Annotated in this window: 75 protein-coding genes (2 of these 75 only partly in view); 10 read left to right on the top strand and 65 right to left on the bottom strand. The window is 28.9% G+C overall.

The genetic code is table 11. The annotated features are described in order from the left end of the window. Positions 1-383: the 3' portion of an ABC transporter ATP-binding protein gene (locus IC758_RS10235; RefSeq protein WP_227482658.1), read on the top strand. 217 nt of this gene lie to the left of the window's left edge; the window shows 383 of its 600 coding nt (coding positions 218-600); the start codon falls outside the window, past its left edge; its stop codon occupies positions 381-383. Between the two features lie 380 nt (positions 384-763). Beyond that, positions 764-2,362: a peptide chain release factor 3 gene (locus IC758_RS10230; RefSeq protein WP_227437655.1), complete on the top strand. Its 1,599-nt coding sequence runs from the start codon at positions 764-766 to the stop codon at positions 2,360-2,362. A 178-nt stretch (positions 2,363-2,540) separates the two neighbouring features. On the opposite strand, the gene IC758_RS10225 is transcribed toward IC758_RS10230, so the two are convergent. After that, the gene (locus tag IC758_RS10225) at positions 2,541-2,717 is read right to left on the bottom strand and encodes a hypothetical protein (protein ID WP_227437652.1); all 177 of its coding nucleotides are present in this window, start codon (positions 2,715-2,717) and stop codon (positions 2,541-2,543) included. 341 nt (positions 2,718-3,058) lie between these two features. On the opposite strand from IC758_RS10225, the gene IC758_RS10220 reads away from it, so the two are divergent. The 6 genes from IC758_RS10220 to IC758_RS10200 all read left to right on the top strand — a co-directional run bounded on the left by IC758_RS10220 (position 3,059) and on the right by IC758_RS10200 (position 7,916). Then, positions 3,059-4,702, top strand: a complete 1,644-nt coding sequence (locus tag IC758_RS10220) for a recombinase family protein (protein WP_227482659.1) — start codon at positions 3,059-3,061, stop codon at positions 4,700-4,702. Further along, a complete protein-coding gene (locus IC758_RS10215) occupies positions 4,674-4,862 on the top strand; it encodes a sulfonate/nitrate/taurine transporter ATP-binding protein (protein WP_074014355.1) in 189 nt (62 codons plus the stop codon). The genes IC758_RS10220 and IC758_RS10215 overlap by 29 nt, the downstream gene beginning before the upstream one ends. Next, positions 4,852-5,652: an ABC transporter permease gene (locus IC758_RS10210; RefSeq protein WP_227860982.1), complete on the top strand. Its 801-nt coding sequence runs from the start codon at positions 4,852-4,854 to the stop codon at positions 5,650-5,652. The genes IC758_RS10215 and IC758_RS10210 overlap by 11 nt, the downstream gene beginning before the upstream one ends. Positions 5,653-6,201: 549 nt before the next feature. Beyond that, complete coding sequence (locus IC758_RS21015) at positions 6,202-6,336, top strand: hypothetical protein (protein WP_009889851.1); 135 nt, start codon at positions 6,202-6,204, stop codon at positions 6,334-6,336. Positions 6,337-6,557: 221 nt separating this feature from the next. After that, entirely contained in the window at positions 6,558-7,001 is a 444-nt protein-coding gene (locus tag IC758_RS10205) for a deoxycytidylate deaminase (RefSeq protein ID WP_227435208.1), read from the top strand. 132 nt (positions 7,002-7,133) lie between these two features. Continuing rightward, a complete protein-coding gene (locus tag IC758_RS10200) occupies positions 7,134-7,916 on the top strand; it encodes an N-acetylmuramoyl-L-alanine amidase (protein ID WP_227823930.1) in 783 nt (260 codons plus the stop codon). A gap of 160 nt (positions 7,917-8,076) precedes the next feature. Here the strand turns inward: IC758_RS10200 and IC758_RS10195 are convergent, their stop codons facing one another. The 4 genes from IC758_RS10195 to IC758_RS10180 all read right to left on the bottom strand — a co-directional run bounded on the left by IC758_RS10195 (position 8,077) and on the right by IC758_RS10180 (position 9,986). Beyond that, complete coding sequence (locus tag IC758_RS10195; RefSeq protein ID WP_227823929.1) at positions 8,077-8,430, bottom strand: hypothetical protein; 354 nt, start codon at positions 8,428-8,430, stop codon at positions 8,077-8,079. Between the two features lie 2 nt (positions 8,431-8,432). Continuing rightward, the gene (locus IC758_RS10190) at positions 8,433-8,816 is read right to left on the bottom strand and encodes a YtxH domain-containing protein (RefSeq protein WP_227823928.1); all 384 of its coding nucleotides are present in this window, start codon (positions 8,814-8,816) and stop codon (positions 8,433-8,435) included. Positions 8,817-9,351: 535 nt separating this feature from the next. Further along, positions 9,352-9,606 (bottom strand): hypothetical protein, encoded by a 255-nt coding sequence (locus tag IC758_RS10185; protein WP_255630978.1) that lies wholly within the window; start codon positions 9,604-9,606, stop codon positions 9,352-9,354. A gap of 173 nt (positions 9,607-9,779) precedes the next feature. Next, positions 9,780-9,986, bottom strand: coding sequence for a helix-turn-helix domain-containing protein (locus IC758_RS10180; protein ID WP_227435217.1), 207 nt, complete (start codon positions 9,984-9,986; stop codon positions 9,780-9,782). 181 nt (positions 9,987-10,167) lie between these two features. Here IC758_RS10180 and IC758_RS10175 point away from each other — a divergent pair, with 181 nt between their 5' ends. Next, positions 10,168-10,368: a hypothetical protein gene (locus IC758_RS10175; RefSeq protein ID WP_227435218.1), complete on the top strand. Its 201-nt coding sequence runs from the start codon at positions 10,168-10,170 to the stop codon at positions 10,366-10,368. A 747-nt stretch (positions 10,369-11,115) separates the two neighbouring features. Here IC758_RS10175 and IC758_RS10170 read toward each other — a convergent pair. The 3 genes from IC758_RS10170 to IC758_RS10160 form a co-directional block, all read right to left on the bottom strand. Continuing rightward, on the bottom strand, positions 11,116-11,847 hold the full coding sequence (locus IC758_RS10170) for a hypothetical protein (RefSeq protein WP_074178328.1): 732 nt from the start codon (positions 11,845-11,847) through the stop codon (positions 11,116-11,118). A 364-nt stretch (positions 11,848-12,211) separates the two neighbouring features. Continuing rightward, positions 12,212-12,379, bottom strand: coding sequence for a hypothetical protein (locus tag IC758_RS10165; protein WP_227860981.1), 168 nt, complete (start codon positions 12,377-12,379; stop codon positions 12,212-12,214). Next, positions 12,349-12,498 (bottom strand): hypothetical protein, encoded by a 150-nt coding sequence (locus IC758_RS10160; protein ID WP_227860980.1) that lies wholly within the window; start codon positions 12,496-12,498, stop codon positions 12,349-12,351. Before IC758_RS10160 ends, IC758_RS10165 begins: the two co-directional genes overlap by 31 nt. Positions 12,499-12,846: 348 nt before the next feature. Between IC758_RS10160 and IC758_RS10155 the strand changes: the two genes are divergently transcribed. Further along, complete coding sequence (locus tag IC758_RS10155) at positions 12,847-13,029, top strand: hypothetical protein (protein ID WP_227435222.1); 183 nt, start codon at positions 12,847-12,849, stop codon at positions 13,027-13,029. A gap of 73 nt (positions 13,030-13,102) precedes the next feature. Here IC758_RS10155 and IC758_RS10150 read toward each other — a convergent pair whose 3' ends face one another. The 57 genes from IC758_RS10150 to IC758_RS09870 form a co-directional block, all read right to left on the bottom strand. Further along, positions 13,103-13,918 (bottom strand): N-acetylmuramoyl-L-alanine amidase, encoded by an 816-nt coding sequence (locus tag IC758_RS10150; protein WP_227860979.1) that lies wholly within the window; start codon positions 13,916-13,918, stop codon positions 13,103-13,105. A gap of 1 nt (position 13,919) precedes the next feature. Beyond that, positions 13,920-14,321, bottom strand: a complete 402-nt coding sequence (locus IC758_RS10145) for a holin family protein (protein ID WP_227860978.1) — start codon at positions 14,319-14,321, stop codon at positions 13,920-13,922. Between the two features lie 72 nt (positions 14,322-14,393). After that, positions 14,394-14,570 (bottom strand): hypothetical protein, encoded by a 177-nt coding sequence (locus IC758_RS10140; protein ID WP_227860977.1) that lies wholly within the window; start codon positions 14,568-14,570, stop codon positions 14,394-14,396. 26 nt (positions 14,571-14,596) lie between these two features. Continuing rightward, the gene (locus IC758_RS10135) at positions 14,597-14,926 is read right to left on the bottom strand and encodes a hypothetical protein (RefSeq protein WP_227860976.1); all 330 of its coding nucleotides are present in this window, start codon (positions 14,924-14,926) and stop codon (positions 14,597-14,599) included. A 15-nt stretch (positions 14,927-14,941) separates the two neighbouring features. Beyond that, on the bottom strand, positions 14,942-16,609 hold the full coding sequence (locus tag IC758_RS10130) for a hypothetical protein (protein WP_227483161.1): 1,668 nt from the start codon (positions 16,607-16,609) through the stop codon (positions 14,942-14,944). Positions 16,610-16,675: 66 nt separating this feature from the next. Next, positions 16,676-16,813 (bottom strand): XkdX family protein, encoded by a 138-nt coding sequence (locus IC758_RS10125; protein ID WP_227823923.1) that lies wholly within the window; start codon positions 16,811-16,813, stop codon positions 16,676-16,678. Then, complete coding sequence (locus tag IC758_RS10120; RefSeq protein WP_227860975.1) at positions 16,813-17,151, bottom strand: hypothetical protein; 339 nt, start codon at positions 17,149-17,151, stop codon at positions 16,813-16,815. Before IC758_RS10120 ends, IC758_RS10125 begins: the two co-directional genes overlap by 1 nt. An 18-nt stretch (positions 17,152-17,169) precedes the next feature. Then, complete coding sequence (locus IC758_RS10115; RefSeq protein ID WP_227860974.1) at positions 17,170-20,712, bottom strand: PQQ-binding-like beta-propeller repeat protein; 3,543 nt, start codon at positions 20,710-20,712, stop codon at positions 17,170-17,172. 17 nt (positions 20,713-20,729) lie between these two features. Next, the gene (locus IC758_RS10110) at positions 20,730-21,035 is read right to left on the bottom strand and encodes a hypothetical protein (protein ID WP_021426484.1); all 306 of its coding nucleotides are present in this window, start codon (positions 21,033-21,035) and stop codon (positions 20,730-20,732) included. Beyond that, entirely contained in the window at positions 21,022-23,781 is a 2,760-nt protein-coding gene (locus tag IC758_RS10105; protein ID WP_227860973.1) for a phage tail spike protein, read from the bottom strand. The genes IC758_RS10110 and IC758_RS10105 overlap by 14 nt, the downstream gene beginning before the upstream one ends. Before the next feature lies 1 nt (position 23,782). Next, positions 23,783-24,538, bottom strand: coding sequence for a distal tail protein Dit (locus tag IC758_RS10100; RefSeq protein ID WP_227860972.1), 756 nt, complete (start codon positions 24,536-24,538; stop codon positions 23,783-23,785). A gap of 12 nt (positions 24,539-24,550) precedes the next feature. Then, positions 24,551-30,289, bottom strand: a complete 5,739-nt coding sequence (locus IC758_RS10095) for a phage tail tape measure protein (RefSeq protein WP_227860971.1) — start codon at positions 30,287-30,289, stop codon at positions 24,551-24,553. An 83-nt stretch (positions 30,290-30,372) separates the two neighbouring features. Then, positions 30,373-30,687: a hypothetical protein gene (locus IC758_RS10090; RefSeq protein WP_227823917.1), complete on the bottom strand. Its 315-nt coding sequence runs from the start codon at positions 30,685-30,687 to the stop codon at positions 30,373-30,375. Positions 30,688-30,865: 178 nt separating this feature from the next. Further along, positions 30,866-31,648: a hypothetical protein gene (locus tag IC758_RS10085; protein ID WP_227823916.1), complete on the bottom strand. Its 783-nt coding sequence runs from the start codon at positions 31,646-31,648 to the stop codon at positions 30,866-30,868. Between the two features lie 652 nt (positions 31,649-32,300). Beyond that, positions 32,301-32,843 (bottom strand): hypothetical protein, encoded by a 543-nt coding sequence (locus IC758_RS10080; RefSeq protein ID WP_227860970.1) that lies wholly within the window; start codon positions 32,841-32,843, stop codon positions 32,301-32,303. 91 nt (positions 32,844-32,934) lie between these two features. After that, positions 32,935-33,144 (bottom strand): hypothetical protein, encoded by a 210-nt coding sequence (locus IC758_RS10075; RefSeq protein ID WP_413927707.1) that lies wholly within the window; start codon positions 33,142-33,144, stop codon positions 32,935-32,937. Further along, positions 33,119-33,595 carry a hypothetical protein gene (locus IC758_RS10070; RefSeq protein WP_227823914.1) on the bottom strand — a complete coding sequence of 159 codons (477 nt, stop codon included), beginning with the start codon at positions 33,593-33,595 and terminating at the stop codon, positions 33,119-33,121. The genes IC758_RS10075 and IC758_RS10070 overlap by 26 nt, the downstream gene beginning before the upstream one ends. 58 nt (positions 33,596-33,653) lie before the next feature. Further along, positions 33,654-34,472 carry a hypothetical protein gene (locus IC758_RS10065; protein WP_227823913.1) on the bottom strand — a complete coding sequence of 273 codons (819 nt, stop codon included), beginning with the start codon at positions 34,470-34,472 and terminating at the stop codon, positions 33,654-33,656. 2 nt (positions 34,473-34,474) lie between these two features. Next, positions 34,475-34,819 (bottom strand): hypothetical protein, encoded by a 345-nt coding sequence (locus tag IC758_RS10060; RefSeq protein ID WP_227823912.1) that lies wholly within the window; start codon positions 34,817-34,819, stop codon positions 34,475-34,477. 3 nt (positions 34,820-34,822) lie between these two features. After that, entirely contained in the window at positions 34,823-35,260 is a 438-nt protein-coding gene (locus tag IC758_RS10055; RefSeq protein ID WP_227823911.1) for a hypothetical protein, read from the bottom strand. Then, positions 35,247-35,624: a hypothetical protein gene (locus IC758_RS10050; protein ID WP_227860969.1), complete on the bottom strand. Its 378-nt coding sequence runs from the start codon at positions 35,622-35,624 to the stop codon at positions 35,247-35,249. Before IC758_RS10050 ends, IC758_RS10055 begins: the two co-directional genes overlap by 14 nt. Beyond that, the gene (locus tag IC758_RS10045) at positions 35,625-35,885 is read right to left on the bottom strand and encodes a hypothetical protein (protein ID WP_227860968.1); all 261 of its coding nucleotides are present in this window, start codon (positions 35,883-35,885) and stop codon (positions 35,625-35,627) included. It abuts the gene before it with no gap. Positions 35,886-35,898: 13 nt separating this feature from the next. Continuing rightward, complete coding sequence (locus tag IC758_RS10040) at positions 35,899-36,927, bottom strand: major capsid protein (protein WP_227860967.1); 1,029 nt, start codon at positions 36,925-36,927, stop codon at positions 35,899-35,901. 23 nt (positions 36,928-36,950) lie between these two features. Then, positions 36,951-37,268, bottom strand: coding sequence for a hypothetical protein (locus tag IC758_RS10035; RefSeq protein ID WP_227823907.1), 318 nt, complete (start codon positions 37,266-37,268; stop codon positions 36,951-36,953). 11 nt (positions 37,269-37,279) lie between these two features. Then, positions 37,280-37,879, bottom strand: coding sequence for a phage scaffolding protein (locus tag IC758_RS10030; RefSeq protein WP_227860966.1), 600 nt, complete (start codon positions 37,877-37,879; stop codon positions 37,280-37,282). 2 nt (positions 37,880-37,881) lie between these two features. Beyond that, on the bottom strand, positions 37,882-38,052 hold the full coding sequence (locus IC758_RS10025; RefSeq protein WP_227823905.1) for a hypothetical protein: 171 nt from the start codon (positions 38,050-38,052) through the stop codon (positions 37,882-37,884). Positions 38,053-38,109: 57 nt separating this feature from the next. After that, positions 38,110-38,328 (bottom strand): hypothetical protein, encoded by a 219-nt coding sequence (locus IC758_RS10020; RefSeq protein WP_227823904.1) that lies wholly within the window; start codon positions 38,326-38,328, stop codon positions 38,110-38,112. Then, the gene (locus tag IC758_RS10015; protein ID WP_227860965.1) at positions 38,329-39,738 is read right to left on the bottom strand and encodes an ADP-ribosyltransferase; all 1,410 of its coding nucleotides are present in this window, start codon (positions 39,736-39,738) and stop codon (positions 38,329-38,331) included. Next, entirely contained in the window at positions 39,738-41,216 is a 1,479-nt protein-coding gene (locus IC758_RS10010; protein ID WP_227860964.1) for a phage portal protein, read from the bottom strand. The genes IC758_RS10015 and IC758_RS10010 overlap by 1 nt, the downstream gene beginning before the upstream one ends. Positions 41,217-41,227: 11 nt before the next feature. Then, positions 41,228-42,568, bottom strand: a complete 1,341-nt coding sequence (locus IC758_RS10005; protein ID WP_227860963.1) for a PBSX family phage terminase large subunit — start codon at positions 42,566-42,568, stop codon at positions 41,228-41,230. Beyond that, a complete protein-coding gene (gene terS / locus IC758_RS10000) occupies positions 42,561-43,340 on the bottom strand; it encodes a phage terminase small subunit (RefSeq protein WP_227860962.1) in 780 nt (259 codons plus the stop codon). The genes IC758_RS10005 and terS overlap by 8 nt, the downstream gene beginning before the upstream one ends. 45 nt (positions 43,341-43,385) lie before the next feature. After that, entirely contained in the window at positions 43,386-44,018 is a 633-nt protein-coding gene (locus IC758_RS09995) for a queuosine precursor transporter (RefSeq protein ID WP_227860961.1), read from the bottom strand. Further along, positions 44,012-44,779 (bottom strand): hypothetical protein, encoded by a 768-nt coding sequence (locus IC758_RS09990; protein WP_227824569.1) that lies wholly within the window; start codon positions 44,777-44,779, stop codon positions 44,012-44,014. The genes IC758_RS09995 and IC758_RS09990 overlap by 7 nt, the downstream gene beginning before the upstream one ends. A gap of 2 nt (positions 44,780-44,781) precedes the next feature. Beyond that, entirely contained in the window at positions 44,782-45,273 is a 492-nt protein-coding gene (locus tag IC758_RS09985) for a ParB N-terminal domain-containing protein (RefSeq protein WP_227824570.1), read from the bottom strand. Between the two features lie 496 nt (positions 45,274-45,769). After that, positions 45,770-46,252: a hypothetical protein gene (locus IC758_RS09980; RefSeq protein ID WP_227860960.1), complete on the bottom strand. Its 483-nt coding sequence runs from the start codon at positions 46,250-46,252 to the stop codon at positions 45,770-45,772. A gap of 152 nt (positions 46,253-46,404) precedes the next feature. After that, the gene (locus IC758_RS09975) at positions 46,405-47,058 is read right to left on the bottom strand and encodes an ORF6C domain-containing protein (RefSeq protein WP_255630992.1); all 654 of its coding nucleotides are present in this window, start codon (positions 47,056-47,058) and stop codon (positions 46,405-46,407) included. 118 nt (positions 47,059-47,176) lie between these two features. Continuing rightward, a complete protein-coding gene (locus IC758_RS09970) occupies positions 47,177-47,584 on the bottom strand; it encodes a RusA family crossover junction endodeoxyribonuclease (protein ID WP_074105476.1) in 408 nt (135 codons plus the stop codon). 12 nt (positions 47,585-47,596) lie between these two features. After that, positions 47,597-47,899: a DNA adenine methylase gene (locus IC758_RS09965; RefSeq protein ID WP_255630991.1), complete on the bottom strand. Its 303-nt coding sequence runs from the start codon at positions 47,897-47,899 to the stop codon at positions 47,597-47,599. 99 nt (positions 47,900-47,998) lie between these two features. After that, positions 47,999-48,403, bottom strand: a complete 405-nt coding sequence (locus IC758_RS09960; protein ID WP_227860959.1) for a DNA adenine methylase — start codon at positions 48,401-48,403, stop codon at positions 47,999-48,001. A gap of 138 nt (positions 48,404-48,541) precedes the next feature. Then, entirely contained in the window at positions 48,542-48,865 is a 324-nt protein-coding gene (locus IC758_RS09955) for a DUF1827 family protein (protein WP_227860958.1), read from the bottom strand. A 17-nt stretch (positions 48,866-48,882) separates the two neighbouring features. Then, on the bottom strand, positions 48,883-49,122 hold the full coding sequence (locus IC758_RS09950) for a hypothetical protein (RefSeq protein ID WP_227834399.1): 240 nt from the start codon (positions 49,120-49,122) through the stop codon (positions 48,883-48,885). Between the two features lie 17 nt (positions 49,123-49,139). Then, positions 49,140-49,829: a hypothetical protein gene (locus tag IC758_RS09945; protein ID WP_227860957.1), complete on the bottom strand. Its 690-nt coding sequence runs from the start codon at positions 49,827-49,829 to the stop codon at positions 49,140-49,142. A 207-nt stretch (positions 49,830-50,036) separates the two neighbouring features. Then, positions 50,037-50,201 (bottom strand): hypothetical protein, encoded by a 165-nt coding sequence (locus IC758_RS09940; protein ID WP_227860956.1) that lies wholly within the window; start codon positions 50,199-50,201, stop codon positions 50,037-50,039. Positions 50,202-50,217: 16 nt separating this feature from the next. Then, positions 50,218-50,406 carry a hypothetical protein gene (locus IC758_RS09935; RefSeq protein ID WP_227823886.1) on the bottom strand — a complete coding sequence of 63 codons (189 nt, stop codon included), beginning with the start codon at positions 50,404-50,406 and terminating at the stop codon, positions 50,218-50,220. A 118-nt stretch (positions 50,407-50,524) separates the two neighbouring features. After that, the gene (locus IC758_RS09930) at positions 50,525-50,698 is read right to left on the bottom strand and encodes a DUF3797 domain-containing protein (RefSeq protein ID WP_227860955.1); all 174 of its coding nucleotides are present in this window, start codon (positions 50,696-50,698) and stop codon (positions 50,525-50,527) included. After that, positions 50,695-50,835, bottom strand: coding sequence for a hypothetical protein (locus IC758_RS09925; protein WP_227853355.1), 141 nt, complete (start codon positions 50,833-50,835; stop codon positions 50,695-50,697). Before IC758_RS09925 ends, IC758_RS09930 begins: the two co-directional genes overlap by 4 nt. Beyond that, positions 50,804-51,184, bottom strand: a complete 381-nt coding sequence (locus tag IC758_RS09920; protein WP_227853356.1) for an NUMOD1 domain-containing DNA-binding protein — start codon at positions 51,182-51,184, stop codon at positions 50,804-50,806. The genes IC758_RS09925 and IC758_RS09920 overlap by 32 nt, the downstream gene beginning before the upstream one ends. Before the next feature lie 3 nt (positions 51,185-51,187). Then, complete coding sequence (locus IC758_RS09915; RefSeq protein ID WP_227860954.1) at positions 51,188-51,538, bottom strand: hypothetical protein; 351 nt, start codon at positions 51,536-51,538, stop codon at positions 51,188-51,190. 11 nt (positions 51,539-51,549) lie between these two features. Further along, complete coding sequence (locus IC758_RS09910; RefSeq protein ID WP_227860953.1) at positions 51,550-51,807, bottom strand: hypothetical protein; 258 nt, start codon at positions 51,805-51,807, stop codon at positions 51,550-51,552. Positions 51,808-51,872: 65 nt separating this feature from the next. Then, positions 51,873-52,739, bottom strand: a complete 867-nt coding sequence (locus IC758_RS09905) for a hypothetical protein (RefSeq protein ID WP_227860952.1) — start codon at positions 52,737-52,739, stop codon at positions 51,873-51,875. Between the two features lie 15 nt (positions 52,740-52,754). Further along, positions 52,755-53,465, bottom strand: coding sequence for an MBL fold metallo-hydrolase (locus tag IC758_RS09900; protein WP_227860951.1), 711 nt, complete (start codon positions 53,463-53,465; stop codon positions 52,755-52,757). Continuing rightward, positions 53,466-54,338: a recombinase RecT gene (locus IC758_RS09895; RefSeq protein ID WP_227860950.1), complete on the bottom strand. Its 873-nt coding sequence runs from the start codon at positions 54,336-54,338 to the stop codon at positions 53,466-53,468. 1 nt (position 54,339) lies between these two features. Then, positions 54,340-56,292 carry an AAA family ATPase gene (locus IC758_RS09890; protein WP_227860949.1) on the bottom strand — a complete coding sequence of 651 codons (1,953 nt, stop codon included), beginning with the start codon at positions 56,290-56,292 and terminating at the stop codon, positions 54,340-54,342. Between the two features lie 82 nt (positions 56,293-56,374). Then, positions 56,375-56,545, bottom strand: a complete 171-nt coding sequence (locus IC758_RS09885; protein ID WP_227860948.1) for a hypothetical protein — start codon at positions 56,543-56,545, stop codon at positions 56,375-56,377. Positions 56,546-56,556: 11 nt separating this feature from the next. Further along, positions 56,557-56,772: a hypothetical protein gene (locus tag IC758_RS09880; RefSeq protein WP_227860947.1), complete on the bottom strand. Its 216-nt coding sequence runs from the start codon at positions 56,770-56,772 to the stop codon at positions 56,557-56,559. 15 nt (positions 56,773-56,787) lie between these two features. Beyond that, complete coding sequence (locus tag IC758_RS09875) at positions 56,788-57,015, bottom strand: hypothetical protein (protein ID WP_227860946.1); 228 nt, start codon at positions 57,013-57,015, stop codon at positions 56,788-56,790. Positions 57,016-57,138: 123 nt separating this feature from the next. Continuing rightward, positions 57,139-57,446 carry the 3' portion of a hypothetical protein gene (locus IC758_RS09870; RefSeq protein WP_227860945.1) on the bottom strand. It continues 598 nt past the right edge of the window, so only the last 308 of its 906 coding nucleotides appear in the window; its start codon lies beyond the right edge, outside the window; the stop codon is at positions 57,139-57,141.

The following is a 57,446-nucleotide window of genomic DNA, read 5'->3' as shown; positions in this document are numbered from 1 at the left end:
GATATATGTTTCAAAAAGACAATCTGCTTGAATGGAGAAATATAATGGATAATATAACTATTGGTTTGGAAATTCAAGGTAAAAAAGATAAAAAATCTTTAGATAGAGTTGAAGAGCTTTTAAAGACTTATGGACTATGGGATTTCAGAAGTATGTATCCTAAAGAATTATCTGGTGGTATGAGACAAAGAGTTGCTCTTATTAGGACACTTTCTGTAAATCCAGATGTTTTACTTTTAGATGAACCTTTTTCAGCTCTTGACTATCAAACTAGACTGTTGGTTTGTGATGATGTTTATAGTATTATTAAAAATGAAAATAAGTCTACTATTTTAGTTACACATGATATTGGTGATGCACTTTCTATAAAAGTGCAACTTTAGGAATTAATCTATTTTATTTAAATCCATCCATTTAGATTCTAACTCAGATATTTTTCATGATAATACTCATAAATATGAAGTTGTTATAGTCAATCTTAATATGTATGAAATGTAGAATAGTTGAGGGTGCTATTGCTTCTAACGAGCTAGGAATTATAAAAAAGTCCTTTTAATCTTAAAAAGGGGTTTGTGCTATACAGTAAGATAGTAAAGCTATTTTCATAAGGTTTTCATATTGACAGTTTTGCAATAAAGTTATAATATTAATAGGATTGTAGTTTTTTATAGCATATGGAAAATTATGTTCATTTTAAAACTATTAATAAATATAATTTTTTATATTTGGATAATCGTAAAATTAAAATAAAGGATGATAAAAAATGACAGAACAAAATTTAAGCTTGATTGATGAAGTTAAAAGAAGAAGAACCTTTGCAATCATTTCCCATCCCGATGCAGGAAAAACTACATTAACTGAAAAGTTTCTATTATATGGTGGTGCCATTCGTGAAGCAGGATCAGTTAAATCAAGAAGATCTCAAAAACATGCAGTATCTGACTGGATGGAAATTGAAAAACAAAGAGGTATATCTGTTGCATCAAGTGTTCTTCAATTTGAATATAACAACTTTTGTATAAATATTCTTGATACTCCAGGGCATCAAGATTTTAGTGAGGACACTTATAGGACTCTTATGGCAGCAGACTGTGCAGTAATGGTTATTGACTCTGCTAAAGGTGTCGAGGATCAGACAAAGAAATTATTCCAAGTTTGTAAAATGAGAGGAATACCAATTTTCACTTTTATAAATAAAATGGACCGTCAAGGAAAGGATCCCTTTGAACTACTTGAAGATATTGAAAATGTTCTAGGAATTCGCTCTTGTCCAGTAAACTGGCCAATTGGTTCTGGTAAAGAGTTCAAAGGTGTGTTTAACCGTCATAAAAATCAAGTTGAACTATTTGATGATGGTAACCATGGACAATCTATTGCTAAATCTACAACTGGAGATATATCTGATGAAAAATTTAATACTTTATTAGGTGATGCTCTTCATGAAAAACTACTAGAGGATATTGAACTTTTAGATATTGCTGGAGATAATTTTAATTTAGACGGAGTATTAAATGGTGAATTGACGCCTGTGTTCTTCGGAAGTGCCCTTACCAACTTTGGTGTAGAACCATTTTTAGAATCGTTCTTAGAAATAACACCTCCACCAAATCCTCGTAGCAGTAATTTAGGTGATATTGACCCTAATTCTAATAGCTTCTCAGGATTTATATTTAAAATTCAAGCTAATATGGATAAATCTCATAGAGATAGAATTGCATTTTTAAGAATTTGCTCTGGTAAATTTGAAAAAGGTATGACAGTAACTCATGTACAAAGAAATAAAAAGGTTAAACTTTCACAACCTCAACAGTTTGTAGCCCAAGACCGTGTTATAATAGATTCAGCTTATCCAGGGGACATTATAGGGATACATGATCCAGGAATATTTAATATTGGTGATACATTAAGTGAAAAAAAATCAAATTTACAATACACTGGTATACCACAATTTGCTCCTGAACATTTTGTAAGAGTATCTACAAAGAATGCTCTTAAAAGAAAACAGTTCTTAAAAGGTCTTACACAATTATCAGAAGAAGGTACTATACAGATATACAAACAACCTAATTTTGGTATGGAAGAACTTATTGTAGGAGTCGTTGGAGTTCTTCAATTTGAAGTTTTAGAATATCGTCTAAAACAAGAATATGGTGTTGATATGATAATGAATACACTACCTTATCGTCACATACGTTGGATTGAACCTGATACTTTCAAATCGGATAAGCTTTCAATACCAATGGATACAATACTAGTTGAAGATAAAAATAGCAATCCAGTATTGTTATTTCAAAATGAATGGTCTATTAGACATCTAATTGAAAGAAATGAAAATTTAGTTTTAAGAGAAACTTCTTTATAAAAAATAAATATTAATGCCCCCTACGTCTATTTTTAAACGTAGGGGGGAGATTTCCGATTTTCTTTTTTCTAACCACTCTTCTCTTTTAATGCCATTAGTCTCATAAAATATATGTGAATCCAAATATTTTCTCATTTGTTTTTCCTCTCTTATATCATATGTATACCTTATCAAAATTTTAAGCTTTAGCTTCACTTTTTTCTAAATCTTCTTCTAGTATCTTAAAGGCTTTATCTAAAACTTCCTCAGGATACTTTTTTCTTAATGCATTTACAAACCATATAGCTTTAGCTGATTCTATTTTTTTTAGTTCCAGTGGATTTGTAGGAAAAATCTCCACAACTTTTATATCCATATATAACCCCCCTATGCCTTAATTGAGTTATTATATTAATCTATGAGGTTATAGACTTGTCTTGACACAACTAATTAAGTCTCAAATTTTCTCTATGAAAACGAAATCAATATTTTTTCATATGATGCAATAAAAATGTATTATTAACATTTAATGTATTCTTTACATCATATATTTATATATAAGTAAATAATAAAACACTATTAATACCTATACGTATTGAAAATACTACTATAAGGGGTGAACTGATAAATACATCTACTCTTTTGTGATATGAAATTGAATACCAGAATATTACTTATTCAAGTCAATTTATACCAAAGTTTAAGGGGGTTAAACTTATGAAGGCTGCAATTTATTCAAGAAAATCAAAATTTACGGGCAAAGGTGAATCTATAGAAAATCAAATACAACTATGTATGGACTATGCTAAATCTGTTGGTATAAAAGATTTTTTAATATATGAAGATGAAGGCTTTAGTGGTGGTAATATAGATAGACCTCAGTTTAAAAAAATGATGCAAGATGCAAAAGCAAACAAATTTGATTATCTTGTGTGTTATAGATTGGATAGAATATCAAGAAATGTATCTGACTTCTCTACTCTAATAGAAAAATTAAATAAACTAGATATATCTTTTATATCTATCAAAGAGCAATTTGACACTTCTACTCCAATGGGAAGAGCTATGATGTTTATATCTAGTGTATTTGCACAGCTTGAAAGAGAAACAATAGCTGAACGTATAAAAGATAATATGTATGAACTTGCTCGTACTGGGAGATGGCTAGGTGGTAAAACACCTCATGGATTTAGCAGTAAAAAAATCAAATACTTAGATGAAAACCTAAAAGAAAGAAGTATGTATCAGTTAGAAGTTAGTGATGATGAGATGGAAGTTGTTAAAATAGTTTATGCTAAGTATCTAGAACTTAGATCTTTATCTCAATTATACAAATATGTTTATCACAATGGAATAAAAGGTCCTCGTGGTGGTAAATTTGACCCTAGTTCATTATCTGGTATACTTAGAAGTCCTGTTTATGTAAAAGCTAATGATGTTGTTGTAGAATATCTTAGAAATAATAATATGGAAGTTATCGGTACTCCTGATAATGAATGTGGAATACTTACTTATGCTAAAAATACATCTACACCTATAGCAGCTATTGCTAAACATAAAGGAATTATAGATTCTACTACTTGGCTTGAAGTTCAAGGTTTACTTGATGCTAATCGTGATAAGAGTCCAAGAATTGCTACTGGTAAAGTTGCTTTATTATCAGGAATTTTAAAATGTTCTAAGTGTGGTTCTAATATGAGAATTACTTATAAAGGCAAACGAACTGATAAAGAATTAAAGTATTATTATGTATGTGGTACTAAAAAGAATCTTGGTGTTGATGCTTGTAATTGTAAAAATCTTAAAGGACCTTTAGTTGAAGCTATTGTTATTGAAAGAATTAAAAATTGTAATGTAGAATCTATTATAGATGCTTTTCATGAAAATAAGATTAAAGTTGATAATGCATCAAATAGTATTAATAGTGAGATTAATTTATTTAGGAATTTTATTAAGGATAAAGAAAAAATCATCAGTAATTTAGTTATAGAACTTGCTAAAAATACTGGTAGTGTTGCTTCTAATTATATTATCTCTCAGATTGAAAGTTTAAATAGTGAAATTGAAGAATTAAAAGTTAAGGTTAGAAACTTAGAAGATAACAATGCTGATATTAAAAATGCCAGTGTTAATTTAGATATTGTTGTTAGTAATTTAGAAAAGTTTAACAATATGGTTGATGATGCTAATTTGGATAATAAGAAGTTATTGTTGTCTACTATTATTGATTCTATAGTTTGGGATAGTTCTAGCAACACTCTTAGCATTGTTTATATGGGTGCTGACATAGATGACTTAGTTTCGTTGTCTGATAGGTCGCACTTTTGTAGCGATGGCAGAAGCAATAAGCATATCAGATAAAGTTGCAATACTATCTAAAAGACCAGCTACTATAAAAAATATTTATGATATTGAACTTAATATGGATGGAACAAAAACGCCTCTCAAAACACGTAAAGTTCCCGATTTTCAAAAGTATTTCGACATCTTATGGAAGGAGCTAGATACACATGAGGCTTAATAAAAGATCTGAAGGATATATAAACTATATTAAAGGTGTAAAAAGAGAAAAAAGAAATGTATTATTTTATCAACTATTAATTTTAATTGGCTTTATTATAATTTGGGAGATTTTAGCTGATTTAAACGTTATAAATACTTTTCTATTCAGCAAACCAAGTGATATTTACAACTTGTTTATTCAATATGCATCTAGTGGCCAACTATTTAAACATATTGGAGTATCTGTATATGAAACAGTTCTTGGTCTTGTTATAGGAACTGTTTTAGGTATTTTAGTAGCTATTGCTCTTTGGTGGTCAGAAAAATTATCAAAAATATTAGACCCATTTTTGGTAGTTTTAAATGCTCTTCCTAAGACTGCTTTGGCTCCTATAATTATAGTTTGGGTTGGTGCTGGAATAGAAGGAATTGTAGTAACAGCTGTAACTATTTCCGTTGTTGTTACCATACTTTCGGCCTATAATTACTTTATGAATATAGATGAAGAAAAAATTAAGATGTTAAAGAGTTTTGGAGCTAGCAAATCACAAATCCTATTTAAACTTATATTACCCGCAAATACAGGAAATTTAATAAACTTAACTAAGATTAATATTGGTATGGCTTGGGTAGGTGTTATAGTAGGAGAATTTTTAGTATCAAGATATGGAATAGGATACTTGATAGTTTATGGCAGTCAAGTATTTAAGTTAGATTTAGTAATGATGGGTGTATTCGTGTTAGCTGTTTGTGCATGGGCAATGTATACTATAGTTAACATTATTGAAAAAATATATAATTCTAGATAAATAAAAAATATTATTTAGTAAATTTTAATCATTCTAGTATTTATAGGATAGTTTTCTAGAAATACTAGAATTGTACAATTAAAAAATTATAACTATATAACTTTAATATGTGAAACTGTAGGAATATTTGTGAGAAACATAAAGCAAATTTACCTACAGTTTTTAGTGTATAAAATCAGTAAAATAAGTTAGATATTTACTGATTTTATTACATAAATCCAATAGTACAATTCATCTTTCCATAATATCTGGAGATGTATCATACAATCTTATTTTTTATTGAGTATATTATAAAGTAATAGAACAATTAAAATACTGATTACCCTATTTTGCAACTTACACAATTGTATATAAAAGATAAAAAATAATTATCATCAAATTCATAATTTTAAGGCTTAATGCATATAATTATATGTCGGTTAAAGGCGCATAAAAATAAAAGGAATTCATAAGTTATATGTTGTATAGATATTGTAGTAGATGTAATATGTAAGAAATTTCAGCACTATTTATATTCTGTACAAAAAGATACTTGAAGGGAGATTGAAAATGGGAATATTAGAAGGAGCTGCAATGATAAGAGAAATTGCAATTAAAATAGCCAAAGAAAAAGGTATTACAGAACAAAAGGCATGGCCTGAAGCTGTAAAAGAGTTTAAAGAAAAATATGAACTTGTGTTATAAATTTTGATTATAAAAAACTGTCTTGATTTTATTAAGACAGTTTTCATATTTTATGATGAAAATTTTATAAAAAGTTTAATGAAATAAGATTTAATTATTAAAAAAACAATTTAAAATTTATTTTATCTTTTATATTTTTAGCTATAAAACAAATTTGTTTTTAATACTGTTTTTGAGGTATAAATCTTATATATTAAAGATAAGATTTGGAGGTATTTAGTTTGGAAAGTAAACTTGAAAATAGATGTTCATGGCAAGAGTATTTTATGAGATTATGTGAGACAGTAGCTGAAAGAGGTACTTGTGACAGAGCTTATGTTGGAGCTATAATTGTTAACTCAGAAAACAGAATCGTATCTACTGGATACAATGGTAGTATATCTGGAGATAATCACTGTAGTGAAGTTGGTCATGAGATGAGAGATGGTCATTGTATTAGAACCATTCATGCCGAACAAAATGCCCTTTACTATTGTGCTAAAGAAGGCATATCAGTTAAAGATTGTTCTATTTATGTAACCCATTTTCCTTGTTTAAATTGTACTAAGGCCATAATTCAATCTGGAATTAAACATATCTACTATAAAACTGGATATAGGATGGATGAATATGCCTTGAGATTATTACAATCAAGCAATGTGTTATATACAAAATTGCAATTTTAATACTTACACATATTATTCTATAATTTTACAAAATATTTTATATTAGATAATTAAAGTATAAAAAGAAACAAAATTTTAAATTGTGCATATATTAAATAGAAGTTAAATTTAATCATAAAGGAGATGTATAATTTGAAAGTAGTAGTAATACCAGGGCACACTTTAACTGGGAAAGGTACAGGAGCTGTAGGATATATAAACGAAAGTAAAGAAACAAGAATAATGAATGACTTAATAGTTAAATGGCTTAAATTAGGAGGAGCTACTGTTTATACAGGAAAAGTTGATGCATCAAATAATCATTTAGCTGACCAATGTGCTATAGCAAATAAACAAGAAGCTGATTTAGCTGTTCAGATTCATTTTAATGCAAATGTTACAACTTCAACCCCAGAAGGTACAGAAACTATATATAAATCTAATAATGGAAAAGCATATGCAGAAAAGGTAAATGCTAAACTAGCTACAGTATTTAAAAATAGAGGTGCAAAATCTGATGTTAGAGATCTTTATTGGCTTAATCACACTAACGCAACAGCTATACTAATAGAAGTATGCTTTGTAGATAGCAAAGCGGATACAGATTACTATGTTAATAATAAAGATAAAGTTGCTAAGTTAATAGCAGAAGGAATATTAAATAAATCTATATCAAATTCTCAAGGGGGAGATAAAGTGTATGAAAATGTAATAGTTTATAAGGGGGACGCTGATAAAGTTGCTGCTCAAATTTTATACTGGCAATTGAAAGATGCTTTAGTAGTAGAAGCATCTAGCTATAAGCAAGGTTTAGGCAAAAAAGTTTATGTTGTAGGTGGAGAAGCTAATAATCTTGTAAAAGGTGATGTAATAATAAATGGTGCTGATAGATATGAAACTGTAAAATTAGCATTAAGACAAGTAGGTAAGTTATAAAATAGATATTATTTTATAAATATATAATAAAAAGATGTATCTACTTATTATGTTTATTCATCAATAGATACATCTTTATTTATTTGTACTTTATAAAGTATTTTCTGTAAAATTAGTTTAGTAAAGTTTTAAATTCACAGAAATACTAAAGCTTATCGTATTAATATTTTTTATCCGAAAAAATATTTTTAATTATAGTTAATATATCAACTATGACATCCATATTTGATTTAACGCTGTCTTTAGTAACAAGAAAGTCTGCTGTAACTTCAGTAACAGCCTCTGTTACATCTTTCATATTCTCGCCTACTTCTCCAAAACTATCTACAACACTAGGAAGATTATTTAAAGTTGTATTTATATTTTGAGTATTTTCATTTAATACATTTCCAACATTATTTAAAATCTTATGTAATTTAGCAAGTACAATAATTAAATAAATTAAAGCGATACACCCAAGTATAGCTAATAATACATATATTATACTAATATTAATTGTTATTGTGTTATTCATTGTTATTCCTCAGTGACACTTACTGGTTCAACAATGTCTATTACTTTATCTTCCTCGCTAGAATCTTCAACACGTTTTTTATTATCTATATAATTTCTTATCTTTTGCTTTGATTCAATGAAATTTCCTTTTCTGTCTTCTAATTTCTCAGACATCTTACCTTTTACATCCACTGTTTTCATGTTTATTTTATCCGCAATTTGTTGAGATGCATCTTTTATATCTTCTCTTGTTTCTTTTCCTGATTTAGGTGCTAGTAATACTCCTCCAACTGCACCAGTAACAGCTCCTAGTACAACACCAGCCGTTGCAATTTTAGCTTGTTTGGCTTTTTCAGCTCTTTGTTTAGCTTTTCTTTTATCTTCTATTTTTTTTGATAAGTTCATATCCAATCGCTCCTTATTATAATATTTCTAAATATTATAATACATTTTTTTCCATAATGATATAGTTTCTAACTAAATTTTTAAAAACTAATAAAAAGTTCTTTCTAGTATTTATATATATAATAAGAATTCTAAACTACATTCCAAAAATTCTATAATATAAGTATCTGAAAACTCTTTAATATAAGTCTCCTACTCTTTCACTGTATATCAAAAATTTTGATGCAGTTTCTAAATACAATTCTTCATTAGCATTTAAACATCTTATTTCTTTTGTGCTAAATATCTCCATATTTTTAACCCTTTTAAATAAATTAATTAAAAAAACAATAAGAGAGGAATTAATCCTCTCTTTTAAATTTAATTAGATTTGGCAGGGCGGCGTATCCTGCATCTCTATTAACTACCCTATAAGCAGCGTATTGGGTGCCTTTTCCAACCTCAAATCTAATAAATAAATATTTACATATATATTTATATTATAACTTATTTGATAATATTTTTCAATGCTTTAGGAAAAATTAATAATATTATGTTAACCATCATATTGTAATACTCTTCCACTACTAATTCTACTTTCTAATTTTGCTTCTTTTATGGCGTATAATGAAGAGACATATAGATATCCCTTTTTTGTATCTAGTTCTGTAGCAACTAATATATAATCATCAAGTTTTTTTACAAATTCTACACTTTTACCAGGTTTTTTAGGATGACTTCCTATATACTCAGGAGATTTTAGCACTGTTTTTATAGTTTCTAGTATATCATTAAAAATGTCTTTACTCAATTGACCTCTATGTTTTTTCTTTATATGTTTTATAACACCAGAAGGATTACTTTTCTTTATAATCTGATAAAATCTCGTCTATTGCATGTAAGCTAATCTATTATTTTTATTATTTCCATATTTTCTAACACACTGTAAAACATATTAGTATCACATTAGTATCATAAATTTTACTACTCAATATCTTTTTTTATTTCTATAACATCATTTGGAGTACAATCAAAAACTAAACATATTTTTTCAATTACAGCTAATGCAACATATTCATTCTTACTTAACTTTGAAAGAGTTCCATTACTTATATTTGCTTTTTCTTTAAATTCCATTTTTTTAATATTTTTATCAAACATCATTCTCCATAAAGGTTTATATGAAATCATTTTATCACCTCTCTTGAGTAAATGATAACATCAATATTTCTATAATGTCAAAACAAACTTCTATTTTATTAGAATTTTGTATTGACATACACTTTAAGACATATTATATTTATAATAAATTAGAAATTATTTCTACTAAATCAGAAATAACTCTAACAATAAAATTAAAGGAGTAATATAGATGTGTTTTAAGACTTATATACTAAAAAGACTTGTAAATAACAAGCAACTAGAAATAACTCGTAGTTTTGACTTAGATAATCTTATTTGTACTGCAACAGAAATATTGAAAGATAATAAGATTGATTTGATAATCATTGATGAAGTAAACAACATTGTTTGGAGAAATGAAAAAAGCACTCCCGCTCATGAGAATGCTTAGTTGTAACTATAGAAGTGTATTGGTAGTACACTTCTATTTTCTTATTATATCATAAATTGTTGATAGTATTAAGTAAAGAGCTAATACAATCGGTTTTAAGATAGTTTGAATAGCTTTCTTGAGTATTTGCCTTTGTATAAATTGATGAGAATTGGAAATAAAAAAAGCACCCTTTTAGGATGCTTGAAGTGTACAAGGGTACAAATATCAAAATGAATTATTTTTATTATAACATCAATTTTATTTTGTAGAATAAATTTTGTTCGTATTATTATTACAACATATACTATAATTTTATATAATTTTTTTAACTAATAAAAAATTATTTTTGAAGTAGAATATATTAAAAAGGTGATAGAAATTATCTATCACCTTTTTGTCTAATATTTAAATTTAATTTATCTACTACTAAAATAAATCTAAATGCAATTTAAGAAATTAAATAGTTGAATAGTATATTAAAGCATAATGGTAAAGACAAAAATATAAAATTCTTTATAGTCATAAGTTTTATCTCATCATTTTTATTTTCTTCATTAAAGTAATTGTCTTGATAAAAGGTGGCTCTATTTTGATAACCTGTTTTTAATACCCCATTTTGAATTAATAGGAGTATAAAAAATATTGCTAATAAAATAAAGTTGTAATTTTTTTCTTTTAATATAAAATTAATTGTAATAACTATAAAACTATATAAAACATATAAAAAAATTTTCATAAAAAGCACCTAAATTCCATATTTATATTTTATGTTAAACCAAATCTAGTTCCTATAAAAACATCTACATAATCAGTCCAAGTGGCACTTGATACACTTCTCTTTACTGTTAAATGAGCCTGTGCATTTACTCCACCTGCTCCACTAGCATCATAGTAGTAATTAGAACTTGGAGAAAATGAATATGTAGAACCCATTTTTGGTGAATTCCATGTTGTAGAATTAAATTTTTCTATTCCAGAAGTACGATTACCTGTAGCATTAAGATATCTACTGTAACCAGAAATTGAACGTAGATATAGTTTTGTAGGAGTCATCTGTGGGTCTGACTTAGATATAACACCGCCACTCACATTAGTTATTTTATATCCAGGATATCCATCAGGCAAATTACGTTTATCATATGTCATTTTTACAAAATACTTTACATCTGCAAGTATTTCTTCCTGATATTTGTTAAGTATAGCTCTAGTTACTATTACAGTTGCGTCAAATGTTTCTGAATCTTTATTTTCAGCTATTTTTACAACATCTAATATTGTATCTTCTTCTGTTGATATTAAATTTTTGATATCTTTACTGTTTAACATTACTTTACTCTTAGGGTCTTCATTTCTAGGTCTAATGTTGTGATTTGCTAAATCTATTATCCTTTGAGGAATTTTTTCAGGGGGGTCTTCATCAGCAAAAGTAAATGGTACACATACTTGAAAAATCATTAACACTGATATTACAAATGGTACAAGTTTTTTTAATTTCATAAGAACACCTCCTTGTTTATATAAATTATAATATAAATATTCAGAAATTTCAATCTATTTTTGTAGAATAGTTATATTTTTTGATATTTAATATATTATCATTAAATTTTATTACATATATTTGTAATATTTTAGATACTCTTTATACTTATTATTGATATACTTTAATTAAGAAGATTAAATATAATATAAGTTGGTGGTTATTTATGAAAAAGAATCTAAATACTTTTTTATGGTATATATTAGGTATATTTCTTTCGGGCTTTATACTATCATTGATATTTGGAAAATGGCTATACTTAGTTTCTTATATACCTACGCTTTAAAAGGTAGCAACTTAAGCTAGTTGCTACCTTATTAATCATCAATGATTAAATTTTGATACACTAAAATTTTTAACTTGAGACTTAAATAACTGTTCAATCTCACCAACTATACTCTGTATCTTATTTTCATATCTTGAATCATAATATATATTTATCTCACCTATGCTATTTATACTTATAGAATAGTCTTTTTTTCTATTATACATATGCTTCCACAATCAGATAAATCATTCTTGTATATTGATTTTAATTGCCTTTTTATCTTTAGAAAGTCTATTGTTGGATAAATATTATTTGGATAAAAGCTCTTATCATGTATTAACATCTTATCCACCCCTTATCATTCTATTCATTAAATTTATACCTTAATCAAAACGATATTAAACATATTTTTCCATATATTTATAATTCTTTCATATAGTATTTACTTCTATCTATTGATAAAATCTAATACTTTGTAAAGTGTATCAAATCATTACCTTTTATAGCTGTGTACTTCTCTTTGGTTATACAATTAATAAATATAACTAGTTTTACAATTATAATGCCTAGTTTCGCATATCTACTTGTAAAATATTTTTAAAAAAAGTATTATTTAAATAAGATTTTAGATAACATAATATGCATAATTTACTGAATATTTTTTATTTTTCATTTTCTAGGGGGATTGCTTATGTTTAATGATATGATTGATGAATGTATTCACATAATGACTGCATATATTGCTAATTTAAAAGAATATTATTCATTCATAGAAACTCAGCTTGATGATTTCATTAAAAAATATGGAGAAGATATTGTAGAGTCTTGCCTTCATAGAATAATGATTTTGTTGTGCGAGTGTGCTTTAGTATAAAATTTAACCCATTAAAATAGATAAGAAGAATCTTATATAAAATTCGTCTTACCTATTTTAGTGTATGTCAATTCTATAACTTTTCTTTTACAAACTCTCTAGCTCTATCCATAGTTAACCATACATCATCAGCATATATCTGAGTAAACTTTTCTCCTGTGGTCTTACTCATTTCTTTCATCTTATTACAAGTTACTCCACCAATTACATACAGATTTTGTGTTTGATGTGGCTTATAGTCTTTTATATCTACCACTAAATAACTTTCTTTTGCCCTTTTGTAATATAACCCTAATATGTCTGCTGATACTTTATCATCACCACTGTACACTATTGTATGTTTATATCTATTGTAATTATTTTCTTCTGCTGAACTTACATGTTTAGTTATAGCTTCTACAATCGCATTAGCTAACTTATCAGCTCCTAAACTTAAATATTTATTTGCATCGTCAGTATCTACGAAGCATACTTCTATTAACATACTTTTAGCTTTTGTTTTCTTTACTACATATAAGCCACTTCCATCTTTTACCCCTCTATTTGTAAATCCTAGAGCAGATATTTTTTTGCAAACGTCTATAGCATCTTGATACTGTTTACCTTTATATGTGTAAACTTCGCACCCTCTCCCTTTTCCAGCATTAAAGTGAATGCTTATAAACCAGTCAAGGTCTTGTCTATTTGCCTGTGCTGTTATCTTAGATAAACATTCTGATTGAGTAGACGCTTTATCTATAGTACAATCGACTACATTGTTACCTAAAGCTTTTAATTTATCTATTACTTTATATCCTACATTTCTTGTCTCTACAGATTCGTTTATTATTCCTACTGCTCCACTTCCTGCCCCTGCCTTTGTATGTCCACAATTTATTCCTATTTTCATTTTATTTGTTCTCCTTTCCAAGTTGTTCTAATGCTTCTTTAATTTTATTTGGTATTGGTAAACCTATCGCTGCACAATTTTCTGTTATACTTAATGCTTCATTTGCTATGTAAAAATAACAAACTAATGTCTTAAATATCCAGTCTCCATTATTTATTAGTCTGTCTAATAATGCTGCTACTGCCACAATTACAAGTATTCCACTTTTTTTTGCAATTCCTTTGAATCCTACACTACTAGAAAGTTTCTTAAGCACAAACCCTTTAATCACTCCAAACAGATAGTCTATTAGCATAAGAGTTAATAGGATAGCCAGTACTTCCTCCCAAGCTCCAAATAACCACGTAAAATACGTTCCTATCAGTGCTGTAATAGTGTTTAATTTTCCATCATAAATATTCATTTTTTTCTTTCCTCTCTTTTTATTATTAAATTTTAAATAACTAATTAATAAACATACACATAAAAAAAGAACCTATATTGTTTCACTTGGTTCTACTGGTATTTCTTCTTTAATTAATAAATTTGTTAACTCTGTGTACTCGCTTTCTTTAATTCTATCCATTACATAGAATACATCCAATTTCGTTTGCAACTCTTCTTTAGTTTCATAATTCTTTTGTTCAATCATTCTTTTTAAAATATTATGCATATTATCACCTCCTGTTTTTATTTATTTTATAACACATTGTTTGTGTTAAGTTCTAACATAGCTATTCTATAAGCATTATCTACTAATAAACTATCTTGCTGTTTTTGATTTTCTATTAAAATTATAATTTTATTTGCATTTATTTCTTCTATACTTGGTTCTGGTTTAGGTAGATTATTTTGTAGTTCTAGCCACTCATTATAAACCTGTTCTCCTGTTTTAATTAGTTCTCCATCTTTTATCACTGGAGTAAATAATTTTTTATCATCTGTAATAAAATAATTATCTATATTATTTAAATCATTTTCAAACCCATATTCTATTAAAAATTCTTTCTTTTTTTCTAGGTTTAACATACCTCGATTCCTTTCTTATTCAATAAAATAAGTTCCATAACTATACACATCTACATTACTTCCTAATTGTGTAGTTTGAAGATATCCATTTCCAAAATTAAAAAATATAAAACCTTGAACTAATTGATTGCTTTGAGTTGTAAAAACGGGAAAAACATAAAAGGTTTTAGGTATAAATCCATTTGGTAATTTTAATAAGGTCGTACCATCTGTTGTTGCTCCACCTGTTATTCGCATATGAAAACTAACTTGATTACCATTTTTACTTATTATAAATCCTCCATTATCTGAAACAGTTCTCTTCCATCCATTTAGAAGTTTATTAGATAAATCCATAATTCTAGGACTAGACTGTATATGATTTATATTTTTTATACTGCTTTTAATAACATCTATTTGACTTCCTAAATTTCTAGTACATTCAAAACTAATATTAGTGACAATATTAGAATTACAAATAAATTTAGTTTTATTGTCATATTGATATAAATTTATTGAAGAAATATCTATCTCTTTATGCTCTTTCAAAGGTCTTACTAAAGTAACTTTGTTATTGTTTAACCATGAATTAAAACCCTCTAAATTTGGGGTTGCTAATCTATCTTTAAAAATCCTTACCCAAATATTACTAGACGTCTCATAAACTCCCTCAACAGTATTAGTTGCATCAAATATTACTATTGGTTTAAACATATCACAATATAAGTTTGTATTATTAGATACACTTTTACCTATAGGATTTTTAAATAGCAAGGTTGCATCATTTGAATTAGCTGTAAATTCAGACCAAAAACTTTGACCATCTAATGTGATTTCTTCGCATCTTTGTATTAACTTATAACAACCATCTTTATAAACTATTCCATCTCTTGTACCATCTGGTAATCCTCTAAGTGTATATTGAATTACTTTTTTATCAAACAAACTCATATCTTCTTTACAAGATATAATTTCTATATTATCTCCTTGACCAACACTTTGTAGCCCTTCAAAATAATTAATATCTACACTTGTATAATCACCTTCTAAAATTATCACTGACTTAGTAAACTCTTGTTTATCTGTATCAGTTTCTCCCCAGCCCTTTTCACTGTGGGCTACACAAAGACAGCTAGTATCAGTTATATCTATGTCTATAGTATATAGAGTTTTACTATCTGGATTCATTTTAAATTTAATTACATTATTGTGAAAATAGTATATTTCTTTATTACTTAAATTAATAAATGTATATTCTTTTCCTTTTTCAATGTACTTAAATGGATTTAAATATCGCAAACCTTCTGTTATAGCTATGTTGTTTGGATTAGCTAAATTAACTAGTGTTTTTCCTTCTATATTTAAGTTAGTTAAATAACCTTTCTTACTGTTTTCTATAGTATATTCTCCTGTATTGGTAGTACATTTTATATTTTCAGCCTCAACTAAATTTTCTATATCTAAAATACTTTTTTTACTAGTTTCTGTGTCTGTAAATAATATGTCTAAAGCTTGTTTCGAGTTTGAAATTTCTTCATTTTTTATATTTGTATAATTTATATCTTCTGCATTTGCAACGATTCCTTCTATATCACTAACATTATGTTTATGTTCTTTATTCGCTTTTTTACTAAGTTCTAAATTAATATTATCCTGTTCATTATTTAATTTATTAATATTTTTTACCACATCTTCATTTAACAATTTATCACCTTCTTTTTTATTTAGAGAGCTACAAAAGTAACTCTCCATTTTGAACATAAAAAAGAACTATTCAGTATAGTCCTCACCTGTTATTTCTCTATATTCTACTTCAGTTATTTTATTCTTACCTACTGAATTTTTAACCATTTCTTTAGTCCACATTTTATTATCATAATAATATTTTATTTTATCGTAATTTAACATTATATTAATCCTCCCATCATTAAGCTGTAATTTATATTTGCATTTTCCTGTTCTAATTCTTTAATCTTTTTTAATACTTCTTGTTCAGGTGTTAAAGGTATTTCCACATACTCATATGTAATCTCTTTTGTTGCCTTATCTACATACATAATAGATGCAAAACCTTCTCTTTGCTCTGATTCTACAACTTCGTCAACTAATACCCCATTTAATTCTAATTCTTGTACTGATTTATTTAGACCATATACTTTGTCAAAGGGCATATTGTGTATCAAATTTACTTTATATATATTTCCTTCTTTGTGCTCTAATCCTGTTAAATATTTTTGATTGTTCATTTTTATTACCTCCCGAGTTTAACTATAATAAGCTATTTTTTGTACTGTATGTGTGTTTTGTAGTTTTTTTATTAAGTTGCTTCTATCTCCAGTAATTATATTATTTTCTAAATCAATACATATACTCAACACCCAATCTTTGTAGTTTGAATATTTCCAAATTTCTGCTCCATTAGAAGATATTTTTCTAATGGTATTATCATTGCCTCCACTATATATATTATTCTGTAAATCTACACATACTGAATATACACCACTTTCATGTCCTTTATAACTCCAAATTTCTTCTCCAGTCGAAGATATCTTTCTTACTTTAAAGTTACCATTACCACTTACTATATTATCTTGTGAATCTGTACATACTGAGTTTACAGAACTTTCATATTCTTTATAACTCCAAATTTCAGCACCATTTGTTGACAGTTTTCTTACTGTATCATCAGCACTACCACTTATTATATTATCTTGTGAATCTGTACATACTGAACGTACAGTATCTGTATGCCCAGTAAATCTCCAAATTTCAGCACCACTTGAAGATATTTTTCTTACTTTAAAATCAGCACTACCACTTATTATATTACCTTGCAAGTCTACACATACTGAACGTACAGTACCTGTATGCCCAGTAAATCTCCAAATTTCAGCACCACTTGAAGATATTTTTCTCAAAGTAATATCACTACTACAACTATATATATTATTCTGTAAATCTACACATACTGAATATACACCACTTTCATGTCCTTTATAACTCCAAATTTCTTCTCCAGTTGGAGATATTTTTTTTACTATTCTATCATAATTTCCACTAATAATATTATTATTTAGGTCTATACATATTGAATATACATAACCACCTTGGATTTTATCCCATACTTCAGTAGGTGCAGGTAAAACCTCTTTCACAATAGTATCTAGTTTAGTTATTTTGTGTATTTCACTTTGATTGTCTTTTGTAACTAAAATACCTAAATTTTGTTGTAGTTTTCTTACAGTAGTATCATTACTTCCACTATAAACATTACTATTAGAGTCTATAGAGACACATCTGACATAATCAGTATGACCTTTAAACTCCCATATTTTTGTGCCAATTGAAGATATTTTCCTTATAATTTTATCTCTACCTCCAATATAGACCGAACCTTCAGAATCTGTGTTGACTGTAAATATATTACTAGTATTTTCATTATATTTCCATATCTCAGTTCCGTTTGAAGATATTTTTCTTATAGATTTATCATCACTACCACTATAGACATTATTATTTAAATCTACACATACTGAATATACTGAACTTGTATGACCTGTGAACTTCCATATTTCTATACCACTTTGAGATATTTTTCTTACAGTATTATCATAACTACCACTATAAAGATTGTTATCTAAATCTGTACATACAGAAAAGACATAACTTGTATGACCTGTGAACTTCCATATTTCTATACCACTTTGAGATATTTTTCTTATTGTATAATCATCACTAGCACTATAAACATTTCCATTTAAATCTACGCATACACCTTCAACATACCCTGTATGACCAGTAAATTTCCATATTTCTATACCACTTTGAGATATTTTTCTTACTGTGTAATCATCGCTGGCACTATAAATATTATTTTGTTTGTCAACACATATGGATTTTACTGGTAGTGTATGGCTTGTGAACTCCCAAATTTCAGCACCACTTGAAGATATTTTTCTTATTGTACTATCATGACTGCAACTAATTATATTATTATTTAAATCTACACATACTGAATATACTCCACCTGTATGACCTGCAAACTGCCAAACTTCTTCAACATCACTAGGCATATCTGGCATTTGTTTTATACTACTAATATTACTTGCCATAGTTTGAAATGTATCACTACTATTAGTTGGTACTTTTTTGTCAGTAATAGCAGTAGCGATTAATTCCTTTCCATTACTGACAGATTGAAAAAGTTCATTAACTGCATCTGTTAGGTTTTTAGCATTTGTGCTTAATTCGTTTACACCTATTTTTGAATCAATTTTAACACTAGAATAAGTACTATCTAGTGTTGTTATATTATCGTTTATTGTAGCCGTTATAACTTCTTTATTTGTATTACCATTTACAACAGTCACTTTTACATCTATATTACTTTCATTAAAAATTTCTATTGTATTAGAATCAACTACAGTATAAGAATTAGTCATACTTTTCTTAGTTGCTTCATCCAATATGGCAACAAATATATTCTCCGTAACAAGATTATGGTTAACTGTAAGTTTAAAGTATTCTCCATCAGATACCCAATCAGATTCAACATAAGACTTACTAAAGGCTACATTAGTTGCTGCCGAAGTCATTTCTGCTATCTTCTCATTAACTTTTTCAAAGTCATATGTCAATCTGTCTTTCAGAGTATCCTTTACAGTCCCATCAACTGTTTCTCTTGCTTGAATTAATTCGCCTCTAGCATCAAGGCTTTCAAGTTCTCCAAATCTATCCTCAAATTCAGTAATCTTATTGCTCACAGCAGTTTCCATATTTGTCTTAGCAGTATTAACTTCAACTATTTTATTATCAACCTCAGCTACTTTATCATCTACTTTCTTTTGCATGTTAGTTATAGATGTTTGTCTAGTTGATTCGTTTAACTCTCTATTTTCTTCATTACTTTTTCTAATTTCTTCATTCTCTTCTCTTTTAGTTTCTGAGCTTTGCCTTATTATTTCATTTGCTTTTCTTGTTTCTTCATTAGTTTCCCTTGTTGTTTCACTAGCCTTTCTAGCTTCTTCATTGGTATCTCTAGTTGTTTCACTGCTTTCTCTTATTTCTTCATTATTATTTCTAGTTTCTTCACTTGACTCTCTGACTATCTCATTGTTTTTTCTTATCTCTTCATTTGCTTCTCTTGTTGTTTCATTCGTCTTTCTATTTTCTTCATTTGCTTCCCTTGTTATTTCATTTGTCTTTCTACTTTCTTCATTTGCTTCCCTAGTGAGCTCTTGCGTTTTTCTTGTTTCCTCATTATCACATCTTTCAGCTTCATTATCTTTTCTTTGATTTTCACTTTCAATTCTTATATTCTCATTGCCAACTCTTACATTTTCAGAACTTATTCTAATTTCTTCATTAGATTTTCTTACATTTTCATTTTCTTGTCTTTCTTCTTCATAACTTAATACATTCAATATGTCTTTTATTATATCCCAACTAGGCTCATCCTCTATTGCATTTCTATTTATACTTTTTTCAACTTTTATTATTGTAGAAAATGTAGTAACTACCTTGTCATCTTTATATAAAGTTATCTCAGAAGCAACATCACCTTCCTCTGAAAGCTCTATATGACTTAATTCAGTATAAACAGTTGAACCTTCTATAGTACAATTTTTCTGAGTAACTCTTCCACTTGGTAAACTAAAAAATGCTAATGCTGTATATCCAGTTAAGTCAACATCTATAGAATCCTGTACTATCCTCATGTTATAAAATACATCGTTGTCATTTTGCTTATATCTAGCTATTTGATACATCTTTGTATTGATGTCTACAATATAAATTCTATCTCTCAAGATTTATCACATCCTCTCTATGCATCTATTCCTCCATTAAACTCTTCAACACTTTCTTTTAACCAATTGTAGCAAGCTTGAACTTGATTTACTCCACTTATATCCAGCGTATTTGTATCTAAATATAAAGCAAAATCATCTTCCTTCATCATATAGTTTTTAACAATTATTGGTTGCTTATTATCTAATCTTCTTTGCTCATCTTTATATCCAGCAATAAATACATTACACTTTTTTGCACCATAACTACTATTTATTGTTGTTATCCTCCAATAGTTAGCAGTTTGACCCATTGCATTTGTTATATCCTTAGAAATTGCCATGTTGTTCTTCTCCTCCCATTATTGAAAAATATTCATGTTCTTTATCAATTCTACTTCCCTTTACACTAAAATCTACTTTCCCAGTATATCCAGATACTTTAAAATATCCATTTTGCTTTTCTACAACTTCAACTTTTCCATTAGAAGGAAATACAGCATATCTTGAAATAGTTTTGGCATAAGTACTGTCTAATTTAACTATAGTTCCTGTTTCTTCTACTTCTACATCAAATAAAATATCTTCTATTAATGTTTGAGGACTGTCAACTGGTGACATACCAAAAATAGTCCCATCAATTTCAATAGAACCTCCTTTTTTAGTCCCATCATCATAAAAAGCGTGTCTTTCTCTTCCATCACAATAAATTGCAGCAGTTCCATCATTCCATGCTACAAAACCAGTCTCTTCACTCTCTGTATACAGTCTTAAAGCTCCAGACATATCAAAAACTGCACTATCCCATCTAATTTCATCTTGATAAAAATAAACTTTTGAACGAGAAAAGTTATTATAAATAGTTGTACTACCTATATAAAAGTTTATTGAAGAGCCATCTACAGCTACATAATGGCTTCTATCATACTGAAATCTAATTGATTTACCTATACCAACACCATTTAATGCAGTAGCATCTATTGCACATTCAGCTCCATTACCTGAAAAAAGTAGTATTCTTGGATTTGATGAACTAGCACCTATTCTGTCACATAAAATAGTACCTGTATCTATATAATCAGCATTTATATATAATCTACTTCCACTTAAATATATTCCACAATTTCGGTTCCCTGTTAATGCATCAAATACTGCTTTTTGGTCACTAGTTAAAACACTTTCATAGTTGTTTTTATCACCTATAGACAATTCATTAGCTCTTATATTAACTTTTCCATTGCTATCCACTTGTAAAGTTATATATCCATCATTATCTCTCACAGTTAAATTTCTACCATTTATAAATTGCCCCTCTAAAGTACCAGTTCTAATGTAACTTGCATTTAAATATAACTCATTCCCAACCATATATAGTCCCTTAGCAAGACCATTATTAGTTAATTTATTAAATATCTCAAGTTGAGTTATATTATCTATTTCTCCACCAATAATAGACTCCAGTGACTTGCCTTTTAATGTAAATGTTGTTGCACCTATATGAACATTTCCAAAACTGTCTATATTTAAAGTTGTTTGACTGTTTCCATCAACTACAACTAAATTTTTAGCTTCAATATACTGTCCTTTTACTTTTCCTACATTTATCTTATCTGCATCTAAATCTCTTATAACTGCATGACCTATAGCTGCTTCTTCAAAATATTCAGCTGCATCACTTAACTTCCTTGTTGTTGCACTAACTTCATTTGAAAATTCATTATAGTTATCATGTGTATTCCCTGCTCTTACTCTATAATACCAAGTCTGCATAGGCTTAACTTCATGAAGTAATGAACTTGCTTGACCCACATATATCCTATTTGTATATCCTACAGTATCTGGTTCAAATCCTTTTATTTGGGATGCATATACTTCATAGTTATAATATAGTTTATTATCAAAAGTCCAATCTAACTGAATCATACTCCATAACCCTAGTGCTATTACATTTGAAGGCTCTGGAAGTGTATCTGGAAAATTATCACTTTCAATTACAATATTATCTACATTATTTTGAACCTTATCTATTTTTTCTTCTAAATCATCTATTCTTTCATCTTTAAAATGATTTACTAAGTCACCAATTTCAACCGAATTGTATTTCTTTAATACTGGATTATATTCAGTTTTTACTACCCTTGCAGTAGCATTTATACCTAAGTTATAATCTCTAACTATTATTTCATCATCCATATTAACAGTCTCAAGCATTTTATAATTCTTATAATCTTCTGTAGTTGATAAATCTACAAATTCAACTTTATAAGTAACTTTAGGTAAATCAACATTATTTTTGGTAAAATAGTCTTTACACTTATTCCTTAAACTCTCTTCATTCTTCACATCATCATCTGTAAAATCAACTGCAACAATTCTTTGAGTTGGATAATTATTTATATATTTGCTTTCTATATATTTTTCTGATAGTGTAATTTTTTTATTTTTACCACTTTTTTTAGTTGCATATGGATATATCTTAGTTATGACTTCCTGTGTATCATAAGTTGCTGTAAGACCTGTTATATTCTTCCTATATGCTAGTAATACATTATTACTTTCTCCAATATTATTTAATAAGCTTATATTAAAATTATCTCTCTTTAATTTAGATTTGTTGTTAAATAACTCTTTAATATCAGATATAGCATTGTGTGGACTTACACATGATATTGAAAAATCTTTATTTCCAGTTATATCTGAATATCCTACAAATCTATTTTCTTCAGTACAGGACCTAAATATTTGATTAAGAACCTCTTCACAAGTAACATTTTTAAGTTCTAAAGTCTCTATAAAATTATTTAACAAGTCATAACTAATATGTTCTGCTTTAACTAATATTTTTCCATCAAGTTCTTTAGAAATATAGTAAATCCTAAATAACTGATTTTTAAGTTTTGGAGAAGCATCAGCCATAACTATTTTATTATAATCAATTTCATCAAATAAAAAAGAGCCCACATAATATGTAAACTCTAACTCAAACAACCCATTTAATTCTTCTGTAACCTTTGCTTCAACTGCATCTTTTAATATTCCTAATCCATTGTTTTTAAAATTTGTTTCATTTGCATTATATAACCTAAGCAATCTATAACACCACCCATCTAGGTTCTATCTCTATTTTTTCTACATCTCCAGTGTATGTTATTATATTTTCACCATGTTCAAATGTTGGAAAATCTCCAAACATTCTACTATTCTCATTAGCTATATCATTTGTATGAATATCTATCTTATAAGCATTCATAAGTTCACAATCAATATATATATGTCCTTGAACTTCTGTAAGTTCTATCACCTCATTATTTATTTCTAATGTTATATCTCCATTTCCAAATACTTTTATAAGAGGATACGAAGCCATTCCAGTATTTATTAACTTAGAATTTGATTCATTTATTGTAATTAAATTACTAATTAGCTGTTTTTTGAGTGGTTTACATTCAAATGTAATCTTAAAATATCCTAAATCCTTTATAACTTCTTCTAAATCAAGTTTATTAATACAAACTGCTTCTCTATAATAGTTTGGGTCACTACTTATAATAAGATTTTTATATGAAAAATCTGTTTGTAACCACATCTTTATTTCAGATGCTAGTATGTTAATATCTTTGCCATCTACATCTATATAACATTCTATTTCAAGATTAAAATTACTATAACAACCTTCATCCATAATTAGGCTTCCATTTCGACCAGGTATTTCTATTCTTTCAAATCTACGTTCTGGTGATGCAAGGTCATTAATATCAGTTATTACAATACCGAAATCTCTACTATTTATTTCTCCATATTGAAACGATATTAATTCATTTTCACTTACACAATATTGCAAAGCCATTGCATCACCTCCTTAAAATTTTGTTTTTCTATTTGTAATAAACATTATTTCCGCACCTAATTGCTCTAAATCTTCTTTTCTATTATTTATAAAGTTCTCTACATGTAATGTTACGTATACTTTCTTATTATCATCTTCATTTTGCTTTTTCTCAATTCCTCTACTGTTATCTATATTTATATTTGTATTTCCTAACATATTTCTTGATGAGATATTTCTTGCTAAAGTATCGGAATAAGCCATGCTTCTTAGTTCATCAACTCCATTTCTAAGTCTTGATATTTCTTTCCTCCCACTTGCAGGTATCTTTATATCCTTAAAACCTATGCCAGAAAGCTGTTTATTTATAGAATTAACTATATCACTTAAAACCTTACCCAATGCTCCTTGCATAGATTTAATACCATCTATCATGCCCTGCATAGAATCTTTACCAGTTTCCATAAACATAGCTGGTACCACTCCAAATTTATCCTTAAAACTTTCAATTTGTTCCTCTATACTTTTTTGCATTTCTTGACCTAGTTTTCTATATTCTGCATCATAAGTTTTTTTCAATTCTTCAATTTCTTTTTCTATTCTATACTTTTCATCTTCTGTATCTTCTTTAGCTCTTCTTTCAGCTATTTTCTTCTTTTCTTTGTATAATCTTTCGTATTCTTCTAGTTGCTCTTTTGACATCTTGTTAATGGCTTCTATTTCATTATGAGCTTGTGGTCCTTTAGTTAATAGCTCCTCATACAAATCTTTACCTACTTTTGTAGATAAATCTGCCATATCAGTGTCCCATTTTCTAAGTACATCAACTTGCTCTTGTAAGTTTTCCATTAACTCATCATTGTCAATTTCTTCAAATGTTACAGAAGAAAATAAATCTGTATAGTCCATTAAAGACTTTACTCTTGAGTCATATATCTTTTGATATTCTTCATTTAGTTTCTTTTGGTCCTCAATATATTTCTTATCTAAGTTTGCTACTTTTTCAGCATAATCTTCTTTAATATCATTATATTTTTTATTGAAATCTCTTTCAGCTTTTATTTTCTCTTCTCTGAGTTTTTGTAGTTCTTCTTGATGCTTTTCAGTATCTTCTTTTTCTTTTTTATCATACTTTTTATTAATTTTTTCCAACTTTTCTCTGTATTCTTCTTGCTCTTTTACAGATTCCTTATTATATTTATCTTTAATCTTCTTTAGTGCTGCTAGTTTTTCCTTTTTATTCTTATATTTCTTTGCTTCTGCTTCCTTTATTTCTTCGTTTTCTTTTTCATTTCTTTCTTTTTGTTTTTTCTTATGTTCTTTATCTAATTCTGCTATTTCTTCAGCTTTTTCTTCTTGTAGCTTTTGAACTTCCTTATTAAACTTTTTAATTTCTTGAGCTTCTTTTATGTTTCCATTACCTATTATTGCTTGGACTGTTCTAAGTGTATTTGTTAATCCTTCTTCTATGTTTGACAATCCATCTAAATACGCTTTTGCTGAGTTTTCTCCTGATTTTTTAAATTGTGAGGCTATTCCTGATGAAGAACTACCTATATCTTTTGTCATAGTATTAGAAAGTTTGCTAATAGAGTCTAGTATACTTCCTCTACTTGATGTAAAACCTTCCATTGATGCTCTAAATATCCTTGATGTTGGTAACATATCTTGCTGAATAAAATTATTGCTATTTTGAGGAATCATAGAACCACTTCTAAAAAATCCACTTACTTTATCTTTTATTCCATTTATTTTACTTGTAATTCCTCCAAGTATACCGCTTATTGCTTTTTGTGCGGCTTTAAATGGAGCTGTCAAAATATTAGATATTGTACTAAATACACTTGAACATACTGATTTTACTGCATTTGCACCATTACTTACTGCTGTTTTTATATTACTCCATACATTTGATATTGCTGTTTTTATATTATTCCATATAGTTGTAACCGTTGATTTTAAGGAATTAAACCCTGATGTTGTTGTATTTTTTACATTTGATACTGAGCTTGTAGCACTCGATTTAATATTATTCCATGCATTTGATACTGCTGTTTTGATTCCATTCCATATCGAAGATGTTATATTTTTTATTCCATTCCATGCACTTGACACTACCGACTTGACCGCATTCGACACACTACTAGCAATTGATTTTATTCCATTCCATGCGTTTGTTACAACTGTCTTAATTCCATTCCAAATTGTACTTGATATATCCTTTATACTATTCCACGCATTTGTTACAACTGCTTTTACAGCATCTACTGCACCCATTACATATGGTTTTATTGCATCCCAAACACTTTGTATTACGCTTTTTATACCTTCCCATATCGATGAAGTTATATCTTTTATACCTTGCCACGCAGCTCTTACTAATGCTTTTACTATTTCCACGCCAAGTCCTATAATTGCCTTTATAAAATCCCAAACGCTCTGTATTATATCAGAAATAGATTGCCATATAGTTGTAGCTGTTTCTTTAATTGATTCCCATGCCATATTTACCATTTCGGCAATAAATGAGGTAACTGGACTTAAAAATTCTGTTATACTATTCCATGCATCTGTTACTGAACTAACAATACCATTCCATGCATTTGTAGCCATTTCTTTAATACTTTCCCATAACTCGCCTAAAAAACTTGTTATATTGCTCCAAGTATTTGTTGTCCATTCTAAAACGCTATTCCAAGCACTACTAACACCTTCAGATATACTCGTCCAAAGGTTATTACAACCTTCCTTTATACTATTCCACGCATTTGACAAACTCTCTGTTATGCTATTCCAAGCATTTGAAACTCCTTGAGTTATTTTGTTCCACGTATCAGCGAATCCTTTGTCTGTATTACTACACCAAGTGTCGAAATCGCTTTGAGATGTATCAATATTCTTCTTGATTTCATCTCTTAATACTTCCCATCTCGATTTTATTTCTCCTGTTGTCCAATCAATTTTTTCCACTTGACCTTCTGCTTGTTTTTGAGCTTCTGAAACAATTTCTTCGTGCATTTCTTGTGCTTTTTTTACTGCTTCATCTTTTTGTTTTGTAGCTTCTTGAATTACTTTATTTGCAAGTTCTTCATTTTCTTTCCCACCTTCAGCTCTAAGTTGAGCTGCTAACTTGAGTCTCTCATTATACTCTTCATTTGCTGATTTTACAGTTTCATCTCTTTGCTTTATAGAATTTTTCACAACATCTGCTGCTTGTTTTGCTGAGAGATTTGTAGCGTTAGCTCTCATTCTTTCCATTATCGCTGCTTGTTCTGCTTCACTTTCAGACATGACATCTACAGCTGTATTTAACATTTCTGTTTTAATACGATTTATTTCATCTGCTTCAGATTGTGTCAGACTTCTATTTTCTTCACTTGCTTTAGTTAAAATTTCTTTTACTTTAGCTGTACTTTCTTCTACTTTCTTTTCTTTGTTACTATAAGCTTCATCGGTATTTTTTATTAAAGCTTCTTTTTCTTTGTCTGATAAAGCGGTTGAGCTAACAAACATTTCTTGTAATGTTGCTTTACTGCTTTCTTTTGTTTCATTTAACTTTGAGGTTATTTGACTAGACATAGAGTCAAAGTTACTTATTAAAGTATCCTTCATTTCAGTCGAAACAGTTTCTCCAGACCACAACATTTGGTTTAAAGTTGTTGTTGTTTGTTCTTCTAAATCCATGAAAGCTCCAACTGCTTTTTGCGTCCCATCTGATATGTTTTTTCCAAACCTTTCCGAAACTTGAATTGAGTCTTGCGACATGTGTTTATTCAAAGCTATTCCTAAAGCAGCTATTGCCATAACGGCTAGTCCAGTTGGACTTATTATCATAGATATCACTTTAGCTAGTGTTGCCATACCTGCACTTGTAGGTATGGTTGCTCCTCTTACCACAGCAAGTGTTCTTGATAAAAATGTAAAGGTTCCACCTAAATTTTTGATTGCATCTATTCCCCTTGGTATTGTGATTGCCATTGTCCCAAGAACTACTAATAAAGGTCCTATTGCTGCGACTACTGCTCCAACACTTACAACAATTCTAGCAAAATTAGGATTACTCTTTGTCATTTCGCTGACACTTTTCATAAAGGCAGTTGCCATTTCAGCTACTTTCGCAACTACAGGCATCATGACTTCACCTAAATCACTTAAAGTGTTTTTAGCTGAATTGAGGGCATCTTCAAGTTTAGTCTTTGTAGTATTATCCAGTTGCTCAAATGCTTTATCACAAAGTCCAGTAGAATTTTTCATATCATTAAGCATTTGATTAAATGAATCAGCACTCTTTGTACCTTCAATTAGTTCCCCAGTTGTCTCATTAACTGCATCACCTAACAGAACATTAGCTGCCTTTGCACCTTCTGCTGAGCCAAATAAATCAGCTAGTGACAAACTATTTTTCTTAGCATAATTATTCAACATTAATAATACATCTGCTGTTGATTTACCTTCTTTTTGTAAATCAGCAAATCCTTTATCTGTTAATTTTTTAAGTATTTTATCTGCTTTACTCCCACTTTTCCCAAGCTCATTGAACATCGCATTCATATAAGTTGTTGCTTCTGCTCCAGCAATTCCTTTTGCAGTTAATATAGCATATCCAGCTCCAAGTTGCTCTATACTGACATTCAGACTTTTTGCAGTTGGAATTATTTTACCCATAGAACTTGCTAACTCATCCACCGTAATCTTGCCCTTATTTTGAACCTGTATAAGTACATCACTTACATGAGCCATATCCTTTTGAGACATACCATACGCATTTTGAATAGTTGTCAACACATCTGTAGCTTTTGCTAAATCTGTTAAACCTGCTGTTGCTAGTTTATCTGCTTGTGCTAAAAATTCTGTTACGTCTGCTTGTTTTACACTTGCAGATATGGCATTATATGCAGAGTTAGCATATTCATCATAAGCCATTCCAATTTCATTAGCACCATCTTTTAATGTGCTTGCATAAGAATCCCATTCACTTTTACCACCTTGAACTTTTTCTGTATTAAGTTGTAGTATAGAATTAACAACTGCCATAGCCTGTTCGGTACTGGTTGCTGCTGCGACTGCTGCTGTTCCCATTGCAACTAATCCAGTTGTCACTGTAGAGGTCAGTGTCTGCCCAATATCTTTCATTTTAGTTCCAATAGCATCAAATGGCATGGTTCTTAAAGAGTCACTTAACCTATTGGCTTCTGCTTCTGCATTATTCATAGCTGTTCTCATATCAGTTAGAGAATCTTCTCCATTTTCGATTTCATTAGCTAATTGAGTTTGAGAATTCTTAAGCCTTTCAATAGCATCTCTATACCTTTGTGACTGCTCTGAACTCTCTCCATACATACTATTGCAACGTTCTAATTGTTGTTCATATCTTTCTATCTTACTTCCTATTTCTGTATACTTTTGTTTTGACTTCTCTATTTCAGATGTAAGCCTTGATATTCCTTGGCTGTATGCATCTATAGTGTTTCTTGCCGTTTTTAGTTCATTTTCAGTTTCCTTTATAGAGTTTCGCAAAGATGAAAATGGACCACTTGCAGTTGATGCTATTTTATTTAATTCTGATGCTGCTAATGCTGATTGCCTGCCTATTTGTGTCAAAGAATTTGCTGTATCAGAAATTTGTTTTCCCATTGCTGTCATAGCACTACCTGTGGTTTTGGTACTTGAATTAAATTGACTAAGTTGTTTAGCTGCATCTGCAAGAGCTTTAAAAAACTTCCCTCCATCTAAATCTAGATAACCTACTGCTGTTCCTAATTCTAGAGACATATTATTTCCTCCTTTCCTTGAAATTTCACATAAAAAAACACCTACTATTTAAGTAAGTGTTGTGTATTATTATTTTCAGTCTATTATTTTTTATCTTCTACAAGTTTTTCTATATTGCTATTCAATTGAGATAATTGTCTAATTATCATCCAGTTTTGCTCAACTAAAGCACTAAGATAATTTATTTTTGTTTGTTCTTCTATTTTTGTAAAACTCAATGCTAATCCTGTTTTTATGAGTCCAGTTGCAAATAAATCATCTGTTATTCTTCTTAAAATAGTTAAATCTTTTTCATTTAAATCTTGTAATTGATACTTATTCATAAATTTTTGTATTTCTTCTTGCTCTTTTAATTTCTTTTTATCTTCTTTATCAACTTTATCCCCAAATAACGCCATAACATTCTCCTTCACTAAATGTATTTTCTAGTTCAATTATATAATATATTAATAATTTTTTCATTAATTATTTGCAATATTATTCCATATAATTTCACACAACTGATTAAATTTAAGCAAAACAAAAACACCTACTATTTAAGTAAGTGCCTTATGTATAGCTAATCTAATCCTAGAACTAACTTCTAGCTTCAAATTCTATATCATCAATTAAATTTACATCATTTTTTATATTATTCCAGTCTTCTAACCATACTACATAAGTAAGTATACCATCAACAACAAAGTTTATTCTTACTGAATAGATATCATTCATATCTTTTATATTGTTGACTAATTCTTTAGTAAAGTTTCTGCATTCACTTTCATTATTAAATTTAGAATCTTCTATTTGAATGCTAACTATATACCCATCTCCTTTAGTTGGAGTAAGCATATCAACATAGTAACTTGTATTGTTTTTAAAACTATCAGATATAACAGATTCTACTTTTTCTTTTACTTCTTCCTTAGATAAACTTTTTTCTACTTCATTTTTCTGTTCTTCTTCTTGTGCTTTTTTATTTGCTTCTTGTTTTTTCTGCTCTTCTAACTCTTTTTTCTTTTTTGCTTCTAATTTATCTTTTAACTCTTTTTCTTGTTTTTCTTTAGCTTCCTTATCTTTTATCTCCTGCTCTTCTTTTTCTTTTCTTTCAACTTCTTGCTGGCTCTTTAAATTACGCTCTGTTGTTACTTTGAATGTAGCACTCCACCACGCCCAATTGAACATCAAGAGTACAAATATTAAAAACAAGCTTATAACAACTTTTAGTATTTTCACAAACTTATTACCCTTTTTACTTATACTCTTTACTAAAAATAGAATAGAAAAAAATAGCAATGTTAATGGTAATAATAAGATTCCTATTATAACAATTAATACCTTTTGCCAACTTTTTAATGCCTTAAATTTTTCAAACATAATATCCCCCTAAATTATATTTTATAAGGATATTATACTATATATGTAAAATTTTTACATTATAGTTTGACTTCAAAACCCATTTTAAGACTTGTTATTTTAGATAATTTCTGAAATAATGAACAATAATAAACACATACACTATTCTCATAACACTTAAATTTATGATTACATCTACAGCATGGATTATCTTCTTTGTTTTATCACTTCATTTTCATTTCTAAATACATGTACTTGGATATACAATATAACTCCTTTTCTGTAAGTTCTATGTCTTTATTAATTCAATCACCTCCATTTTATTGCAAAACAAAAGCACCTACATGTTTGTAAGTGCTTAAATTTATACTATTACTTTGAATTGTATAAATTATTGTATCTTTCAAGTGATTGATTCATTAACTCTTTGCTAGTATTTAACAACTCATCATCATCACCTAATAAACCAGTACAGTATGTACTTGCTGATATTGTTATTTCTCCCTCATTAAATTATTTATTCAAATATAATTCTATCTAAAATTAAGAACTCAGTCTATTAATTTGGAATATTTATCTAATTGATTTAAAAGTTAATTGTAAGTATTATTAAAGTTCCACATAAAAAATGCCTACTATTTAAAGTAAGCATTTCACTTAAATTCTTATGATTTTATTCTAAAGTAGCATTTATTTCTCCCATAACTTTGTCATTTACTTTATCTTTTATAATTATTTTTACAGCATTTGAGTCTGTTGTTATAGCAAATGCTGTTGTTCCTTTTGATTTAGTTCCTGCTGTTGTTTCTTGTTGCATTCTAGCTGAATCATCTACTGGATAAGTTTGTAGCATATTTCCATCCCCATCTGTCACTTGATATTCTATTCCATCAGTTACAAATACAGTCTCTTTACAATCTACATTTTCATAATTAAAATCAACAAAAACTACCTTTTTAGCTTCGATTTCTGCGAACTCATTACGTTCATCTGTGACCCTCACACCTTCAAATGTAAGTTTGTAAGTTCCCTCCTCATAATCTTTCATTTCTATAGTATCCCCAAATTTGTATTCCTTTTTTTCCTCTTTTTTCTGTTCTGTCCCTGCATCTTTGTTTGTTGAATCATCTGATGTGCTTGGAGAGCTACATCCGACTATGGAAATACTAACTGCTAATGATAGAACTAATGATAATATTCTTTTGTTTAATTTCATAACACAATCCCCCTGTGATATCATTTTCTCAATATAAAGTTTACACTAAATCACAAAGTTAGTCTATTGAAATAGAATAATTTATACTAATTCATATCTTTTTCTTTTTCTCTAATGCCATTTGAACAAAAGTTTTTCTATCTTTTTTCTCTACAACTTTATTTTTATCATCTTCAAATTTAAGCTTTTTATCATTTTTAATAGCATCTACTAAAAATATACAAGCTTCATCAAAACAAAAAGAAGTATATTCATCTTTAATTCTTAATATCTCACTAGGCATCTTGTTGTACATTATCACTTGATTTAGAACCCTCAATATCTGTGGACTCTTGATGAAAGTTTTCTAGTGACTTTGTACCTCCTTGAATACGATTAAATAATGTTAATCTTTGTTCAATAGAAAGTTCCAATCCTATTTTTTTAATTTGAGCATATGTAGGGTTAACTAGCACTTCTTTAGCCACTATATCCATCATTTCAAACATTTCTTTTGAGAAATTAGACTCATCATTCATCTTCTTTAGTACTTTTTCACCTGTACTATCTTTACTTTCCTTCTCTTCAACTAAACTCATTGATGCTGTCATTAGACTGTTTGGTATCTTACCAGCCATTGCAAGAGCCATCAAGTCGGGTTGTTTTACTTCTGCAACTAACATAGTTCCATCTAAAAATCTTCCAACCTCAATTACCTCAGTCAATTTTATCTTTTTTAGTTCCTCTAAACTTGTTACTTTTAATTCTTCCATTTCCCAATCTCCTTTTCAAATAAAAGCTCTAGCTAATTCACTAGAGCTTTTAACCTATCTATATACTTGACTCAACTTTTTCAACTTTATATGTCGTTCCATTTGTTAATCCTGTTATCTTTGTTCCTGTAAGTGCTGCCTTATCTCCTTCAACAGTAGTTAGTGTCCCATCTGTTAGAGTATATTTAATAGTTGCTGTTGCGTTTGGATCAACAGTTACTTTGTATATATCTCCTATAGTAAGCCCTGTTATTTCTTCATTCCCAGCTATAGCACCAGCTACAGAGCCGCTGCTTAGTAATACCTTTGTAGCTTCATATCCACTTGGTAATTCATTTACTATTTCAACTTCATAAGGTGATTGACCTGTATTAGGTCTACTATTTATAACATATTCATTTGAGTAGTATTCCCCATCTTTAAAGTTAAGTGGCACGGATTTTCCTTTGCAATTTGGGAAAATAGTTTTAGCAAATTGGCCAGTATCTCCCCCTGGTCCAACAACTGCACTATATATAATAGTTCTAAAGGATTTCTTAGAAAAAGTCTTTCCTACTTCCGGAGCTAAGTATCTTTTAAAGCTACCATCTTCCTCATTTTCTATTGTTCCACCTTGCATAATTTGAAGTATTTCTGGACAAAACACGTTATCTTTTAGTGTTAAATCATATCCTAAGCTTGTATCTTCTGCTGCTCTGTTTGCAATTATTTTTTTCTTTATTTTTAGGGTTAATTCTTCACCCTCACTTAATATTTCTTCTGTTCCTATCTCATCTGATGTATCAAATGTATATGTAACTGGATTTTGTTCAACTGTTTCAATCTGAACTAATACAACATCTGTCAGTGGATATTGATTTAATATTTGTACTGCCATATTTAAAACCTCCTAATTTTATTTTGATAGTAACTTAATCTTGTGAAATAAGCTTGTTTTTCATCATCTATCATAATTGGTAAAGGTTCATAAGCCCTTTTTATACCTTTCATTTCACTTATAGACTCTTCTACTTTTTCTTTATAATCTTTAATCATTGAGTATTGCCCTATTGGATAATAAATCCATATCTCAAATAATTCTTTAATAATATTTCTTTCTGTTGTTTGCATATCATTCTTTTCATATAGCACTAAAAAAGGACTGTTGCATATTCCTTGATGCTGGCCAATAGAATATACTTCAAATCCTTTTTCCTTTAAATATTTATACATTTTTTTAAACATGTGCTACCTACTTCCAAAGAGACAATTTAGTCCCCTTAATATTTCGGGTCCACATCCTTCTATAGTTGGCATTATAATTGGATACGGTCTACTTCCGGGGTGATTAACTTGTTTTACTGGATGTGAAGCTCCATCCCAAAATAAATAACCTCCATTTCTAGCAGTTATAATATGTGGATTTGTACCTTTTTCTAAAAATACACCATAATCAACTCCATGACTTAGTGCTAATCTCACATTATCACCTTGCCATTCATAACTTCCTTTCAAGCGACTTTCAGCATCATGTGAGCGGTTTTGCCAAGGGTGATTAGTTTTAGCTTCTGTTTCCAGTTTCCTAGAAGCTGTATCAGCATAAACACCTAGCATGGCTCTTGATTTTGTAACTTGTTGCGTCAATGAATTCATCATTCTTGATAAATCTAACCTAAAGCCCGACATCTTTTTTCACCAACTTTATTTTCATATCTAAATGAGAATCAAGCATATATTGATTTCCTAAATCTTCTATGACATACTTAGAACCTTTCATATAAAGAAAATCACCTTCTTTTATTTTAGATTCTTCCTCATCATATGCTAACATGAGATACTGGTCTTTATCCCTTTTTACTTCTCCTTTGTCCTTTGAAATTTTTGATATACTTGAATTTCCTTCATGGTATAATCCAAATGTTTTACATATTATAATTTCTTCATTTGTTGGTTCTCCAAAATCATTTTTACTAGTCCTTTTTATAATAGCTTCTGTGGGAAGCTTGGATATTGCTTTTCTTATTTTAGGTTTTATTTTATCAGCTAACAATTATAACACCCCACTTGTATTTGGTTTATACTTTTTAGCTAACCTTAACCAGTAATTTTGATTAGATGGTATATTAAGACCTGTTAAGGCTAAACTATCATCTTCAGCTTTAAGCAGTAGCATTGTATATGCTGTAGCTCTTAGATTGTAACTATTTTGTTCTAAGTAAAAATCTATTTCTTTTTCAGAAAAAAATTGTGAGTTATCTTCTTTCAATATAATTTTTAAATCTTCTTTCAGTTTATCTATATCAATAGACATTACCTCACCTACTTTAAACAGTTACAACTTTTAATATCTGAACTTGCTCACTATTTTCAAAACTAGGTAATCCAATAAAAGATACTTTTGTAGAAACATTTACTGGATCATCAGTTTCTTTTGTTGTTATTGCTACTCCTGTATTAATTATTGATACATTAGCTACTTTAGAACTCATCAAATCCGTTTCCTCTGGTGTAGTTCCAAACCAAGAACTTCCTAAATTACTGGCTGGAATTAATGTAAATACATCATCAGAAAAAAAGTTCTGAGTTGCTCCATCTTCATCTATATACTTTTTATTATAAATAGCTATAGTTAAATCTAGTTCATCTTGAATATACTGTTTAACCATCTTTGAGTTTACATATTTAGTAGTGTTTAATGCTCTGATTGCTCCTATTATCTTTGTATTTTCAGTTAGATATTTGAAAGTTTTTTTCGTGCAGATTGCTCTTGTAGGTCTAACTCCGCTCCTATCCTCCGCATCATCCATACCTTTTTCTATATCTGCCATTATATCTGTAGAAGGCAATGCCCAAGATTTAGAAACTGTTGTTTCATTTACACCATAACTATAATCTAAACCTAATCCACCATAAGTTATTTTAATTTTACCTTCTGATAATAGTTGCATTCTCATTCTTTCAAATTGATGAAGTGCTCCTTCAACTAGATGTGTAGTATCATCGAAAATGTTATTTAGAATTATATTTGCATACTCAGAATTATCATTTTCAATTACTTTTAATAATTCCTGTCTATCTTTTTCTTTTATTAGCATAGATTCTTTAAAATAAGGCATTTCACTTTCCACATCTGAAAAACCAGCTCTATCTCTTAAAGTTGCCTTAGTATCAAATGCACTTAATTTTAGTACTTGAGGTATTCCCTTACCACTCTTTATATACTTTAAATCTAATCCTAATTTCTTCTTATATGGAAATAATGTTTCTCCTAAATAAGGTATTTTATTACTCACAGCTTCTTTGTAATACTCAGCTATTGATTTATTATTGTATGAATCATATATTTTTGGCATATTTTAAAACTCTCCTTTTATTTTTATAAAAATTTAATTAATGGTAAATCTACTGTTGCATCTGGTTGAACTGGTATTTTCGCCTTATCTATAAATCCATGTATAACCAAACTTGCTTGTTGGTCACCATCTGTTACATCTACATCCCATAGAATAACACCTTCTGCTGTTGCATCATTTTTTGGATATATAGTTCCAGCTTTTAATATTTTTCTATTTTCAACTGTTTCAACACCTTCTGTTGCTACAGTGATTTGTACTGGAACTGCTACTAGATGGTCCTTAAATTTTAAAATTTCCTTATCACTGAAATAATTTGTTATTTTCATTTTGCTAGCCATTTTATTACCTCCTAATCAAAATATGGATTTTTCTCTACATAAGCATTTTGTGTTTTACTAGCTTCTTCTCCTAGTGTTTTGCCTATTGTATATTCTTCTTTCTTATCTTCTATTTTTTTCTTAAAGCCTCCTAGCCCACCAGTTCCTTTAGATTCTGTTTCTGCGCTCCCAAATAAATAAGCTTTACTTTCTTTCAAAGTTGGAAGTTGTGCATCAAGCCCAATTATTTTATTTTCTTCTAACTTCAATTCTTCTTTATTTAAGTAAACTTCTAAAGCTTTTGAATCTATGCAACCAGCATCTTTCAAAGATTCTCTTAGTGCATAATTAAAACTATTGTTTTTCATCTCCGTTTCTTTTGTCTTTATATCAGCTTGCAAGTCTGTAATCTTTGTCTTAATCTTCTCTGCATCAATAGGACCATCAATAATATCCTTCAAATCTTTATTTAAACTATCAACTTGAGTTTTATAAATATCTCTTTCACCTTTTATTTTTTCATGTTCTTCTTTTGATATAAAGCTTCCATCATCAACAGTAAGTTTTTTATCTCCTAGCTTTTCTGATACTTGCTTGTGTAAATCTTCTCCTAGTAACTCTTTTAAATTCACCTTTACACCTCCATTTGCTCGTATTTCTCTACAATTTCACTTAATTTTCTTTCATACTCTTGTCTAATTTCTATACATATTCTTTCATCTAGCAATATATCTCCAAGTAACAATATTTCTTCCACAAAGCAACCTAAGTCATCAATTTTAATTCCAATATCAATACAAGCCAAATCTATTCACCTCAATTTTGTATAAAAAAACACCCTTTAGTTTTTACTAAATGAGTGTTAATCTTCTTCTAATACTCCAATTTTCTTTAAGTGTGCTCTAAATCTTTCTTTGTCTCTTTTTCTTTCTTCATCAGTTCTTTCAAATGAACCTATAACTTTAAAATTTATTGGTTCATATTGTGTTCTCCACACAAACCTATCATGGTCAGATAACTTTTTAAATGCTTCTGCTTTTTCTTCATCTGGCAATTTTATAAACTCTTCTATAGTTAGCATCTATTCAACTTCCTCTAATAAAATATGATATATACCATTTAACTCCTCTACTTCTTTGACCTTAAATTTAGTATCTCGCTTATATAATACTTCATTTTCATTGGGATTATATCCACTTACATCTTTTCCGTTTTTAGAATTAAATATATATATCTGTACTTGGCCATCTGGATTATATGTTTTTCCTTTTGTTGTAGATGTATAATCATTATTTATAACAATTTCATCCATTTTGTATAGCTCCATAAATCCATTTAGTGCTTCTTCATTATAAAAATATAAAGACCTAGTTACATCACCTTTATGGTTAGGCATTTTGTCTAAAGCTTTATCTAAGTTATTTATAAACCATCTATCTTCCTCTGTCAAGGTTTTACCGCCTCTAAGCTTTTCGTTTATTTTATAAGAATCTCCTCCTGTATATTTTGAAATAGAAGCTTTTTCATTTTGAGTTAACACATTTATTTTGCCTTCTCCAAATCCAGCAAACTCTAGTCCGTAATCTTCAAACCATTCATCAAGTTTAGTATTGCTTTCTCCATATGCCCAATCTCTAAGCTCTTTCCCTATTTCCTCCATACTTGCAGTATCATAAATAAATGTACATAGACCATTTGGGTGATCTAAGGGAAGCTCATCTGGCATATATTTCTTTCCATCACGACTGGCACATAGTTTACACATCCTAGTACTATGTGAGGATTTCCAAACCATCTTCTGAACAAAAGGATTTTTCTTACAACTTTCTTTCGCTGCCTGTTGATAAGCATGAGATATATAAGTCTTTGCCAATCTATAAGAGTTATATTCTATTCTATTTTTTGATTTTGGATGTATTAAAGCCTGTTTATAATCTTTTTTCACACTTGGATTAACATACCTTTCTAAGTCTTTTGCTATATCTTTAGTACTCCTTTTAGATACTACACCTTCTGCAAGTATATCTTCTAAATCAATTTTAGTCTTATTTACATCACCCCAAATACGGCTGCTTAATGATATTTTATCTTTATACATATCCCCACTTATCACTTGCCTTAGTACATCTTCATGCACCTTACTAAACATATCTGTAAATTGAGGTTTTAAATTTATCGAATACTTATCACATACTTTATTAAAGAAGCTTAATTGTGCATCAGTAGTAGCTTTTATTACATTAGATATTTCTTTTTCTATATCTTTTTTTAACGTCTTACCAAGCTTTGTATACTCTTTTTGTAAGTGTCTTATGCTGTCTCTTAGAAAATAATCTGTAAGAGTATTAGTATTTGTTTTACTAAGTTTTTCAGCATACTTATTAGATATTTCTTTGTATAAGTGCCTAATTCTTTTTGTTGTTTTATTAGCTGATGCAGTTCTTTTACTTTCAGCTTTTTTCATAGCTCTATTGAAATCTTTGTTAATCACTATTTATCATCTCCAACTTCCTCACCTCCTCCAATTTCTTCCTCATTTTCAATATTTTCATCTGTCATATCTGTAAAACTATCCTCTAGGACTTCTCTCTCTTTTGCCATTTGTTCTATAACTATATCAGCTTCTTTTTCATCCATATCAAACCATTTCATTATGAATTGTTGCTTACTCATGCAGTTTGTATTAACTTTACTTAAATCAGCATTCATTTCCTCTAATTCATCTTCGGGTAGTGGTAGATTCATCTCAATATTTATATCATACTCAATATTAGGAACATCATATATTTTATATTCTCTAGCTATTTCTATAATGTATTTTAATGTGTATTCTAAAGCTGGTTTCCATGCATTAAATTTTTCCTTACATCTAAGTATCAATTGCCAATACAAAGTCTTCATACCTTTGCCACTTGTAACCATCCCTTTTATATCTTCCATGGTTAAAATTGGTATACTTAATAAATCATGCATAGTAGATTTATTTTTATCAAGCTTCTTTTCTAATCTATCTGAGTAATTAAAGTTTACATCTAATGTTCCAGCCTGTGCTTGCATACCCTCTTGCTCAGAAGCTGATTGAATATCCCAATATGCACCAGCACATAGTGGCAATCGTTTCACTTTGCCATACTCGTCATATGGGGTTTCTGCATCTATGGTGTATTTGACTTGGTTCATACCCTTTATTAAAGCATCTGTATCCTCGCTATCAAGTCTATTATAGTCTATCTGGTTATCAATTAATTTAGCAACATCACTTTGCCCTTCTGTATCTGAACTTAACCCATCATTAAATATAATATAGCTTGGTATAAAGCTTAGTCCTGTATTATATGAGTTATGTATTTCCTCTATTAACTCACCCAGTCCATTGTAAATACCTTCATCAAAAATACATTTACTTTCTATCATCTTATATTTTTGTTTCCAATAACGCTGCTCTTTTCTATCTTTACTTTCTTTAATCTGATAGTAATATATAACTTTTGTAAGCTCTTGAGAATCGTCAAGCTCTGTTTCAAATACAAATTCTAAACTATTTTTAAAGAGTACTTTAATTCCTTTTTCTTTTTTATCCTCATTTGCACCAACTTTTATTGCAACTCTTTTACCAATAAAACAATCTTTAGCTCCTTTTATCAATGAATCTTGAAGTAAATTCTTCTTTACCACATCATCAATTATTGATTGTAACTTCTCTCTTGCTCTTTCATCAACACAAACAATGTTTATGTTAGGGAACTCTCCAAACATGAATCTAGCTTCTTTATCTATCAATTCTCCAATAAAATTACTAGATTTTCTAGTTGGTTTATATTCACCCATTGACTTATCTTCCCAATCCTTTAAATCTTTGCCTGCATACCATCTATAATATTGTATGATGTCTTTTATCTCTTTTAATTGTTCGCTTGTATATATTCCATTTAGTTCTTGTAACATATCTTTCATAAAATTATTATCCATGTTCTCACCCCCTACCCTCTTGTCATTGATGGCTTTACTATCTTATTTTTAACTATAGTGAAACAGTAATATCTAAAAGCATCCATGCAATGGTCATGCTCTTTTATAGGCTTATCTTCGCCTTTTTTTGATGCTTCTAAATCCCATATATAAGCTGAAAATTCTTGAAATAAATCTATGCAACTTTCATCAAACAATACTCTCATTTGAGTTAATAGAGAAGCTGATAGTCTTATTCCGTCTAATACATCATTTCTAGCTTTTATTACTTTAAACCCATCCTTTCTAAGCTGTGTAATGAAAGAAGATGCAGAAGGGTCAACTATTATAGTTTTAACTCTATAATCTTTTATAAACTCTTTCATATCCTCTGAATACTCTTTGTCCGTCTTTTGTATCCCTTCTTTTCTACCATCATAAAAATATTGTTTAATCAAAATATGTTTATTCTCTCTAGTCTTGCCCCACAGTTGGAATGTCGCGGGGTTATGTGTTCCATAATCACACGATACATGGTACTCTATATATTTATAACTAGAAGCTTTTACAACATGCTTTTTATCATCAAACATAGAATATATAACTCCATCTGCATTTTTCCACTCACCTTTTATGTATCTGTCATAGAACACACCCGAATACATTGAACGATATCTCTCTTTTATTTTTTCTGATAATGACAAATTATCATCCATTGTAAAATGTAGATACAATATATTCTTATCTTCTTTTTTATCTATCCATTCTATTTTAAACCAATGATAAGGTCCATCTGGATTGCAGTTAAACCAAAACTTAGAATTATCTACTGAACAACGTCCTGTCGCTTGATTGACGAAACTTTGAGGCATTAAAGCAACTTCATCAAAGAAGCATCCAGCTAGTGTGATACCTTGAATTAAGTCTTGTGACCTTTCATCTTTGCCACCAAATATATAAAAATAGTTAGTAATATTTCCTTTAGTAACTATCAATAAATTATCAGCTCTATGGTCTTTAACTTTATACTTCCTTGCGATAAGCATAAGTTTTAACCAAAACAATACATTACGTCTGAAAGAACCTATCGTTTTTCCACACATACCAAAATTTTGGCTATTAAAACTCTCCATCGCCCATATTACATATGATAGAGACATAGAAACAGTTTTACCACTTCTAATTGCTCCATCTGCTATTATTCCATCTAGGTGTTTAACTGGACTATTTGGTAACCACCATGTAAAGATTTTTTTCTGTTTCTTAGAGAAAGGGCTAAATTTTATAGTAGCCTTTTTAATATTACTTATCTTGCTGTTTTTTAAAATATTTATCTTATTTTTTAAAGCTTCTATTCTTGAGATATTACTCATCTTCTTCACCCCAAACACTTTCGGACTCTGTGCTTAGAGCTTTTATAAATCCATCATCTTCTATTTCTTCATCGATATTTCCACTTTCTTTAGCTACTTCTAATTCTAGTTTCAATATTGCTAATTCAACTTTTTGTTTATCTGATTTTATTCTATATAAAGATTCAATACATTTAGTCTTTTTGGATTGTACTTTTGTTAGTTCAGCTTCTAGCCTATGTATAACATCAAATACGCTTGTAGTTTTTGTTATCGTCTCTGTTTGAATTTGTGTATCATCTTTGATTAAATTCCCTTCAATCTCAAGCTTTCTTTTTGCAACGCTTTCTAATGTTAAGCCACCTTTTTTATTCTTGTGTTCTTCTATTGATTTTAATAACCTTCTTTCTCTTACTGTAAGTAATCTTAATTGGTCTTTTAAATTACTTTCATCATCATCAAAATCAATTTGCTCTAACATTTCTATTTCATCTTTTTCTAATGTATCCCAGTAAACATTCTCATACAAGCCATGTTTTCGATTATTTTTATTCCCTTTTGGAGCGCCACTGCCAACTGAGTTTTTATTGCCAATTTGCCCCCCTCTTTTCTTTGTAGTACTACATTCACCTTTTCGTAGTACTACATTCCATTTATCTCTACACTTCCAGTTGCTAATAGTCTTTTCATTTTCTTTTAATATTTCTGATATTTCTCTGTTTGTTATATTTCCATTATGCTCTATATATAAATTAAGTGCTTTATCCCTGTTGGGGCTTCTAGCTTTTGCCACACCACCACCTCATTATTTCTATATTCGTTTGAATCTTATTTTTTATTATGAAGCTTGTTTATCTACTTTTGTTTCTTCTCTTGTCAATAAATAAAAGAATGGTGTATCTAATAAAGCTAAGAAGAACTTAACTACATATTGACTCATTATCATAGTTATTAGGCTTGGTACAGTACCCCAAAACCCGATTGTAATAAATATAGCCGTATCTATTAATTGGCTTAACATAGTACTAGCATTGTTTCTTAGCCACTTATGTTTTTCATTAAATCGCTCTTTTAGCTTATGAAATATAAATACATCGTTACTTTGAGCTAATATATAAGCTATTAAACTAGCTAATACAAATCTTACATTTTGTCCTAATACTATTTTTAAGTTACTACTATACTCTGTTGCAAAACTTGCACTTGGAAGGGCTATTGCTATTGTAATTAATAAAAGACTAAATAACTGCATTAAAATACCTCTTTTGACTGTTCTGTTAGCTTCTTCTTTGCCCCATATTTCTCCAATGACATCTGTACATAAAAAAGTAAGTGGATATGCTACCACCGCTGCAGGAACCACAAGCCCAAATATATCAACGACTTTTCCTGCAACAATATTAGAAACCACTAAACTTGTTACAAATACACAATTTAATGATGTTAAATTTCTTTCTGTCTTTTTCACCATCTCACTCCATCCATATATTTTTGATATTTAACCCACTCGCACATGCTATGAGCTACTAATTTTTTTAAATCAGTTTTCTTATTACCTTCTTTTTCTAACCTTCTTATATGTATATCTCCATTTTTAAATGTATATAATTGCTGACCAATACTTGCCCCTATAGTCCAACTACTGCTGTCAACACTATAAAACTTAAATGTTTTTAATATCTTTGTCTTAGTAAAACCTAATCCATGTACTTTTACATTTCTAACATAAGCATAATCAACCATTTTTCTTATTAAATCATATTCCTGTTTCTTTATATCATTTATTGCAAATCCTCCAACTGCAATATATTTATACTCTTTACATAGTTTTTTCCAATACTCCACACCTCTTGATTTATGCCATACAGGAATACATTGTCTACCTACTTCACTTTCTATTTTTTTAGTCCATTTTTCTACTTGTTCCAGCCCAAAAATCACATCTACATCAACTTCAAAGAAATATTTTATATTATAGTCCTTAATGAACTTTATATATCTATCAATATAGTTTTCCATTTCTGCCTTCTTCACTTTTGTGCCATTCATAAAAGAAAATGCACCCGAATCTAATAAGAAATTCTCATTTTCTACTATACTCATAGCTTCCAAACACGCTTTTTCTTTATTAAAAAAAGTTTCAAGTATATAAAGTGGTTTACACTTCTCTATTGTTTTTTCTTTTAATTCTTTATTCATTCCACTTTTTGTTGCTGCTAAAAATATCCTCATTTTTATATTTCAAACTCCTCACCACAACATGGACATTTCACCATTTTACCTTTTTTCTCTTTTTCTTCTAATTCTTCATCTAATATAAAATCTGCATCAATAACTCCTAAATCTTCAAACATGTGTATGTTGAATCCCAAATTACTCATATCAATATTTTCTATTTCAGCTAATTCTTTTGTTAATTTATCAAACTCCCAATCTGAAAATTCACTTGTCTTATTATCAGCTAATCTATAACCTCTTATTTCTTCTTCTGTCAAGTCTTTTAAAACTAAGCATGGAACTTGCTTCAAATTAAGTACTTTAGAAGCTTCATACCTTGTGTGACCTGTTACAATTACATAGTCTTTATCAACTGTAATTGGATTATTAAAACCAAATTCTTTAATTGAATTAACTACTTTTTCAACTGCATACTCATTGTTTCGAGGATTATTTTCATAAGGTTTTATATCTTCTAAATTAAGATAAACAACTTCTCTTTTGTTCATTTTAAGACCTCCTTTTTAAAATTTAAATATAATAAAAGAGCCACCTGCAAAGATGACTCTTTAAACTAAACACTCATATTTTCCTTCTTTAAAAAAATAAAAGACTAAGCTTACCCGAACTTAGTCTTTTTAGTGGGGGATACATATTATTTAAGGGAGCAAGTTCTAGGAATCGAACTTAGATTAAACACCAGCACCTGCATGGTGAGTGAGGTTACCAAGCCCCACTCTTTCAGACAATTGAATTAAATTCCGTTTTAATCCAATATATCTACATATAGTGTATTAATACCTTTTGAACATAGTTAGAATTGAACTAACAGCGTCCTCACGCTCTGCTTAGTCTGTTCACATAAGCTAGAGTAATCCCTTAACCCTAGCCTAATATATTTAGTTTTGAGAGGGAAATCTTTATTTCCACAATATTATTATCTCACGTTTTTGCCAATAAAAAGTCTCACGATAGTCTCCAAAAAGTCTCAAAATAGTCTCATTTTTAAGCTTTCCATGAAAAAATAGGCAATTCAAACTCTTTTATTTTCGGATATAACATATCCATGATTTTGCAAACTATTCTTTTTCTTATTCTAAAGCAATGACTTCTATCTATGTGCATAGCATTAGACATATAATCCATGTTAATTTTCTCATTGTTCATGTACATTTCATTGAAGAACTCTGTTTCAAAACTATTTAAACTTGTTAATGCACATTCTATAGTTTCTTTTTCAATCTCTAATGTTTTCTTATCTTCTTTTAATCTATTTAAATCCTCTTCTCTTTTAATAACTTCATTTTCCACACTTGAACTTATATTATAAGTAGGTCCTGTTTTTTCTTCATAACTTTGAGCCTTACATCCACAAAACTCGTTTTCTAACTTTTTAATATATATATCTTTAATTTTTATTTGACTCTCTAGTTTTTTATAGTTATATAATCTTCCTTCAACTTCTTGGAATAGTGTTTTTTTATTCATACTTTCACACTCCTATCAATTATTTGTGTTATAATATTATTGATGATAATAATTCTATATTTTTGACAAGTGGAGTGTGAAAGCACTCCTTTTTTCTTTTAATTAACCTATTGAAGGTTTTCCCCTTTAAAGAGGGAAATTCTATCCCTGCCTTAACTTACTATTGATAATTGACTATTTAATAATCTTATTTCTTCTTCAAGAACTGTAGGTAACTTATAATTATCTACTATTTCCAGTACCTTATCCAACTGGCAACGCTTTATAGCCTTGTAACTTTCTACTCCAAATTCTCGTTTAATTTGATGATATATATCACTATAAACTTTGCCTCTTAGAGATTTATTTTTATAAGCCCTACTACCATGTCCTCCAAGTGATTTTGTTGCTATTCTCTTAACTTCTTTAACAATACTCTCGCATTCAACATTAAATAGTGGAGCATCATCCATAAAGTTCTCTAATTTCTCATTAACACTCTCTATTTTAGTTTCTAAGACTTCTTGTTTCTTATCTAGCATAAATATAGCCTGCAACTCCTTTGATGCACTTAAAAGAGGATTATTTAATTCTTTTCTCATAGAGAAATATCCATCAACTATTTTCTCGTATTGTTCCCAAGCCTTATCATCTTCTAATATCTTTAGTAGTTTTGAATAACCTCTCTCAGATAACAAGTAAATGTTATTTGCATTTGCATAAGATTGATTAGAGTAACCCATTTCTAAACTCAGTGATTTTAAATCACTCACTTTTAAATCTAATATATCTATCATATCTTTAAATCTTTTTCTATTATTATTTATATTTTTATTTATCTCCTTCAGTTCTCTATTATGTATCTCAGCTATATTCTTTATTTAGCTTTTTCACATTTTTATGAAAAACTAAGGACCTAATCTAACAAACGAATTTTTCCATTGGTTAAATAACATCTTCCAATACAACTTCAATCCTTGGCTTATCACTATAATACTTACTAGCTACTACCTCAACTATCTGTGTATCATCCTTATACGCTATCTCATTAAGTGCATCAGCCACAATCTTAACAACATTATCAATATCTGGTTTCTTACTAGGTCTTAACACATTATTTCTTTTCTGCTCTTTAACCTTTTTACTGTTACTTTTAGCTATAGAATAATAGCACCTTAAAGTCATTTTTATATAACCTGTAAAATGATACTTAACTTTAGATTGATATAGCCACTTTATAAGATTCTCATAATCTTTAGTTTTCTGTGGAGTATGAGTTCTTTTAGTAGCCGAATTAAATCTTGGTCTCTCTTTGCCAACTGGTTCTCCATCTATTACAAGAAAAACTTTCATTACTCTCTCCTATTATTTAAATAAACTAAGTTGCTTATTAGTTTCAAAATTGGTCCACAATACTTCTTTTCTTAATCTGCCTTGTTCTGCGTATGCCCTAAATTCTAATTTGTTCCAACTTTTAAGCATACAATTATACAAGTTAGAATCATATCCACTTATTATTGCAGGACCAGCGTGATTTAAAAGCACTTTTAATAATTTTTCATGTTCTTCTGTTTCCATTTCGATATTGTACATTTTCTGACTTCTTGTTTTTAGCAGATAAGGAGGGTCTGCATATATTAAACAATCGCTTTTGTTATATTTTTTTATTAAGTCTATAGCATCTCTGTTTTCTATTTCTGCATCTTTTAATCTTATAGCTGTATTTAAAATATAATCAGGTAAATCATTCCACTTACCTATAACTTTTTAAAAATTAGTTTTACTTAGTTTAGGTCCTGCATGTCTCCACCCAGTCTTATATTTTTGTAGCCCACCTCGAGACATATTAGTTCTTACTATAAATTTTCTAGCTTTTTCTATATCATTATCAGTTTTCTTAAAATTGCAATTGCTTATATACTCATCTCTTGCATATGGAGTAAAGTATATAGCATTTGCTAATTCTCTTGGATTATCTCTTATACATTTGAATAAATTTACAATTTGTTTATCTGCATCATTCAATATTTCAGTATTGCATGCTTCTTTATTGAAAAATACCGCTCCACTTCCAAAAAAAGGTTCTAAGTATATATTATGTTTTGGAAGTATACTTATTATGTTATGTGTCACACTCCATTTCCCACCTGGCCAATTCAAAACCTTATTCATTTTTTCACCTTCTTAGCCTTCTTCCTACATTCTTTACAACAATAAACACCCTTAGATTTTTCATCAAGATAAAATAACTTACCACACCAACTACATCTTATTCGTTTCATAAACTTACCTTGACTATTTATTTTACAATTATTTAGTTGGAACTGCATTATCCTCTATTTCCCAAAGATGAAAGCAATTTTCATGTAAATTTATATATTCTTCTTTTGGTGGTAATATCTGTACTATAGTCTTATTTGGTTTCATTAATTTATATCTAACATACTTAATTTCATTCCAATTAGGAAATCTTTTTTCATTTGATATAGTTAGATTCTCTTTTCCATTTTCAACTGAATATATAACATTGCTCCCAGTATCCATATTATATATTTTCACATTTTTAGCCCCTAATCTTTCAAGCGATTCTTTTGCAAGAATGGACCTATCATTTTTATTCTCAACTAATAACATTTTATTCCCTCCAAATTTTATAAATAATTTTCTGCTTCCTTCTTCAACCATATTTTATGTGCTGTATCACAATCTTTACTTTCACAATCTCTCTTATTATTTTTACAGCTTTTACAAATTTCTTTACTAAATTGCTGATAACTTTCTTTCTCTGTGATATTCTTTGACTGGCACATTTCTTTGCTACCATATGTGCAGTGAATTCTTTTATTTTCTAACAACAATCCCATTTGCCATCTTAGTATATATTCAGACATTTGTTCCACCCTCTATCTTAATAATTTTCTCTATTTGTCAAGTCATAATCATCCGAACTATTGCCTAAATCTAAAATTATTTTTGAACCATGAGCAAATATTTTAAATAATAAATCTCCAAAACCATCAAATCCACTTATTATATCCTTAGATGATATTTCTCTATTTTCGTGTCTATATGATGCAATAGTTCCGTCTTCTCTCAATAGTATGGAGTGCTCGCATCTGTATTTACTTTTATTTGGTTCTTTATCAATTTTAATCCACCCTGAACCATATTTATTTTCATCAAGAATAAATGTTATGCAATCTTCATCACCTTCATATTCATTAATATCATATTTATCCATTTTTAACATTTTCAACAATTCGCTCATTTTGTATTCTTTTTCAGCACCTACAAGCATGTTATCTAAATTTCTTTTTAAGTGTTCAATAGCTTCTACCTTCATTGTCATATCAATCTTTTCTTTTACTGTAGTTGCTACAAGCACATTATATTTTTGTATATCTAATTTATCTAAATTTATATTTATATTTTCACTTAGATGTTTTTCAATCTTTTTACTAAAATCACCCCAATTTCCAAAAACCTCATTCACAACTCTTTTTATTGTTTCTGCCAATTGTTTTTTAACTACTTCCTCTACAAAACCATTTTCCTCTAAGTCTACTAGTGCATCATTCATAATTTTATTTAAATCCATTATATTATTCCCCTCTCTATCTTCACTTTTAAGAGTCACAAAACACTTCAAACAATAATTTATATTAAGATAAATTTTGCAACTCTCTAAACTGTTTTAATTAGATATTTTGCATATCTTCCATGTATTTACTTGTAAGTTTGCAAAGAACTTCATGCAATGCTCTTCTTGCTAATTCGAACTCTTCTTCTGTCGCTTCTTCATGCATTATTCTTCTACCTCCATATCAAGCCACTCTTTGCATCCAACAAAACAACTATAGATACAAGTCTCAATTTCATAAGCACAATACTCGCAAATACAATCAGTACTTCCAATAAAATCAGCCATTCCATCCTCATCCAAACTTTTTATCATTTCAAAATTAGTCATTCTTAAATCCCCCTTTTTATTTCAATAGCAATTCATCTAAAAAGTCTAAATACACAGTCAATTCCTCATCTGTCATATTGTCTAAGTCTGCTGAACCTGTTCCTATTTCTTCTTCTGCTTCAACAATAAACTCTCGATATGTTTGTGTATTATCTGCTTCAATTTCTACATCACATATTTTTTTATCTAAGTCCTCTTTTTTCATTCTTATATACTCCTTTTATTATCATAATTTTCACACTCTTTCAGATTCAATCTATACTCATAAATTCTACCTGCTACAAAACTAATTCCTATTAAAAGTAAACTAGTTAAGATATTCATTAGATTTCATTCTTTCTATCATCAATTAATATATTAAACCCACAAGAACATTCTCTATAATATGTGTGTTCTTCAACTATTAACTTGCCTTCATTGTTTCCAATCTTGTCATTACCACAATTAGGGCAATAGCAATATTTTTCTCCAAGTTTTATAATATCTTTTAATTTCATTTTTCTAACATCCCCTCACATTCATATCTACTCAATATTTTTATAGCTATATCAATAGCTTTATTTACAGAACACTTTTTCTTATTTATTATCTTTTCTGATAATTTAATTACCTGCTCTACATTTGCTAATACCATCTGTCACTCCTTGAATATATTCTGCTTTCCAACCTTCTCTAGTTACTCTATTATCTCTAGCTAAACAGCTAGCATAATCTCCACTAATTTTTAAATATTTACTTGCAGCCTTTGCACTTTTAAATATTCTAACTTCTCCAGTTTCAATATTAAAAACTTTTATAGGTTTACTTTTTGTATCATTAGTTGGTTTTTTCCTTATTTTCTTGAATTTCGATTCATTAAGTTTCAGCTTTATTTTCTTACTTTCATTTGCTTTTCTTACTTTTCTTAAATTAAGCTCAAACATATCTTCTATATCAATAGTTTTTTCTAAAAACGTTCCTGCATCTACCCAAATTTTAGCCATATTCTACCACTCCAAATCTTTAAATATTATTTCATAGCTACACTCACCAGCTTCAATAAATATACCTCTTTCATCTTGATAAATATTTTCTACTCCAATAATTCTTAATTCTGAATTTTCAAAGAATAACTTACACATATTGCCTTCTCTTAAATCTCCAAAATCTATAAGACATTCTTTACCTGTTAAAAATGAAAATTCTTTTTCTCCTGTTTCAAAGTTAAAAACAATCACCAATTCCATAACTCTTAACCCTATTCCACAAATCTTACAATATCTAGCATCTTCGCTTATATCTTCATTTCTACATTGATAACAAACACTAATATTATTTTTTCCTGTCTTTCCCAACATTTCAGCTCTCCTCATTTTGAAATACCTAGCATTTTATATCGCATTATTTTCGCTATAACTGCTGATAAATACAATATTTTAATCCACAGCATATCTTTTTTAAAACACTCATTTACAGATATAATCTCAAAAGTCCCTTTCCCTGTTAATGATTCATGTCTATCAGTTTTTCTATTACTTAACTTGATTTTTTCTGTTGAATTGTTCTGTATAAATTCAAATCTTTCACCATCACACTCTAAAAAGATTTTTCCATACTCTTCTTCCATTTTCCCTCCAATATTTTTAACTTCTAGGAAGTAATATTGTATAACTACTCCCTAGATTATTTAATTTATCCAAATTTACTTTCTTCAAGTTGACCTCTTGTAGCCATGTTTTTTAATTCCTCATCTGTATATTGTCCAAAGGTTTCATTGAAATTATGAAACTTATTTTTATTGAATTTACTTTGTATAGGCTTGTAATCTTCTTCTAATGCTTTTATAAGATAACCTGTGATACTTTTTACTCCATCTGTATTTTTAACCAACCTTAGTTTTTCTTCTAAGTAGTCATTTCCTCTACCTGTATGTATAAATACATCAATGATTTTTTCAATGTCTTTAGATTCTAAATCAAAATATCTTTTTATGTTATCCACAACCACCGAATCGTCTTTATTGTTGTTGTTATTCTTATTGTTATTCTTATTGTTATTCTTATTGTTATTGTCCCCGTATCGTGGTACGACTCGTTCACGTATCGTCGACGTATCGTAGGAATCGCTATTTCTAGCCATTTCATAATAATCCTCAAATATTTTTCTTATATCTGATTTTTCTATTGATGGAATTACATATTTTATTAACTCAATATCTTTAACCTCTTTTAGTTCTTTATTGAGTAAATCTACAATTGGTTTGCCACCTTTAGTTAGGTTATATTTGCCCCAGTTTTTTATGGCAATTTCTCTAGTATCGGGATTATATTTAATACATTTATGGTGATTTATGAATCTATCCATCAACGCTCTTATACTTTCTTCTGAGTATCCCATCCAAAATGCTAGTTGTTTTTTAGTCACTTGATAAACTCCTATTTGAGTTGTCTGAGGATTGCTAAGAAGAAGTATGAAAAAAAATTTATCTTCTGGAGTCCATTCCTCTTGTACTTTTGGGTCAGTCCAAAAGCTTGTATATATCTGTCTAAAAACTGCCACTCTATCACCTCTAATCTATAAATAAATTTCTAGCCCTTTCTCAGCCACCATTACTGGTATTCCTACATTCTTTTCTATCTCTCTTATAAATAAATTCTTATCGCTGTTATCTTCGCTTAGATGTAACAGGGTTATTGTTTTTATATCGCTTAAATCATTAGCTTTTAAAAAATTAATCACATTACTTAACTCAAAATGACTTTTAACTATTCTATTTCTCAAATAAATCTTATTTCTGTTGCTATCTAATAAATCTTTACTATAGTTACATTCAATCATGATGTGATTCAGATTTTTAAAGTTATATTCACAATAGTAACTATCTGTGATGAAAAGTAAGTTGCCAAAATTAATATGATTTATTAAAAAGCCAAGTGGCTCTATTGAATCATGTTTAGTACTAAATGGCATTATATTAAAATTACCTATCTTAAATAATTTCTCACTTTCTATAACTTTAGTTCTATGACTTTCTATTTCTAAAGCTTCTAATGTTCCTTTGCTAGAATATACATCTATTCCATTATTTGTAAGCTCTACAATCGCTTTTGAGTGGTCTTTATGTTCATGTGTGACTAAACACCCCACAACGCTTTTTAAATTGAAATCTAAGCCTTTTAATATCTCTTTGTAACTGACTCCACATTCTAAAATTAATGTCTCGTTTTCCAGTCGGAGCAAGTAACAATTACCTTTGCTACTGCTCCCTAATACTTTAATTTTCATTTAAAATGGTGGGGCTTCAAATTCCTGTTGTTTTACTTCTTCCGACTTAGACTCTTTGATTTCAATAGCTTTTTCTTTTTCTTCTTCTGCCAAAATATCTATCGTTTTTTTATTAGCATTTTCTTCTATTTCTTCTTCTACTTGTCTGTCTACATACTCAACTGAATTATCATCTTTTATGACTGCTTGGTCAGTTTCAAGTGCCTTTTGCATTTCTATACTTAATATTCCGTATTTAGATAACAATCTTTTAAGTACTGTTTTAACTGCCATAGCATCAAAGTCAGTTGTCCAAAGACTTGATTTTACAACATAATCTTTATTGCTTTTATATGTTTGGCTGTATCTCTTAGCATACTTTTCCATATCTTCTTTACTCATATATAAAGTTTTTTCAAACCCATTTAATAATTTAAAATACGCTATATATCCAACAACAATCTCTTTGTCTACTTCATCCTCGTTTTCATTAAACTCTATCTCTCCAGTTAGTCTATTAACGCTTTTAATCTCACCTTCGTAGATTTCTATTGCATTAATTGTTTTATACTGTCCAGTTCTCATAGCTAGCTGTATAAACCCTTTATATCCAATTTGAAATTGTGCTTCTTTGACTCCTTTGTTTACAAAAGGTACTAAGTAAGAAAATCCTAGATTTGGGTCTATTGGTAAATCTAAAGTTGCTGCAACCATGGCAGATTTTAAAATTGAATTAGGTTCTGCATCTTTTAAACTTGGTAAGTTAGATACATTAACGACTGATGCCATAAATGTATTAGCTTTGTCTTTTAATACCTCTTTAAATCTTTTTTTATAAGCTTCTGTAGATAATAGATTTTTAACGCTTACTTGTCTTTGTATTTCATTTGCCATATTAATTCACTCCTTCTATTTTTAATGGATTATCATTACTTACAACCAAATTTATCACTTGGCTATCAATATCAATCAAAGTATTCACACTCTCCCTGTTATCAATAAAGATTGGCATCTTAACTTCAAAATATTTTGATAGAGTATTTATTATGTCTAACCCTCCGTTGATTTGCCCTGCTGTGTTTACATTGCTGAAAGGTACACCGTTTATTAAAGCTTCACAAGTTTCTTCAATACCTCTATTTATTTGCTCTTTGAATAGTTTAAATGTTACATTTTTAAATTTACTACTTATATTACTTTCTAATAAACTAACTTTAGTCTTTATAAATAACTCGCATAAATTTAGTATTTTTTCTTGATGAGCTAGTTCTATACCTAACTCTTTTTCTTTTGCTAATAGTTGTTCTTTTCTATCTAATAATTCTCTGTTAATATCTCTTTTAGCTAGTTCTTTATTAAGAGACTCAATTTCAATCGTCAATTTTTTCTTATTTTCTTTTAGTTCATCTATGTTTTTATCAGCATCTTTATTGTTTATTTTTTCTTCTAGCTCTTTTATTTCTACACTAATTTGTGTTAATCTATTTTCTTCTTCTACTGAATATATCTCTGTAGATTTTGTATTTTCTAATTCTTTTTTTATTTTATCTAATAATATTGCTTTTTCTTGTATCTCTTTTAAGTATCCCCTTTCATCCATTTGCAGCTGTTCAATCTCTGCATTAAGCTTTTCTACTTCTTCCCCTTTTGACTTGCCCAATATTCCTATCTCTTTTAGTATTTTTACTTTATTTAAATTAAAGTTATCCAACATTTCTTTTTTCTTTGCTTCTATATCATCAACTTCTAAAGGTCTTTTGCAAGTTGGGCACTCTGTTTGCACAGTACTTAAATTTAACATTGTTTGACTTTCTTTAGACCATTCATTTCTAAGTCTATTTGTTTCTTCAACTAATTTATCTCTCGAATTTTCTTTTAGTTTTCTATCGCTTTCTAAATACACAAGGTTATTTCTTAGCGTTTGAACATTATAATTTAGACCTTCTTTTTCACTTATTAACTCATTTCTCTTCTTATTTCCTCTTTCACTCGCTGATTGTTTAATACTTTGTATCTCTTGTTTTAGTTCAAATATCTTTTCTTTATCTTTTAAAATCTGTTCATTTGCCTTTGTGCCACTTAGTAACTCATCCTCAATAGCTTCTAAATCAGCTTTTTTAGCATTAAGTTGAGCTTCAATTTCTTTAAAATCTACATCATACATTCCTCTGTCACATTCATTTATTCTTACTGGTATTTCTTCTTTTTCTTTAGATAGATTATTCTTAGTAGCTTTTCTATTTTTAATAATCTTGTCTATGTTATTTTCCTTTTCAAACTCTGTAATAAGTGGGGTTAACTCCTGCTTAGTTTCTATAATTTGTTCTATTGTTATATCTCCACATATCTCCAAAATCACTTCTCTAGCTTTTTTCCAATTAAGTTCATTTGAAAAAAAGTATGGATTAGTAAGTAATTTAAATTGGTCTTCGTCTGCTATTTCAGCTATCTCTTTTACATATTCACTCTTTTTTATTGGAGTATCATTTATCATGTAAGTTGTTTCATTTTTAGTAAAAGTCGCTTCTGATTCCCCTCTTTTTCTAGTCCATTTTTCTTCATATTTCTTAGTTAACTTTATCTCTTTACTATTAACTTCTAATACTGCTGTTACAGTCGTCACAAGCCCTCTAATGACCTTATTGTTACTATCTAAAGGTTTTATCTCAAATACACTTCTATTCTTACTATCCTTATCAAACATCACCCATGTGAAAGCATCAAATATACTTGTTTTACCAGTTGCATTTTCTCCAAACACATTAGTTACATTGTTAAAATCTATGTGTAGCTCTTTTATTCCTTTGAAATTTTCTATATCTAAACTTTTTAATAAAATTGCTTTCATTTTAGTCCCCCCTTGTGCTATAATATATAATTATTAAATTTATTTTTTGTTTTTGATTAGAGCCTCGTCTTAGGCTCTTTTCTTATGCCTTATTTTCTCTTTCTAAAAACTCTAGTATATTTTGACTAGCTTGTTTAACGCCTTCCCACCACTTTAGACTTTCTTTGTCATAATCTTCTTTTGATTTTAACTCATTTATACTTTTATTTGCTTGTTTAATTTGACTTGTTGCAACTGATATAGCTGTTTCCATTAAATACCCCCCTAACCTAATCTTTGAAGAATATAATCACCATATCTAACATCTTCTACTACTAGCGCTTGATATTCCATACATCCTCTTTCTTTGTCGTAGTATGCTAAATTCAACTCTTTTTCTGTTGCTACTACTACAATGCAATCAATTTCAAAGCCAAGTCTTTTGCAATTTACTTTTACTGCATTTCCTACTTCAACTTTCTTTAAATCGAATTTATTCATAATTACCCCCCTTTTTTAATTTAATATTTCAATATAATATTCATTGTCTATTGCATCCTTTATTGTTAAAACTGTTTCTACTATTTTCTTTGTTTTTTTATTAAAATAAATTATTGTTAATTTAAACTTACTTGCTTGCGTTACTATGCAATCACTTTCAAAATTAAATTTCTTGCATGTCACTTTTATTGCTTTACCCCTTTTAAGAACTTCTGTAGGAAATTTTACTTTAAGTATTTTCATATCACTATCCCCTTATTGTATTTTTTAAGACCCTCAAAACTTGCTTTTATTTGCTTATCTTTACAGAACTGCATATAAACTATTAGTACCTTTACACTCGACTAAATCACTCCCATTCTTTTTTTATATAGTTACTTTAGGAAACATATCTTTAGCTACTCTCATAGCATTTTTAGTTAATTGTCTTTGCCATGCCACTTCTCTTGGTGACCATACAAATCCATGTTTTTTAAGTCTAGCTCTTAACTCCAAATTTGGTTTTTCATCAAAGAATACTTGCAATCTATCAATGTCATAATTGACAAATACCTCTCCACCATTAAAATTAAACCCTTCTAATTTTCTTAACTCTTTATGTTCTTTTACTTCTTCAAGCCTTTTTTTAATATCTCTTATTCTTTTATTGTTATTTGTTAATTTAAAAGCTTCAT

The organism is Clostridioides sp. ES-W-0016-02 (genome assembly GCF_020641035.1).
GTDB lineage: Bacteria > Bacillota > Clostridia > Peptostreptococcales > Peptostreptococcaceae > Clostridioides.
Note: the sequence above shows the minus strand (reverse complement) of the source record. Positions and strands in the feature narration are given on the sequence as shown.

What these genes read in the sequence shown, in the direction of transcription:
- IC758_RS10035 (WP_227823907.1), bottom strand. Translation starts at nt 37,268, where the DNA reads ATGGCTAGCAAAATGAAAATAACAAATTATTTCAGTGATAAGGAAATT.
- IC758_RS09990 (WP_227824569.1), bottom strand. Translation starts at nt 44,779, where the DNA reads ATGAGGATATTTTTAGCAGCAACAAAAAGTGGAATGAATAAAGAATTA.
- IC758_RS10100 (WP_227860972.1), bottom strand. Translation starts at nt 24,538, where the DNA reads ATGGCTTTGCAATATTGTGTAAGTGAAAATGAATTAATATCGTTTCAA.
- IC758_RS10020 (WP_227823904.1), bottom strand. Translation starts at nt 38,328, where the DNA reads ATGCTAACTATAGAAGAGTTTATAAAATTGCCAGATGAAGAAAAAGCA.
- IC758_RS09875 (WP_227860946.1), bottom strand. Translation starts at nt 57,015, where the DNA reads ATGAAAATACTTAAAGTAAAATTTCCTACAGAAGTTCTTAAAAGGGGT.
- IC758_RS10010 (WP_227860964.1), bottom strand. Translation starts at nt 41,216, where the DNA reads ATGGATAATAATTTTATGAAAGATATGTTACAAGAACTAAATGGAATA.
- IC758_RS21015 (WP_009889851.1), top strand. Translation starts at nt 6,202, where the DNA reads ATGGGAATATTAGAAGGAGCTGCAATGATAAGAGAAATTGCAATTAAA.
- IC758_RS10135 (WP_227860976.1), bottom strand. Translation starts at nt 14,926, where the DNA reads ATGTTAAACCTAGAAAAAAAGAAAGAATTTTTAATAGAATATGGGTTT.
- IC758_RS10005 (WP_227860963.1), bottom strand. Translation starts at nt 42,568, where the DNA reads ATGAGTAATATCTCAAGAATAGAAGCTTTAAAAAATAAGATAAATATT.
- IC758_RS09950 (WP_227834399.1), bottom strand. Translation starts at nt 49,122, where the DNA reads ATGTCTGAATATATACTAAGATGGCAAATGGGATTGTTGTTAGAAAAT.
- IC758_RS09915 (WP_227860954.1), bottom strand. Translation starts at nt 51,538, where the DNA reads ATGTTGGGAAAGACAGGAAAAAATAATATTAGTGTTTGTTATCAATGT.
- IC758_RS10190 (WP_227823928.1), bottom strand. Translation starts at nt 8,816, where the DNA reads ATGAACTTATCAAAAAAAATAGAAGATAAAAGAAAAGCTAAACAAAGA.
- IC758_RS10120 (WP_227860975.1), bottom strand. Translation starts at nt 17,151, where the DNA reads ATGAACAATCAAAAATATTTAACAGGATTAGAGCACAAAGAAGGAAAT.
- IC758_RS09930 (WP_227860955.1), bottom strand. Translation starts at nt 50,698, where the DNA reads ATGAAATTAAAAGATATTATAAAACTTGGAGAAAAATATTGCTATTGC.
- IC758_RS09925 (WP_227853355.1), bottom strand. Translation starts at nt 50,835, where the DNA reads ATGGTATTAGCAAATGTAGAGCAGGTAATTAAATTATCAGAAAAGATA.
- IC758_RS10155 (WP_227435222.1), top strand. Translation starts at nt 12,847, where the DNA reads ATGTTTAATGATATGATTGATGAATGTATTCACATAATGACTGCATAT.
- IC758_RS10180 (WP_227435217.1), bottom strand. Translation starts at nt 9,986, where the DNA reads ATGATTTCATATAAACCTTTATGGAGAATGATGTTTGATAAAAATATT.
- IC758_RS09935 (WP_227823886.1), bottom strand. Translation starts at nt 50,406, where the DNA reads ATGAAAAAAGAGGACTTAGATAAAAAAATATGTGATGTAGAAATTGAA.
- IC758_RS10165 (WP_227860981.1), bottom strand. Translation starts at nt 12,379, where the DNA reads ATGTATAATAGAAAAAAAGACTATTCTATAAGTATAAATAGCATAGGT.
- IC758_RS09955 (WP_227860958.1), bottom strand. Translation starts at nt 48,865, where the DNA reads ATGTTATTAGTTGAGAATAAAAATGATAGGTCCATTCTTGCAAAAGAA.
- IC758_RS10040 (WP_227860967.1), bottom strand. Translation starts at nt 36,927, where the DNA reads ATGCCAAAAATATATGATTCATACAATAATAAATCAATAGCTGAGTAT.
- IC758_RS10095 (WP_227860971.1), bottom strand. Translation starts at nt 30,289, where the DNA reads ATGTCTCTAGAATTAGGAACAGCAGTAGGTTATCTAGATTTAGATGGA.
- IC758_RS10225 (WP_227437652.1), bottom strand. Translation starts at nt 2,717, where the DNA reads ATGGATATAAAAGTTGTGGAGATTTTTCCTACAAATCCACTGGAACTA.
- IC758_RS09900 (WP_227860951.1), bottom strand. Translation starts at nt 53,465, where the DNA reads ATGAAAATTAAAGTATTAGGGAGCAGTAGCAAAGGTAATTGTTACTTG.
- IC758_RS10160 (WP_227860980.1), bottom strand. Translation starts at nt 12,498, where the DNA reads ATGTTAATACATGATAAGAGCTTTTATCCAAATAATATTTATCCAACA.
- IC758_RS10065 (WP_227823913.1), bottom strand. Translation starts at nt 34,472, where the DNA reads ATGGCAGTACAAATATTAAATCAATATCCACTGACAGATGTTGTATTA.
- IC758_RS10070 (WP_227823914.1), bottom strand. Translation starts at nt 33,595, where the DNA reads ATGGAAGAATTAAAAGTAACAAGTTTAGAGGAACTAAAAAAGATAAAA.
- IC758_RS09920 (WP_227853356.1), bottom strand. Translation starts at nt 51,184, where the DNA reads ATGGCTAAAATTTGGGTAGATGCAGGAACGTTTTTAGAAAAAACTATT.
- IC758_RS10195 (WP_227823929.1), bottom strand. Translation starts at nt 8,430, where the DNA reads ATGAATAACACAATAACAATTAATATTAGTATAATATATGTATTATTA.
- IC758_RS10215 (WP_074014355.1), top strand. Translation starts at nt 4,674, where the DNA reads ATGGCAGAAGCAATAAGCATATCAGATAAAGTTGCAATACTATCTAAA.
- IC758_RS10210 (WP_227860982.1), top strand. Translation starts at nt 4,852, where the DNA reads ATGAGGCTTAATAAAAGATCTGAAGGATATATAAACTATATTAAAGGT.
- IC758_RS10110 (WP_021426484.1), bottom strand. Translation starts at nt 21,035, where the DNA reads ATGGCAATTTCTAAGGATATAACAAATGCAATGGGTCAAACTGCTAAC.
- IC758_RS09880 (WP_227860947.1), bottom strand. Translation starts at nt 56,772, where the DNA reads ATGAATAAATTCGATTTAAAGAAAGTTGAAGTAGGAAATGCAGTAAAA.
- IC758_RS09910 (WP_227860953.1), bottom strand. Translation starts at nt 51,807, where the DNA reads ATGGAAGAAGAGTATGGAAAAATCTTTTTAGAGTGTGATGGTGAAAGA.
- IC758_RS10125 (WP_227823923.1), bottom strand. Translation starts at nt 16,813, where the DNA reads ATGTTAAATTACGATAAAATAAAATATTATTATGATAATAAAATGTGG.
- IC758_RS10080 (WP_227860970.1), bottom strand. Translation starts at nt 32,843, where the DNA reads ATGAAATTAAACAAAAGAATATTATCATTAGTTCTATCATTAGCAGTT.
- IC758_RS09890 (WP_227860949.1), bottom strand. Translation starts at nt 56,292, where the DNA reads ATGAAAGCAATTTTATTAAAAAGTTTAGATATAGAAAATTTCAAAGGA.
- IC758_RS10140 (WP_227860977.1), bottom strand. Translation starts at nt 14,570, where the DNA reads ATGCATAATATTTTAAAAAGAATGATTGAACAAAAGAATTATGAAACT.
- IC758_RS09985 (WP_227824570.1), bottom strand. Translation starts at nt 45,273, where the DNA reads ATGAACAAAAGAGAAGTTGTTTATCTTAATTTAGAAGATATAAAACCT.
- IC758_RS10175 (WP_227435218.1), top strand. Translation starts at nt 10,168, where the DNA reads ATGTGTTTTAAGACTTATATACTAAAAAGACTTGTAAATAACAAGCAA.
- IC758_RS10060 (WP_227823912.1), bottom strand. Translation starts at nt 34,819, where the DNA reads ATGTTTAAAAAAATGTATAAATATTTAAAGGAAAAAGGATTTGAAGTA.
- IC758_RS09945 (WP_227860957.1), bottom strand. Translation starts at nt 49,829, where the DNA reads ATGGATTTAAATAAAATTATGAATGATGCACTAGTAGACTTAGAGGAA.
- IC758_RS09980 (WP_227860960.1), bottom strand. Translation starts at nt 46,252, where the DNA reads ATGAATAAAAAAACACTATTCCAAGAAGTTGAAGGAAGATTATATAAC.
- IC758_RS09940 (WP_227860956.1), bottom strand. Translation starts at nt 50,201, where the DNA reads ATGACTAATTTTGAAATGATAAAAAGTTTGGATGAGGATGGAATGGCT.
- IC758_RS09970 (WP_074105476.1), bottom strand. Translation starts at nt 47,584, where the DNA reads ATGAAAGTTTTTCTTGTAATAGATGGAGAACCAGTTGGCAAAGAGAGA.
- IC758_RS10085 (WP_227823916.1), bottom strand. Translation starts at nt 31,648, where the DNA reads ATGTTTGAAAAATTTAAGGCATTAAAAAGTTGGCAAAAGGTATTAATT.
- IC758_RS10145 (WP_227860978.1), bottom strand. Translation starts at nt 14,321, where the DNA reads ATGAATATTTATGATGGAAAATTAAACACTATTACAGCACTGATAGGA.
- IC758_RS09960 (WP_227860959.1), bottom strand. Translation starts at nt 48,403, where the DNA reads ATGAATAAGGTTTTGAATTGGCCAGGTGGGAAATGGAGTGTGACACAT.
- IC758_RS10055 (WP_227823911.1), bottom strand. Translation starts at nt 35,260, where the DNA reads ATGTCGGGCTTTAGGTTAGATTTATCAAGAATGATGAATTCATTGACG.
- IC758_RS10090 (WP_227823917.1), bottom strand. Translation starts at nt 30,687, where the DNA reads ATGGCGTTATTTGGGGATAAAGTTGATAAAGAAGATAAAAAGAAATTA.
- IC758_RS09895 (WP_227860950.1), bottom strand. Translation starts at nt 54,338, where the DNA reads ATGGCAAATGAAATACAAAGACAAGTAAGCGTTAAAAATCTATTATCT.
- IC758_RS09995 (WP_227860961.1), bottom strand. Translation starts at nt 44,018, where the DNA reads ATGGTGAAAAAGACAGAAAGAAATTTAACATCATTAAATTGTGTATTT.
- IC758_RS10230 (WP_227437655.1), top strand. Translation starts at nt 764, where the DNA reads ATGACAGAACAAAATTTAAGCTTGATTGATGAAGTTAAAAGAAGAAGA.
- IC758_RS10220 (WP_227482659.1), top strand. Translation starts at nt 3,059, where the DNA reads ATGAAGGCTGCAATTTATTCAAGAAAATCAAAATTTACGGGCAAAGGT.
- IC758_RS09885 (WP_227860948.1), bottom strand. Translation starts at nt 56,545, where the DNA reads ATGGAAACAGCTATATCAGTTGCAACAAGTCAAATTAAACAAGCAAAT.
- IC758_RS10170 (WP_074178328.1), bottom strand. Translation starts at nt 11,847, where the DNA reads ATGAAATTAAAAAAACTTGTACCATTTGTAATATCAGTGTTAATGATT.
- IC758_RS10150 (WP_227860979.1), bottom strand. Translation starts at nt 13,918, where the DNA reads ATGAAAATAGGAATAAATTGTGGACATACAAAGGCAGGGGCAGGAAGT.
- IC758_RS10045 (WP_227860968.1), bottom strand. Translation starts at nt 35,885, where the DNA reads ATGTCTATTGATATAGATAAACTGAAAGAAGATTTAAAAATTATATTG.